This window comes from Stenotrophomonas sp. STK17_22 (assembly GCF_051983905.1).
GTDB lineage: Bacteria > Pseudomonadota > Gammaproteobacteria > Xanthomonadales > Xanthomonadaceae > Stenotrophomonas > Stenotrophomonas maltophilia_A.
This window is the reverse complement of the sequence record NZ_CP197010.1, coordinates 5010839-5067119: the sequence shown is the minus strand read 5'-3', so window position 1 is coordinate 5067119 and position 56281 is coordinate 5010839. Positions and strand designations below refer to the sequence as shown.

Below are 56281 nucleotides of genomic sequence, written 5' to 3'. Positions count from 1 at the left end.
TGGTGGCCATCTGGCAGTAACCGACCTGCTGCTGGCACGCGGCGCCGATCCGCAGCACGCCGCTGCCAGTGGCGCGACGCCGCTGTCGGCTGCGGTCAGCATGCGCCAGGTGGACATCGTTTCGGCCCTGCTCGACGCCGGCGCCAAGCTGGAACACCGCCTGCCGGGCGGCGTGACCGTGCTGATGCTGGCCTCGGCGCTGGGCCTGCCGGACATCGTCGCGCGCCTGCTCACCGCCGGTGCCGACGTGCATGCCGGTGACGCGCAGCAGCTGGGCCCGCTGCACTGTGCCGCGCTGTACGGTTTCAGTGCCCGCGACCGCTCGCGTTTGCTGGCCCTGCTCGACACCCTGCTGCTGGCCGGTGCCGAACCGGACCAGGCCGCCGCCGGTTCGGTCACGCCGCTGCTGCTGCTGCTGGGTGCGCGTGCCGAGCCGGGTACCGCCTGCGACGAGCAGGTGGTGATGGCGGCGGTAGAGCGCCTGCTGGACGAGGACGTGAGCCTGGACGTGCGTGATCCGCGCGGTTTCGGCCCGCTGCATCTGGCCGCCCTGCACGGCCTGCCACTGCTGGTGCAGCGCCTGCTGCGCGCCGGTGCCGACCCGGAAGTGCGCGACAGCCTCAACCGCAGCCCGCGCGAGATCGCGGTGATGCGCGGCTTCATCGACGTGGCCGGCGAGTTCGAACCACGCGTGCCGGGCGTTTCGTCGATGGCGCGGTTCCTGCGCGACAACGGCTGATCGCTGGAAATGGGTAGTGCCGGCCGCTGGCCGGCAACCTCATGAAACCTCCGGGATCCCGAGGCTGCCGGCCAGCGGCCGGCACTACCGCAATCTGTGGTGGGTGCCGACCGTTGGTCGGCACGCCTACTTGCCGTCGCTTTCCGCGTCGGCCTCGAACAGGTGCATCAGGTCGTTGCGTGCATCGCGCGAGGTCTGGATCACCGCCGCCTCGTCGTCGTACACCAGGTACTGGTCGCGCAGCAGCTGCTCATCGTGCTCGCGGAAGCGCTGCACGTGGCGCTCGGCCACATCCGGTGCCACGCCCAGCGCGGTCAGCACGCGGCCGCTCATCTCCAGGCTGGTGCCGAACACTTCTCGGAACGGCTCGGCCGACATGTCCATCAGGCGCCACGCATGCTGGCGGTTGCGTGCGCGCGCCAGCACCTTCGCGTCCGGGTACAACCGGCGCACCATGCGCACCGCGCGCAGGTTGGTCTCCGGGTCGTCCACGGTGATCACGAACACATCGATGTGCTCGCCGCCGGCCGCGCGCAGCATCTCCGGCCGGGTCGGGTCGCCGTAGTACAGCTGGTTGCCGAAGCGGCGCAGGTCGGCCACGGTATCGGGGTTCGCTTCCAGTGCCACGAACGGCACCTTCTGCGCGGTCAGCAGGCGCGCGATGACCTGGCCGAAGCGGCCCATGCCGGCGATCAGCACCTTCGGCCGGTTGTCCGGTGCCACCTTGTCGGCCTCGGCTGCCTCGCGCGGCGTTGCCTTCTCCTGGCCGAGCAGCTTGAGCAGCGCGATCATCAGCAGTGGCGTGATCGCCATCGACAGGCCGACGATCGCCACCAGACGGTCATGGTTGGCGTTGCCCAGCAGGTGCGCGCGCTGCGCTTCGTTGAACACCACGAAGGCGAACTCGCCGCCCAGCCACAGCACGCTGCCCAGTAGCAGCGAGTGCCGTGAACTGAGCTTTGCGATGCGCCCGATCACGTACAGCAGGCTGAATTTGACCACCAGCAGGATCGCCACGCCGGCGGCGATCAGCCACGGCTCGGCAACGATGCGGTCGAGGTCGATGCCCATGCCCACCGCAATGAAGAACAGGCCCAGCAGCAGCCCCTTGAACGGCTCGATCTGCGCTTCCAGTTCGTGCCGGAACTCCGAATCGGACAGCAGCACGCCGGCCAGGAACGCGCCCAGGCTGGGGCTGAGGCCGGCCTCCTGCATGAACCAGGCGGTGCCCAGCACCACCAGCAGTGCGGTGGCGGTGAATACTTCCGGGCTGCGGGTACGCGCGATGATGCCGAACACCTTGCGCAGCACCGGTCGCCCGCACAGGATCACCACCGCCAGCGCGCCGAGGGCCACGGCGGCGTCTTCCCAGCGCAGGGTCTCGTTCTTTACCCCGCCCAGCAGCGGGATGGCCGCCAGCAGCGGAATCGCGATCAGGTCCTGGAACAGCAGGATGGCGAACCCGAGCCGGCCATGGTCGCTGTTGATCGCCTTGTGTTCTGACAGCAGCTGCAGGCCGACCGCGGTGGATGACAGCGCCAGCGCCACGCCCACCACCAGCGCGCTTTTCCACTGGAAATGGTCGAGCAGCAGCAGGCCCCCCAGCACCAGCCCGGACAGCGCCACCTGCGCCGCACCGGCACCGAATACCGAGCGCCGCATCACCTTCAGGCGTGCCGGCGACAGTTCCAGGCCGATCACGAACAGCAGCATCACCACGCCGATCTCGGCGGCGCCGAGGATGCGGTCGGCGTCCTGCACGAAGCCGAGCCCGTCCGGGCCCAGCACCACGCCGGCCGCCAGGTAGCCCAGCACCGCGCCGAAGCCGAACTTCTTGAACACCGGCACGGCGATGACCGCTGCCAGCAGCAGCACCAGCGCCAGTTCCAGACCACCGCTATGCATGGGAATACCTGGTCATCGGGGGAGCCGCTGTGCGTCCGTTCGGGTTGGGAAAAGCGTGGCGAACACCACCGCGCCATTATGCGCGCCGGCCTGTGCATGCACGAGAACAACCTGCGGGCAGGGTGCTGCCGCGGCGGGACCGGGTTGACCTGCATGGTCCACGGGTCCAGACTGCCCGCCGCTGGCGGCGCGTCCGTCGGCACACGCATCCCGGAGTCCCCAACCCATGTCCAGCGACAGTAGAAGTCGACCTCGTTCGACGCCAGCGATGGCCACCGCCTGACATCGGGACGGTTTGCCTGCGTTGGCGTTGCGCGAGGTCGCACCCCCACAAGGCAAACCCGATGAACCAGAAGCAATTGCTGCGCCCGGTGGCCGATGCCGCCGCACTGGCCGCGCCGCTGGCGAATTTCAACACCGCCGATGCGGTGGAATTCCTCAACACGCTGGAACTGACCCGCGCCTCGGAAACGCTGGCTGCGCTGCCGTTGCCGCGTGCAGTGAAGATGCTCGAAGCGCCGGAGCTGCACCGCAGTGGCGAACTGGTGGCCGCGCTGCCGCCGGCGCGGGCTGCGGCGCTGCTGGGCCTGATGGCCGATGACCGCGCCACCGACATCGTCCACGAGCTGGATGAGGAAGAACGCGCGCGGCTGATCCCGCTGCTGGGCACCGACGCCCGCCAGGCCATCCAGAAGCTGCTCAGCTACCCACCGAACACTGCCGGTGCGCTGATGACCACCGAGTACGTGGCGGTGCCTGCCAGCTGGACGGTGGCGCAGACCCTGCAGCACATCCGCCAGGTCGAGCGCACCCGCGAGACGGTGTACGCGATCTACGTGCTGGACCCAGCCAGCCAGCAGCTGCAGCAGGTAGTGACCATGCGCCGGCTGATCACCGGCCTGCCGGAGGAATCGATCCTGGATGTGGCCCAGGTCAATCCGCCGGTGACGGTGGATGCGCTGATGGACCAGGAGGAAGTGGCGCGGCTGATCCGCCGCCACGACCTGCTGGCGATCCCGGTGGTCGACGACCAGCAGCAGATGCTTGGCATCGTCACCGTGGACGACGTGCTCGATGCGCTGATCGAGGAATCCACCGAGGACGCGCACAAGTTCGGCGGCATGGAGGCACTGGACAAGCCCTATATGCAGATCGGCTTCTTCGAGATGCTGCGCAAGCGCGCCGGCTGGTTGAGCGTGCTGTTCCTGGGTGAGATGCTGACCGCCAGCGCGATGCAGCACTATGAGGACGAACTGGCGCGTGCGGTGGTGCTGACCCTGTTCATCCCACTGATCATGAGTTCGGGCGGCAACTCCGGTTCGCAGGCCACCTCGCTGCTGATCCGCAGCCTGGCGCTGCGCGAACTGCGCCTGCGCGACTGGTGGAAGGTGGCCCTGCGCGAAGTGCCCACCGGCATGGTGCTGGGCGCGATCCTCGGCTGCCTGGCCATCGTGCGAATCGTGATCTGGCAGCTGGGTGGCCTGCATGACTACGGCGAGCACTGGATCCTGCTGGCGATCACCATCGGTGCGGCGCTGGTCGGCATCGTCACCTTCGGCTCGCTGTCCGGCTCGATGCTGCCGTTCATCCTGAAGCGGCTCGGCTTCGACCCGGCCAGTGCCTCGGCCCCGTTCGTGGCCACCCTGGTGGACGTGACCGGCCTGGTGATCTACTTCAGCATCGCCGCGATGATCCTGCACGGCACGCTGCTGTAAGTCGGAACCATCGTGCTCCGGCAGGTGCCGACCTTGGTCGGCACGCAGAACAAAAAGGGGACGGAGGGGATTAAGTCGTTCAAGGCACATGAGGCACAAACGACTTAATCCCCTCCGTCCCCTTTTTTGGGTACCGTAGGCGCATGAGTACCTACCACCTGCAGTCCGTGTTTCGTCCGCAGTCGGTCGCGGTGATCGGCGGCAGTCCACGTGAGCGTTCGGCCGGGCGCGCGGTGATGCGCAACCTGCGTGGCACTGGCTTCCCCGGCAAGGTGGCCTGGATCAACCCGCGGCATGCCGAGATCGATGGCATCCGCACGATCAAGCGGTTGAAGGATCTGGACTGGGTACCGGACCTGGTCGTCATCACCGCACCGGCGGCGATCGTGCCGCAGGTAGTGCGTACCGCCGCCGAACGCGGCGTGCAGGCCGCGATCATCCTCACCGCGCACCTGGGCGAAGGCCCGGGCTCGTTGTCGGAACAGGTGGAAACGGTGGCGCGCAAGCATGGCCTGCGCATCCTGGGCCCGCACTGCCTGGGTGTGATCGCACCGCATGCGCGGCTCAATGCCAGCATCGCCGCGCACTTCCCGCAGGCCGGCGACCTCGCCCTGATCTCCGAATCCTCGGCGATTGCGGCGGCGCTGGTGGAATGGGGTGTGGCGCGCTCGGTCGGCTTCTCCGCCGTGGTCTCGCTGGGCGACACGATGGACGTCGACTTCGGCGACCTGCTCGATTACTTCGCCACCGACTACCGTACCCGCGCCATCCTGCTCTACGTCGAGCAGATCAAGGACGCGCGCAAGTTCATGTCGGCCGCGCGTGCCGCCGCCCGCGCCAAGCCGGTGGTGGTGGTGAAGTCCGGCCGCGCCGAGCGCGTGCAGCCGGGCAGCCGCGATACCCATGTGCAGGCCCTGGCCTGCGCCGACGACGTCTACGGCGCGGCCTTCAACCGCGCCGGCCTGCTGCGCGTGGGGGCGCTGGACGAGCTGTTCACCGCCGCCGAATCGCTGGGTCGGTTGGGGACGTTCCCCGGTCGCCGCCTGGCCATCCTCAGCAACGGTGGTGGCGTGGGTCGCCTTGCGGTGGACCAGCTGATCGCATTGCGTGGCACGCTGGCCAACCTGTCCGACAGCACCATCGAGAAACTCGACGCGGTGCTGCCGCAGGGCTGGTCGCGCAGCAATCCGGTGGACATCGTGGTTGACGCCGATGGTGACCGCTATGCCGCAGCCATCGAAGCGCTGCTGGCCGACAACGAGAATGACGCGGTAATGGTGGTCAATGTGCCGACCGCGTTCACCTCATCGGCGGACGCGGCGCAGGCGCTCACCCGCACACTGGGCCTGCGCCCGCGCCATCACCGCGACAAGCCGGTCTTCGCGGTGTGGCTGGGCAACGACGACCAGGCCACGGCCACGCTCAACGCGGCACGCGTCCCGACCTACCCGACCGAGGCCGAAGCCGTACGTGGCTTCCAGCATCTGGTGCGCTACCGCGAAGCGCAGAACGCGTTGATGGAAACGCCGCCCAGCCTGCCGCAGGATTTCAGTGTCGACACGGCCGCCGCGCGCGCACTGGTCGATGCCGCCCTGGCCAACGGCCAGCAGTGGCTGGACCCGCTGGCCACGCATGAACTGCTCAAGGCCTATGGCATTCCGTCCGCGCCGGTGATGCATGCGCGCGATGCGCACGAGGCGATGGACCTGGCGCAGCCGCTGCTGGAGCGCGGTGCCACGGTCGCACTGAAGGTTCTCTCGCCGGATATTCCGCACAAGTCGGAAGTGGATGGCGTGCGCCTCAACCTGTCCACGCTGCCGGCGGTGCAGAGCGCGGCCAACGCGATCCTGTCGCGCGCACGCCAGCTGCGGCCGGATGCACGCATCGATGGCCTGCTGGTACAGCCGACCATCGTCCGCCCGAAGGCGCGCGAACTGATCGTCGGCATCGCCGATGACGCGACGTTCGGTCCGGTGATCGTGGTCGGTCGCGGCGGCACTGCCGTCGAAGTGATCAACGACAAGGCACTGGCGCTGCCGCCGCTGGACCTGCGCCTGGCCCATGAGCTGATCGGCCAGACCCGCGCCTCGCGCATCCTCAAGGCTTACGGTGACGTGCCGGCGGCTGACGAGCGCGCACTGGCGCTGGCGCTGGTGAAGCTGGCACAACTGGCTGCCGATATCCCCGAGGTGCGCACGCTGGACATCAACCCGCTGCTGGTCGACGGCAAGGGCATCCTCGCCCTCGATGCCCGCGTAGCGGTGGCGCCGTCGCGCATCCTGCACAAGGGCCGCGGCCATCCGCGTTTCTCGGTGTTCCCGTACCCGAAGGAGTGGGAGCGCACCATCGAGCTGTCCGATGGCGGCCGTGCCTTCGTGCGCCCGGTGCGGCCGGAGGACGACGCACTGTTCCGTGCGTTCTTCGCCCGCGTCAGTGACGAGGATCTGCGCCTGCGTTTCTTCCAGTCGGTGAAGCACTTCAGCCACGAGTTCATCGCGCGCCTGACCCAGCTCGATTACGCACGCTCGATCGCGCTGGTGGCGATCGAACCGCGCAGCGGCGAAATGCTGGGTGCGGTGCGCCTGCACGCCGATGCCGATTACCACCGTGGCGAGTACGGCATCCTGATCCGTTCGGACCTGAAGGGCCACGGCATCGGCTGGCGGTTGATGGCGATCATGATCGAGTACGCCAAGTGGCTGGGCCTGGACGTGGTCGAAGGCCAGGTGCTGCGCGAGAACAGCACCATGCTGGCGATGTGCCAGAGCCTGGGCTTCAAGACCAGGCTGGATCCAGACGATCCGACGGTGATGATGGTGACCCTGCCGGTGCAGCAGGTCGAGGTGCCGGCACCGGACTTGTAGAGTCGAGCTTGCTCGACTGTCGCCATCGGGAAGCAGTCGAGCAAGCTCGACTCTACGGCCAGGTTAGCGGAGGGGCTCCACCACCACCGCCGTGCCATAGCACAGCACCTCGGTCAGCCCGGTCATCACATCGGTGGCGTCGTAGCGCATGCCGATGATGGCGTTGGCACCGAGCTGGCGCGCGTGCTTGACCATGTCGCGGTAGGTTTCCTCGCGGGCCTGCTCGCACAGTTCGGTGTAGATGGTGATGTTGCCGCCGAAGATCGTCTGGATGCCGCCCAGAAAGTTGCCGACGATCGAGCGCGAGCGCACGGTGATGCCGCGGACCACACCCAGATTGCGCACGACACGGTGGCCGGGCAGCTCGAAGGCGGTGGTGACCAGCGCATCGTCGAAGCGCAGCGCGGGCGGGGAAGGGGAGCCGCTGTTGTAGGGGTCTGCCATGGTCGCGTCCGTGTCGTCGCTTTCTGTAGAGTCGAGCCATGCTCGACTGGCTGTGGCGCAGTCGAGCATGGCTCGACTCTACAACGCAACCGCCCGTTGCGGCATGGCTCCGTCACCGTGATGGCGCGACAATACCCCCATGACCAACCGTATCCCCCTGTTGCTGCTGCCCGGCCTGCTCAACGACGCCGAGCTGTGGCGCTCACAGTTGGCTGACCTGGCCGACATCGCCGATTGCACGGTGGGCGACCAGACCCGCGGCGAAACCCTGCAGGGCGTGGCCGAAGACGTGCTGGCGCAGGCGCCGGAGCGCTTTGCGCTGGCCGGTTTCTCGCTGGGCGGTTTCGTCGCCCAGCAGATCCTGCGCATCGCGCCGGAACGTGTGCTGCAGCTGGCGCTGATCGATACCTCGATCCATGCCGATTCGCCGGAACGTGCCGAGCAGCGCCGCAGCCAACGTGCCAGCGTGCGCTTGCCGGGAAAATTCCACGGCTTCGGTGACGTGCTGATGCGCAGCTACATCGATGCTTCTCGGCTGGACGACTACGTGCTGGTGCAGCGTGTGCGCGACATGACCGCGCGGTTGGGCGCCGAAGTGTTCCTGCGCCAGAGCGCGCTGGAGCGCCGCGACGGCCATGACGTGCTGGCCGGCTACCGCGATCCGCTGCTGATCGTCTGCGGTGTGAACGACCGCATCACGCCGCTGGCGGTGAGCGAGGAGATGCACGCCCTGGTGCCGCACTCGCAGCTGGTGGTGGTGCCCGATTGCGGGCACCTGGCACCGATGGAAAAGCCGGACGAGGTCAGTGCGGCGATGCGTGGGTGGTTGCTGCAAGGCGAGGGATAGCTCTGCCTTTGGTAGGTGCCGACCTTGGTCGGCACGATGTGTCATCGACTGACCAGAGGCCAGTGCCGACCAAGGTCGGCACCTACGATTCCGATACGTAACCCCAGTTGGGATCAATCCCAGGCCGGGGCAATCCCTTCCGGATTCGCGAGGCGATGGCCGCGATCCAGCTTGGCGATCTGCGCCATGTCTTCGTCGGTCAGGCGCACGGCCGCTGCTTCCAGATTGGCTGCCAGGTTCTCGCGCTTGGTCGACGACGGAATGACCGAGAAGCCCTGCTGCAGCGCCCACGCCAGCGCAACCTGTGCCGGAGTGGCCTGGTGGCGGCCGGCAATGGCCTGGATCACCGGGTCCTTCAGCACTTCGCCATAAGCCAGGCTCATGTAGGCGGTGATGTGGATGCCGTTGTCCTGCAGGAACTTCACCAGCAGGCGGTTCTGCAGGTACGGGTGGATCTCGATCTGGTTGGTGGCGATGGCTTCGGCGCCGAGGATCTCGATCGCCTTGCGGGTCTGCGCGATGGTGAAGTTGGAGATGCCGATCTCGCGGGTCAGCCCCTGCGCCTTGGCCTCGGCCAGTGCCGGCAGATATTCCTCCATCGGCACGTCGACCTTGTCATTCGGCGACGGCCAGTGGATCAGCGCCAGGTCGACGCGGTCGGTGCGCAGCTTCTCCAGGCTGATGCGCAGGCTGGCCAGCAGCGCATCGCGCTTGAACTCGGTGATCCACACCTTGGTGGTCAGGTACAGATCATCACGCGGCACGCCCGACTCGGCGATGGCCTGGCCGACCTCGGCTTCGTTGCCGTAGATCTGCGCGGTATCGATGGCGCGGTAGCCGACCTCCAGCGCATTGCGCACCGAGTCGATCACGGTCTGGTCTTTGAGGCGGAAGGTGCCGAGACCGAAAGCGGGGACAGTCATGGGAAGCTCCAACGGGGGAAGGGAGTAGCAGAGGGAAGAGGGTAGGACAGGCACCGTATGCATGCCGGCAACGGTGCATTGCATGGATCAATGCGCGGTGGCGGCAATGCCGTCGGCGCGGTGGTCGACGCCATCGCGGCGGTCGAGGCGGCCACTGAGCACGGTCAGCGCGTAGGCCAGTACGACCACCAGCGCGCCCAGCCATGGGGTATGCATCAGGCCGATGTGCTCCACCACCAGGCCACCCAGCGAGGCGCCCATGGCGATGCCGACGTTGAACGCGGCAATGTTCAGGCCCGATGCCACGTCGGTGGCCTGCGGTGCATAGCGCTGCGCCTGCTTGACCACGTAGACCTGCAGGCCGGGCACGTTGCCGAATGCCACCGCACCCAGCGCCAGCACCGTCAGCAGCATCAACCAGGTGTTGTAGGCAGTGAACGTGAGCACGAACAGCACCAATGCCAGCAGTCCGAAGATGCGCTTCAGCGCGGGCACCGGACCCAAGCGGTCGGCCATGCGCCCGCCCCACAGGTTGCCGATCGCCACCGACACGCCGTACACCAGCAGCACCAGGCTCACGGCGTTGGCCGGCAGGCCGGTGACGTCCTGCAGGATCGGCGCCAGGTAGGTGAAGGCCAGGAAGGTGCCACCGTAGCCCAGCACGGTCATCGCATAGACCAGCAGCAGGCGTGGCTGGCCGAGCACGGCCAGCTGCTGGCGGAGGCTGGCCGGCGCACTCTGCGGCAGGTTGCGCGGAACGAACAGCAGCGCGCCGATCAGGGCGACCACGCCGAGGCCGGCCACCGCCAGGAAGGTCGCCCGCCAGCCCAGATGCTGGCCGATGAAGGTGCCCAGCGGCACGCCGGTCACCAGCGCCACGGTCAGGCCGGTGAACATGATGGCGATCGCGCTGGCTGCCTTCTCCTTCGGCACCACGGCGGTGGCGATGATCGCGCCGATCGAGAAGAACACGCCGTGCGCCAGGCCGGTGAGGATGCGGGCGATGATCAGCGAGGTATAGCCGGGTGCCATCCAGGCGACGACATTGCCGAGCGTGAACAACACCATCAGCGCCACCAGCAGTTGCTTGCGCGGTACGCGTCCGGTCAGCGCAGTCAGCACCGGCGCACCGATGGCCACACCCAGCGCGTACAGCGAGACCAGCAGGCCGGCCGAGGGCAGGCTGACCTGCAGGTCGCCGGCGATGGTCGGGATCAGGCCGACGATGACGAATTCGGTGGTGCCGATGGCAAAGGCACCGAGGGTCAACGCCAGCAGGGCGAGGGGAATGCCACGGGTCATGACAGGGTCCAGCAGGAGGAAGAGGCTGCGCAGTCTGCGCTGCCGACCTTTGCCGAAAAACCGGCCTTCACGCCAATCACTATTGCCGTGCAGTCAATAATAGGGGTATGAAGACCACTCTCGATGAAATGCAGGCGTTCCTTTCGGTGATCGACAGCGGCTCGATCAGTGCCGCCGCTGAGCAGCTGGGGCAGACGCCCTCGGGCGTGAGCCGCGCGCTGGGGCGGCTGGAGGACAAGCTGGGGATCACCCTGCTGACCCGCACCACCCGCCGCCTGCACCTGACTGCCGAGGGCGAGGTGTTCCTGCGCCATGCGCGCGCGATCATCGATGCGGTGGAATCGGCCGAGGAACAGATGGCGGCGCGCCGCGAACGCCCGGCGGGGCGCCTGCGCGTGGATGCGGCGATGCCGTTCGTGCTGCACGTGATCGCGCCGCTGGTGGCCGGCTATCGCGCGCGTTACCCGGAAGTGCAGCTGGAGTTGAACAGTTCCGACCGCTACATCGACCTGCTCGAACGGCGCACCGATCTGGCGATCCGGATCGGCCCGCTGGCCGACTCCACCCTGCATGCGCGGCTGCTGGGCCGCTGCCAGCTGCGGCTGGTGGCCAGCCCGGCCTACCTGGCCAGGCACGGCGAACCGGCCAGCGTCGCCGCACTGGGCCAGCACACGCTGCTCAGCTTCAACGAGCCGGAATCACTCAACCGTTGGCCGCTGCCCGGAGAGTCGGATGGGCTGCTGCTGGTGCGCCCGGATATTGCCGTATCCAGTGGCGAGACGCTGCGCCGGCTGGCGGTGGAAGGTGTGGGCATCACCTGCCTGTCTGACTTCGTCACCGATCGCGACCGCAGCGCCGGCACCCTGGTGCAGGTGCTGGCGGCGCAGACGCTGGATGTGTACCAGCCGATCCATGCGGTGTACTACCGCAACACCGCCGTGTCGTCGCGGATCAGCTCGTTCGTGGATTACCTGGCCGACGCGATGGCGCAGAGCGATTACGTGCGCTGAGGTTGCCGGCCAGCGGCCGGCACTACCGCTCATCGCACGGGTAGTGCCGGCCGCTGGCCGGCAACCGGATCACTCAGGCCGCGCGCGCCAGCCCGCCCTTCACCGCCGCCGTGGTCGACAGATCGAACACGTCCACTGCATCGATCAACCGGTTCGCCTGCTGCTCCAGGCTGCGCGCGGCGGCGCTGGCCTCCTCCACCAGCGCGGCGTTCTGCTGGGTGGTGCCGTCCATCTGGATCACGGTCTGGCTGACCTGTTCGATGCCCGCGCTCTGCTCCTGCGAGGCCGCGGAGATCTCGGCCATGATGTCGGTCACGCGCTGCACCGATGCCACGATCTCGGCCATGGTGTCGCCGGCCTCGCGCACGCGCTGCGCGCCATGGCCGACCTGTTCCACCGAGGCTTCGATCAGTGACTTGATCTCCTTCGCGGCCGCCGCCGAGCGCTGCGCCAGTGTGCGCACTTCACTGGCGACCACCGCGAAGCCGCGGCCCTGTTCTCCGGCGCGTGCTGCTTCCACCGCGGCATTCAGCGCCAGGATGTTGGTCTGGAATGCGATGCCATCGATCACGCTGATGATCTCGGCGATCTGCCGCGACGAGGTCTCGATCGCACCCATCGTTGCCACCACCTGGCCGACCACGCTGCCGCCGTGGGAGGCGACCGTGTGCGCGCCGATCGCCAGCTGGTTGGCCTGGCGCGCATGTTCGGCGTTCTGGCGCACGGTGGAGGTCAGTTCCTCCATCGACGCCGCCGACTCTTCCAGGTTGGCGGCCTGCTGTTCGGTGCGGCGCGACAGATCATTGTTGCCGGCGGCGATCTCTGCAGCCGCAGTGTGGATGTTGCCGGAGGCGTGCTTGATGTCGGTGACGATGGTCGCCAGCTGTGCGGCGGTGGTGTTGGCATCACCGGCGATGCGTGCGAATACGCCCTGGAAATCGCCATGCATGCGCGCGCCGAGGCGGCCATCGGCAATCGCGCGCAGCATGCTGGAGACCTCGCCGAGGTTCAGTTCGGTCGTCTGCATCAATCGGTTCAAGCCGTCGACCATCGCGCGGAAGTCATGCTCGAAGCGCGCGCTGTCGCCACGCTGGCCGAAGTCACCCATGGCAGCGGCTTCGGCCAGGCGGCGGATCTCGCCATTGATCGTGCCCAGATTGGCCTTGGCGGTATCCAGTGCGTCGGTGATCACGGCCTTCTCGCCCGGCAGCCGCTCCATGTCCTGGCTGAGGTCACCGATGGCGTAACGGCCCATGATCGCAATCGCGCGCAGCTTCACCTGGATGTGCGCATCGACCAGCGCGTTGCTGTCGGCCACCATCGTGCCGAATGCACCGGGGAAGGCACTGGCATCCATGCGGTGGCTGATGGTGCCGGCTTCATGCGCTTGTGCCATCGTGGCCTGTGCATCGAGCACACCGCGCAGCGTGGACTGCACGGCCTGCATGGCCTGCGCGAGGCGACCGATCTCATCGCGGCTGCGCACCTGCACAACATGCTGCAGATCACCGGCGGCCACTGCACGCGCAGCGGCTTCCACCGCCAGCACCGGCTGCACCACCGCACGCCGCAGCCACCATCCCAGGCCCATCAGCAGCAGCACGGCGGCCAGCACGGTCAGCGCCGCGCACAGCAGCAGCGTCTGCCGCGCCTGCTGCGAACGGACCGCTACCGCCGCTTCGGCCACCTGCGTGGCGTGCGTACTCAACGCATCCAGCGCGGTTGCCACCGGGCGGTCCTTGCCGCGCACGAGGTTGTCGCCGGCGGCGGGATCGTAGCTGGCCTCGGCGAACGCCTGCAGCGCCGCGTGATAGTCCTGCTGCAGCTGCGCATGCAGGCCGATGAAGGCCTGCGCCAGTTCGCGCGTGCGTGCATCCGGGCTGCTGACCAGGCCCTTGGCCAGCTGCTCGACCAGACGGCCCTCGCTGTCGAAGGCGTCCAGGTGGCGTTGGCGCAACGCGTCGTCGTGGCCGCGCAGCAGCACGTTCTTCCATTCCTGCACCTGACCGCGGAACTCGCGCTGCAGGCGTTCGGCATCGCGGCTGTGCGCGACTTCGGGTGGAACCTCGGTGGACAACTTCAACCAGGCGGAGGCCAGGCCGGCCAGAGCGCACAGCAGGACCACAGCCAGACCAACAGAAACCGCGCCGAGCAGCTTGGACTGCAGGCGCGGAGCACGGACAGACGCATTCATGGGGAAGAACTCTCGGGAAGGGGCACTGCGGTATCGACCCGCTGCGCACGCCCTGAAGTGGGATGTTGATCACATTCGCGTTTCGTTTAGTGATGTGAAGGAGATGTTTCATAGGACAGATGTGTCCATATGGAACGAAAGCAGACCCTCGACAGAGGAATTAAATGTAACTATTGTCGTTACATGAAATCCGCGAACCCGCTTTCCGACGCCCTGCACGTGATGGCGCACTTGGTCGGCCATACCGCCCCGCGCACGTCCGAACAGCTGGCGTCCTGCCTGCCGACCCATCCGGTGGTGATCCGTCGTCTGCTGGCACAGCTGCACAAGGCCGGCCTGGTGCGCAGCACCCGTGGTCACGGCGGCGGCAGCCTGCTGGCACGCGATGCCGCGGCGATCACCCTGCATGACATCTATCTGGCGGTGGGAGCACCGCCGCTGGTCCAGGTCGGCGCTCGCGATTCCGGCGGTGGCTGCCCGATCCAGCAGCTGGTCAACAGCGCCCTGCTCGAAGGCGCGCGCGAGGCGCAGCGGCTGCTTGAGCAGCGCCTGCAGGCGACCACGCTGGACCAGCTCGGCGCCGACTTCGCCCGCCATCTTGCCCATCACCGTTCCCTGGAAGGTCACCATGAATCCTGATGTGCTCATCGTCGGCGGCAGCTACGCCGGCATTGCCGCCGGCCTGATCCTGGCCCGTGCCCGTCGCCCGGTCACCGTCATCGATGCCGGTTCACCGCGCAATCGCTTCGCCAGTCATTCGCACGGGGTGCTGGGGCTGGATGGCATCAGTGGCGCCGAGCTGCTGAAGACCGCGCGTCAGCAGCTGCTGGACTACCCCACGGTGCGTTGGGTGCATGCCGAAGTGGAGCACGCCCGCACCACCGCCGAAGGCGTGGAAGTGCGTACCGCCGATGGCCAGGTGCTGGCCGCGCGCAAGCTGCTGCTGGCCAGCGGCATCGCCGACCAGCTGCCGGAACTGCCCGGACTGGCCGAGCGCTGGGGCAGCACCGTGCTGCACTGCCCCTACTGCCACGGCTATGAAGTCGGTGGTGGTGCCATCGGCCTGCTCGGCGGCCATCCGATGTCCGCCAGCAAGGCGCCGCTGTTCGCCGACTGGGGCAATGTCACGTTCTTCAGCATGGGTCTGGAGATCACCGATGAGGAACGCGCCGCGATGCAGCAGCGTGGCGTGCAGATCGAGACGTCACCCGTGCTGGGTGTGCAGGGCGACCAGCCGACCTGGCTGGAAGTGGAGCTGGCCGACGGCCGCCGTATCGCACAGCGGGCGTTGTTCGTGCCGGCTACCCAGACGATGGCCACGCCGCTGGTGCAGCAGCTGGGGTGCACATTGGTCGAGAGCCCGCTGGGGGTGCTGATCGAGGTCGACATGATGAAGCAGACCTCGGTGCCGAACGTGTACGCCGCTGGCGATGCGACCACGGTCGGCAATATCACCCTGGCCACCGCCGAGGGCGTGCGTGCGGGCATCGGCGTGCATCATGCGCTGGTGGCCGAGGACAGCGTGCCGCGCTGACCCCCGACGCGACGTGCTGCTCTGGTAGATGCCGACCTTGGTCGGCGCCGTTTCATCCACGCATGGCGTGGAAGAGCAGTCGAGCAAGCTCGACGCTACGGATCCCGGGCATCCAGTCGCCCGTGCCCGTCGAGCAGGTGCCGGCCGAGGCCGGCACCGTTCCATCATCCCTTCACGCACAGCACCTGCCGCAGCGTGTGCACCACGTCGACCAGGTCGAGCTGCGCCGCCATCACGTCGTCGATCGACTTGTACGCGGCCGGTGACTCGTCCAGCACGCCGCTGTCCTTGCGGCATTCCACGTGCGCGGTTGCTTCGCGATGCTGGGCCAGCGTGATCTGCTGGCGCGCGGTGCCACGGCTCATCACCCGGCCGGCACCATGGCTGCAGCTGTGGAAGCTGTCCGCGTTGCCCTTGCCACGCACGATGTAGCTGCGCGTGCCCATGCTGCCGGGAATGATGCCCAGCTCGCCATCGCGCGCGCTGACCGCGCCCTTGCGCGTCACCAGCAGTTCCTGGCCGTGGTGTGTCTCCTTCTGCACGTAGTTGTGGTGGCAGTTCACCGCCATCGCTGCCAGCTGGAACTTCGGCAGCCGGTGGCGCATCTCGGCCAGCACCCGCGACATCATTGCCTCGCGGTTCTGCCGGGCGTAGTCCTGCGCCCACGACACCGCTTCAACGTAGTCATCGAACAGCGGCTCGCCCTCCATGAAGAACGCCAGGTCCTTGTCCGGCAGGTGGAAGCCGAGCACGCGCCGGGCCAGTTCCTCGCGCGCCTTCTCGATGAAGTAGGTGCCGATCAGGTTGCCGGTGCCGCGCGATCCGCTGTGCAGCATCACCCACACCGTGTCCGTCTCGTCCAGGCACAGTTCGATGAAGTGGTTGCCGCCGCCCAGCGTACCCAGCTGGCGGTCGAGCTTGTCGGTGCGGATTCTGCGGTGCTTGTCCTTGATGTTCTCCAGACCGGCGGCCAGCCCGGACTGCACCAGCCGCGTGTGGATGCTGTCGGGCATGCGGTGGTGCTCGCCGCCGCGTCCGTTGCCGACCGGGATGCTGCGCTCGATGCTGTTGCGCAGCTGCCGCAGGTCATCGGGCAGGTCGTTGGCACGCAGCGTGGTGCGCACGGCGGCCATGCCGCAGCCGATGTCGACGCCGACCGCCGCCGGGATGATCGCACCGCGGGTCGGGATCACCGAGCCCACGGTCGCGCCCTTGCCCAGGTGCACGTCCGGCATCACGGCCACCCACGGCCCGACGAACGGGATCGCGGCGATGTTGCGCAGCTGCTCATGCGCCTGCGCTTCCAGCGGCACACCGTTGACCCAGCCCTTGATCGGCGTGGTGCCCTCGGCGTGCAGCCATTGATAGTTGTGTTGAGTGTCCATGTCTTCGTGTTTGTCCTTGATGGGCCGGTGGCGCGTCCCTGCGCCACCGCTACCCCCTACCTGATCGTCACCAGCTGCTTCAGCACGCCATCCAGGCCGCCGAACACGGTGAGCTTGTCGATCTTCTCGGTGACCTTCTCCAGTGCTTCCAGCTCCTTCAAGCGCATCAGCACCGGGTTGTCCTCGATCAGCTTTGCGGTGTTGAGCTGCGAACGCGTGGCGTTGGCCTCCTCGCGACGGCGGATCACGCTGGCCTGGGCCTGCTTCTCGGCCAGCACCACACCGTTGAGGATCTCCTTCATCTCACCCGGCAGGATCACGTCCTTGATGCCCACGCCGAGCAGCCGCACGCCGTGGCCCTCGATCGCCGCCTGCACATGGGCGGCGATCTCGCCGTCCAGTGCCGCCTTGTCACCCAGCAGCTCGTCCAGGCTGCGCGCGGCAATCGCCTGACGCAGGCCGAACTGCAGCTGCCGGTAGACGAACTCGTCGGCATTGCTGAGCGTGCGGTGTGCACGCACCGGGTCGACCACCTGCACGGTCGCGGCCAGGTTCACCCGCAGGGTCACCTTGTCGCGGCTGAGCAGTTCCTGGCCGGACACGTCCAGCGAACGCGCACGCAGCTCCACACGCTCCACCGACACGTTGCCGTTGAAGTTCCAGAACGCGTGCAGGCCGGCGTCCAGCGTCTGTCGCAGCGTGCCATCGATGAACAGCAGGCCGACCGACTCGCTCGGCACGGTGCTGATCACTGCCACACGCGGCAGCACGCCCAACTGGCCCAGGCGCTGCTGCACGTCCGCCGGAATGCGCGGCTCGTCACCCAGCGCCATCACGCGCACCTGGGTGTCGACCGAACCCCGCCAGTACAGACGGCGGCTGCCCGGCGGCAGCACTTCATCGATGCGGCCGTTGCGCAGCAACAGGCCGACCTCGCTGGCGCCGACGTTGGCCAGCACGAAGTGCGTGTCCAGCTCGGTGCCCAGCGCTTCGATCAGGCTGTCCTGGTCGCTGCCGGTATAGGCCGCGCCCTTCGATGCGGTGTGGATGTCCACGTGCGGGTGGCCGCCGAACGGCGACAGGCGGTGCACGCCCGGCAGCAGGATCTGCTGGAAACGACGGTTGCGATACACCAGGCCGCGCTCGCCGTCGCCGATCACGACCTTGATGGTCCAGAACATGGGAGTCTCTCCTTGTATGGCTCTGGTGGTTCGACCCGTTGCGGATGAATCGCCATGACCCGGGCCGATCAGGTCGTGGCGAGGCCGCCTGCACACCACGTGCAGGCAGCGGAAGAGGGCGGCCATCGGCGGACGGTCCGCGCGCGGAGCCTTCGGTGCACCGGCACTGCTGCCATCGTCGTTTCCGGCAGGCAGCACCGGTGCGGAACGTGGCTGGCAGTGGCGGCGGGCCGGGGCCCGGCGTGCGGTCCGTTGCCTTCCACGCTCCTGCCCGAAGGCGTTGTCCGTGGACGGCGGCGATGGCCGCTGGGGCTTGCGCCCCGGGTGTTGCTTCAAGTCATGACGTGACAGGTCATGTGGTTTGGAGTGGGAATCGAACCCACGACAGACGGATTACGGATCCGTTGCTCTGACCAAGCTGAGCTATCCAGTTGGGGACCGCGCGGAATCGAACCGCGTACCGGCGAACCGATGCCTGCTTCCAGCAGGCGATCCAGGCGATGGCATGTCCGCGACCTCCGGCATACGCCACGGCAACGCCGCGCGCACCAGCCCGTGGTGGAAACGGGACCGTTGGAGAATCGAGGGTGCAGGCCATCGACATTATCGCGAGCGATAATGTTTTGATGCGATGCAGATAATGTCCAGGCGTCGCCACTCGCGCGAAGTAAATCCTTCGGCGGAGCGGAAAAAACCTGTGTCAGTGAGCGGCGGGTTGCCGCGCGGGGTGCAGTTCTGGCATCGCGGGTCCTTGTGCCGACGCAAACGAAAACGCCCCCGGGACTTGCGTTCCGAGGGCGTCGTCAAGCCTCGGAGATCGGGGTGGCCGATCTCCGCAGGGCGGGTATCAGGCCGTTGTCAGCTGGTCTTCCTTGCCGAACGCGCGCGCCAGCACGTCCATGCGCAGGCATGGCAGCAGTTTGGCGATGGCGACGGAATGCGCGTTCAAGGGAAGTTTCCAGTGGTTGTTGAAACGAGGTGCGCACGATAAACCACGATTTATTCGTGCGCAACCATTTTGTTCAATTATTTTCTTCTTTACCGCGCAATGCCGGCCAGCGGCCGGCACTACCGGGTCTCAAGCTTCCGTGCTGGCGGCGTCGAGTTGCGCGATATCCTGCACGCTCAGCGACACGTTGGCTGCGGCCAACAGATCGTGCAGCTGCTCGACGCTGGTGGCGCTGACGATCGGCGCGGTGATCGACGGCCGTGCGATCTGCCACGCCAGTGCGATCTGCGCGGCACTGGCGTTGTGCTTGCTGGCCACGTCATCCAGTGCCTGCAGGATGCGCAGGCCATGCGGATTCAGATAGCGCTTCACCACGTTCTCGCCACGCGCCGGGCTCTTGGCCGCATCGGCCGGCGTGCGGTATTTGCCGCTGAGGAAGCCACTGGCCAGCGCGTAGTAGCCGATCACCCCGATCTGTTCGCGCTGCACCAGCAGTTCCAGTTCCTTTTCGTAGCCGGCGCGGTCATACAGGTTGTACTCCGGCTGCAGGGTTTCGTAGCGTGGCAGTTTGTAGTCGGTGGATACCTTCAGCGCATCGGCCAGGCGCGTGGCGCTGTAGTTGGAGGCACCGATGGCGCGCACCTTGCCGGCTTCGATCAGGCGGCCGAACGCGGCCAGGGTTGCTTCCAGCGGCGTCGACTCGTCATCCTCATGGGCCTGGTAAAGATCGATCACGTCGGTCTGCAGGCGGCGCAGCGAATCCTCGACCGCGGCATTGATGTTGTCCGGGGTCAGGCCGGGGCGCTCGGCCCACTTGGCCACCTTGGTCGCCAGCACCACCTGGTCGCGCTTGCCGCTGCGGGCGAACCACTTGCCGATCAGTGTTTCCGATTCGCCACCAACATTGCCCGGCACCCAGGCCGAATACACATCGGCGGTGTCGACCAGGTTGAAACCGGCGTCGACGAAGGCATCGAGCAGGGCGAAGCTGGCCTTTTCATCGGCGCTCCAGCCGAACACGTTGCCACCGAAGGCGAGCGGACGTACATGCAGGCCGGAACGGCCCAGTTCGCGGGTTGCCGTCATGGGCACGGACTCCTTGGGGGAAGTGCTCCAGAATAAAACGCGTTGTGTGACCGTGCTGCGGCGGTGACCACAAAACAGTGTTCCGCGATGCGCACGCAGCTAACGTTTTGTGAACACCTGGGACGCCGCGGCTGCTAGTCTCGCCGCATCTTCCGCTGGAGTCGCTCCGATGATGCCTGCTTCGTCCCTGCGTGGTTGCCGCCTGCTGCTTGCTTCGGCCCTGCTTGCCGCTGTTCCCGCGTTCGCCGCACCGGCCAGGGTGGCACCGGCGAAGATCCAGGTGTCACCGGCCATCGATGCGGCAGTGAAGGCGTCGACCCGTGATGCCAACAACGTCAAGCGCGATGGCTTCCGTCATCCGGCGCAGACGCTGTCGTTCTTCAAGGTGACGCCGGAAAAGACCGTCATCGAGATCACCCCCGGCAACGGCTGGTACTCGGAAATCCTGGCGCCGCTGCTGCAGGACAAGGGCCACTACGTTGCTGCGGTGGTCGATCCGATGGCCGTTGCCGAAGGGCGCGGCCGTGACTACCAGCAGCGCAGCCGCGACAGCCTGGAAAAGAAGTACGCCGGTGCACCGGCACAGTTCGGCAAGACCGCCGTGGTGGCCTACGATCCGGCCAAGCCGGTGTTCGGCCCGGCCGGTTCAGCCGACGTGGTGCTGACCTTCCGCAACGTGCACAACTGGCGCAAGGCCGGCCAGGCACAGGGCATGTTCCAGGGCTTCTTCAACGTGCTCAAGCCGGGCGGCGTACTGGGCGTGGTCGAGCATCGCGCCAAGGCCGACGTGGCCGACGACGATGACACCGGCTATGTCGGCCAGCAGCAGGTGATTGCGATGGCCGAAGCCGCTGGCTTCAAGCTGGACGCGCGCAGCGAGGTCAATGCCAACCCGCGTGACACCAAGGACCACCCGAACGGCGTGTGGACGCTGCCGCCGACCAACCAGCACGACAAGGCCGATGATGCGAAGTACCAGGCGATCGGCGAAAGCGACCGCATGACCCTGCGCTTCATCAAGCCGTAAGAGGGGTGCCGGTCAGGACGGCCGACATCGTTCCTGCTCGGCTCATCCCGCGTAGCGCGGCGCATGGCTGGTCCCAACCGGCCATGCGCCGGAATTCGATCGTATGCAAGGACATGAATTGTTGAAGAAGGTCTTTTACATCGCTGTCGCGGTGCTGGTGCTGGGGCGGTTGATCGATTTTGTGTTCTACGGTGGTCATGCCCACGATCTGATGGCGACGGTAGGGTTTGCCGTGCTGTTCGCGGGTGCCCTTCTGGAGGAACGTTCGCGCAGGGCCGACCCGCCGGCCGCAGGCCTGCGGCGCCGGGCCAATGTCATCGCCGCGTGCGGCATCGCACTGGTGCTGGGCTCGTTCCTGCTGGAATGGAAGGTTTTCGGCTGAGCCGGCCGTGATCGCGGCGGCGATGCGGGAATGGGACAATGCCCCACCCGCCGCCTGCCGTGCCCGCAATGCTGATCGCCTTCAACAAGCCCTTCAACGTGCTCTGCCAGTTCACCGACCGCAGCGTGCCGCCACGGCCGACCCTGGCCGGGTTCGGCCTGCCGCCGCGCGTGTATGCCGCCGGTCGCCTGGACCATGACAGCGAGGGCCTGCTGCTGCTGACGGATAACGGCACGCTGGCGCACAAGCTGACCGACCCGAAGCACAAGGCCGGCAAGACCTACTGGGTGCAGGTGGAAGGCATGCCCAGCGACGAACAGCTGCAGCAGCTGCGCGAAGGCGTGGTGCTCAATGACGGGCCGACCCTGCCGGCGAAGATCGAGCGCCTCGATCCGGCGCCGTCGCTGTGGACACGCGATCCGCCGGTGCGCTTCCGCAAGACCGTGCCCGATGCCTGGCTGGCGATCACGATCCGCGAGGGCCGCAACCGGCAGGTGCGGCGGATGACCGCGGCGGTGAACCTGCCGACGCTGCGGCTGGTCCGCGTGTCGATGGGGCCTTACCGGCTGGACGACCTGCAGCCGGGGCAGTGGCTGCAGATCGGTTGATGCAGAAAGGGCCGGATACCTTCCGGTGTCCGGCCCTCATGTAGTGCCTTGGGGTCAGCGCCCTTCCTGTGGAAGGGAACCGACCCCGGCAGGCTCAGGCGTCGCTGCCGATATCGCTGTGCTCGTCCACCACGGTGTCGTTGCGGCGGTCACGTGCGTTGATCCGCTGCGCCTGCCCATTCACCACGTGGCCATTGGCGGCCTTCTTCTTCTGCTGCTTGCGGTACAGCGCGTAGCCGAGCAGGCCTACACCGACCGCAGCGGCGGCCACGGCCACTGCCGGATTGCGGCGCACGAACTTGGTTGCGGCCTTGCCGCCGGTCTTCACTGCGCCGATGGCGGCGCCGGTCTTGATCCAGTCCGCATTGCGCAGGCTGCCACCGGCGCTCTTCAGGCCATCGCCGGCGGTGTGGGCCAGCTCCAGGGCGCGCTCCAGAGCGCGGTCGGTGATTACGGTCAGCTTGCTCATGCGGGGGTCCTTTGCCTCGGGTCGAAGTCCAGTGTCGCGTGTTGCCCGTAAACGGTATGTCAGTCGAGGTCACACGTGGCGTGACTTTACCGCAGCCATTCAGGATCAGGCAGGGTCCGCAGCCGGCCCCACCGGTCAGGTCCCGCGCGGCTTGGCCCGATGGGTGGCCGTCGCCGTCCACGGATCATCCGGCCACGGATGCCGCGGGTAACGGCCCTTCATTTCCTTTTTCACTTCCGCGTAGGTGTTTTCCCAGAAGTTGCGCAGGTCCTGGGTGACCTGCAGCGGGCGGCCACCGGGCGAGAGCAGGTGCAGGGTGAGCGGCACGCGGCCGTCGGCGATGCGCGGCGTGTCGGCCAGGCCGAACAGTTCCTGCAGTTTCACCGCCAGCACCGGCGGCAACGGTTCGCCGTTCTCGCTGTCCAACGCGTAGATGATCGGCCGCTCCAGCCCGGACGGCACGGTGATGCGGGTGGGTGCATGCCGTTCAACCAGTTGCCGCTGCGACCACTCCAGGGGCGACTTCAGCGCTTCGCCGAAACTGGCCTCGTCCAGCGCATCCAGGCGGCTCTTGCCGGCGAACGCAGGCTGCAGCCATTGCGCACGCGTGGCCAGCAGGGCGTCGTCGCTGCAGTCGGGCAGGCCGAGTTCGGGCATCCAGCGCCGCAGCGACTCCACGCGTGCCTGCCATTGGCGCAGGCCTTCGGTCCACGGCAGCGCCTGCAGGCCGAGTTCGGCCACCGCGTCGGTCAGCGCCTGTGCGGCGTGCTGCGGATCAACCCGGCCGGCCGAGCGGCTGTCCAGCACGATGCGGTCGAAACGGGTCTCGCGCAGTGCCACCAGGGCGCGACGCTCGCTGTCCCAGCGCACTACGTCCTCGGTCACGAAGCGCTCCGGCCACGCCTTGCGCAGCTGGCCCTCGTCCACCGGTGCGGCACGCAGCAGCAGCGCGTCGCGTGCCTCGAAGCGCAGTTCACTGGCTACCAGCCACGGCTCGCCACGCAGGTCGCTCAGCTCGTGCAGGCGTGCGCTGCGACCGTTGGCCAGCAGGTAGCGCAGTGGGTCGCTGGGGTGCTGGACACCGATGCGGTCGGGGAAGGCGTGTGCGAGCAGGTCACCGAGTTCATGGGCTTCGATGCTGGCCGGCGGTGCGGCATCGCAGCGCAGGCGACGTCGCCACTGTTTTGCGGCGGCATCAATCGCGGCCAGGCCGCTGCGGTTGGCGTCGCCCGGTGCGCGGCCATTGCGGAACGCCGCCAGCGCACGCCAACGCGCCGCCAGCGCGTCACCGCCCTGGCGCAGCGGGTCGCGCGCCTCCAGCAGGGCGGCCAGGTCGGCGGCCAGGGCTTGCGCACGTGCACCGGGCGCCGCCAGCAGCATCGCCGCCATCCGCGGATGCGTGCCCAGCGCCAGCACACGGCGGCCAAGTGCGGTGATCGCACCGCTGCTGGACAGCGCGCCGAGCCGCTGCAGCAGTTCGCGCGCTGCACCCATCGGGCCGGCCGGTGGCGGATCGAGGAAGCGCAGGTCGCTGCTGCCCCAGGCGGCCAGTTCCAGCGCCAGTCCGGCCAGCTCGACCTGATCGATTTCGGCGCGGCGCTGCGGCTCCAGCCGCTGCGACTGCGGCCACAGCCGCCACGCCACGCCCTCGGCGACACGGCCGGCGCGGCCCGCGCGCTGGTCGGCCGATGCCTGCGCGATGGCCACCACGTCCAGCCGGGTGAAGCCGCTGTTGGGGTCGTAGCGCGGCTCGCGTGCCTGGCCGCTGTCGATCACCACGCGCACGCCGGGTAGCGTCACCGAGGACTCGGCGACGTTGGTGGCCAGCACCACGCGGCGGCGGCCATCACTGGACGCCTGCAATACCCGCGCCTGCTGTTCCACTGGCAGCTCACCGTGCAGGGCCAGCACTTCCACGCCGGCATCCAGCGATTCCTGCAGCCCGGCCTGCACCCGCGCGATCTCGCGCTGGCCGGGCAGGAACACCAGCAGGTCACCGGGATGTTCAGCCAGGGCCTGCTGCACCGCGCGGCGCACCTGCAGTTCCAGCGCCTCATCGCGGCGTGCCGGGAAATGGCTGACCGTCACCGGGTAGCTGCGGCCTTCGCTGCTCAGGCGCGGCGCATCAAGGAAGCGGGCAAGGCGCTCGCCATCCAGCGTGGCCGACATCACCACCAGGCGCAGGTCGTCGCGCAGCTGCGCCTGCACGTCCAGCGCCAGGGCCAGGCCGAGATCACCGCTGAGATGGCGCTCGTGGAATTCATCGAACAGAATCGCGCCGACGGTTTCCAGCATCGGGTCGTCCTGCAGCATGCGGGTGAGGATGCCTTCGGTGACGACTTCAATGCGGGTGCGTGCCGAAACCTTGTTCTCGAAGCGGATGCGGTAGCCGACCGTGCCGCCCACCTCCTCGCCCAGCTGCCGCGCCATGAACAGCGCGGCGCTGCGTGCGGCGACCCGGCGCGGTTCCAGCAGGATGATCTTCCGCCCCTGCAGCCACGGTGCATCGAGCAGCGCCAGCGGCACCTGGGTGGTCTTGCCGGCGCCGGGCGGTGCCTCCAGCACCAGCCGCGGCTGCGCGGCGAGGTGCTGCTGGATCTGCGGCAACAGCGGGGAAATCGGGAAGAGCGGGGCGTTCATGTGCAAAGGATAAAGGGCCACGGCAGCCGCAGGTACAATGCGCGGGCACTTTTCCCCCGCGATGACCATGCACCTGATCGATATCGGCGCCAACCTGACCCACGACTCCTTCGACCGTGACCGCGACGCCGTGCTGGACCGCGCACGGCAGGCCGGCGTGGTGCAGATGGTCATTACCGGCGCCAGCCGCGAGCACTCGCCGCTGGCCGTGCAGCTGGCGCAGCAGCATCCTGGTTTCCTGTATGCCACCGCCGGCGTGCACCCGCACCACGCTGTGGAATACACCGAGGAATGCGATGCCGAGATGCGCGCGCTGCATGCGCACCCGGAAGTGGTGGCGGTGGGCGAGTGCGGGCTGGACTACTTCCGTGACTTCTCGCCGCGCCCGGCCCAGCACCGTGCGTTCGAGCGCCAGCTGCAGCTGGCCGCAGACAATGGCAAGCCGCTGTTCCTGCACCAGCGCGACGCGCATGCCGATTTCATGGCACAGATGAAGAACTTCGAAGGTCGCATCGGCCCGGCGGTGGTGCACTGCTTCACCGGTGAGCGTGACGAGCTGTTCGACTACCTGGACCAGGATTGGTACATCGGCATCACCGGCTGGTTGTGCGACGAACGCCGTGGCGCGCACCTGCGCGAGCTGGTGAAGAACATCCCGGCCAACCGCCTGATGATCGAGACCGACGCACCGTACCTGCTGCCGCGCACGCTGAAGCCGATGCCGAAGGACCGCCGCAACGAACCGATGTTCCTCTCGCATATCGTGGAAGAACTGGCGCGTGACCGTGGCGAAGACGTGGCGGTGACCGCCGCGAATGCAACTGCCGCGACGCGTGCGTTCTTCCGCCTGCCGGACGCGGGTTGATTCCCTTCGTCGCGGCGACCCTGCGTCGTAGAGTCGAGCTTGCTCGACTCCCGTGCAAAAGCAGTCGAGCAAGCTCGACTCTACAGAAGCGGTGGTAGCGCTGGGCCATGCCCGGCGAACGCGGCGGCCAGATCTTCCAATCCTTCCCGATACGTCGGAAAGCGCGGCTCCCACCCCAGCGCTTCACGCGTGCCGCGACTGTCGATGCGCTTGCTGCTCTCGTAGAAGCGCCGCAGTGTCGGGCTCAGCGCCGGATCGTCCCAGGGCATGGCAGGTGGCATCGCAAACCCGCCCAGCTGCGCGGCGAAGGCCAGTACCTGCTGCGGCGGTGCCGGCTCGTCGTCGGCTGGCAGATACAGCCCATCCACGCACGGCCGCTGCATCGATGCGATAACGACCGTTGCCAGGTCATCCACGTGCAGTCGGTTGAATACCAGCCCAGGACGCACTACGTGGCGCGCACGTCCCTGCGCCAGCTGCAGCAGCGCATTGCGCCCCGGTCCGTACAGTCCGGGCAGGCGGAATACCGCCGAGGCGATACCGCGCTGCTCCGCCAGCGCACGCCACTGGTCCTCGGCGCGCCTGCGTTGCATGCCGGTCGTTTCAGTGGCATCGGCCACGCTGGTTGCGTTGATCCAGCCGCCGGCCCGATCGGCATAGACCGACGTGGATGACAGATAGCCCACCCAGTGAAGTGCTGGACTTTCCTGCAGTGCCGGCAGCAGCAGACGCAGTGCCGGGTCACCCTCGGCATCGGGCGGCACGCTGCACAGCACGGCCTCGGCCTGCGCGATCTCATCGAGCAGGGCGGGAGACGGTGGCGTGTCAGCTCGCAGCTGATGGCACGGCAGGCCATCGTGCGGTGACGACGCCGGGTCGCGCACCGTGCCGGCCACGTGTACGCCCAACGCCCGCAGATGCGTAGCCAGCACGCACCCGCTCCAGCCCATGCCGAGGATCAGCACCCGCGAGGGCAGCTCGCTGGCCTGCAACGTCTGGCTCACGCGCCGCGCAGTGCCTGGTAGGCCTGCAGGCTGCTGTAGGCGACCTGCAGCAGCAGGGCTTCCTGGTCGGCCTTGCGCGCGCGCGCCAGCATGTCGCCGACGATCTGTTCTGCCTCCACCTGCTGGCCGGCTTCCAGATCGCGCAGCATCGAAGCCTTCAGTGCCGAGCCGGCCTGGGTGAGGGTGCCGCGTGCGGTGTCCTGCGCGGCATCGGGAATCGGTTCACCGGCAGCCTCAGCCACGGCCAGGCACTCGTCGTACAGGCCACGCACGATCGCCTCGCCATCATCGGTGGCGACGATGCTGCCGATATCCGCGCGCAGCAGGCAGGTCGCGGCGGCCAGCGCGGTCAGGAACGTGTACTTGATCCACTGTTCCTGGCCAATGTGCTCGCTGGCCAGGTGATCGAGGTTGGCCTGCGCACAGGCGGCGGCGAAGGCACGCACGCGCGTGGAGATCGCACCGCCATCGCGTTCGCCGAAGGTGAGCTTGGCCGGCTTGCCCAAGTGCAGCACGGCGCCGTCGGGGGCCTTGGTGGCACTGATGAAGCACAGGCCGCCGAGCACGGCGTCGCGGCCGAAGCGCGCGTCCAGTGCGTTGTAGTGATGCAGGCCGTTGAGGATCGGCAGTACGGTGGTGCCTGCGCCAACAGCCGGGGCAATGGCGTCGATTGAACTGGACAGGTCATAGGCCTTGCAGCTGAGGATGACCAGGTCGAACGGCTTCTGTGCGGCCGATGCGGGCAGCGCGTCGGCGGTGACGTGCTGCACCGGGAAGCTGGCATCGCCGAGCGGGCTGCGGATGACCAGGCCGTCGCGATCCAGCTGGGCGGCGCGTGCGGGGCGCACCAGGAAGGTCACATCTACGCCGGCCTGGGCCAGGCGACCACCGAAGTAACCGCCGGTACCGCCGGCGCCGAGGATCAGGATGCGCATTGCACGTTCACCGTTTTCTGGGGAATCAGGAGTGCGATTGTGCCGGAGATTGCGGCCAACGGCGGAGCCCCTCGTGGTGGTTCGCGGAATGCACTGTTCACTGGGGTTGGCCGGGCGGGTAGGCCGCGCAGGGGACGCTGCAAGTACATCCATGTAAGCTCGGTCGCCGCATCCATGCGGCTCACGCCCCTGCGCAACCTACCCGCCCGGCCACGGACATGTTCCGGGTGCGGCCACCACGGAAGACAGATCAAGAGCGGAAGCGGGTCGCTCGCTGCGCTCGCTCGTGTAGAGCGGTGCTCAGGGTAGTTGTTCGCTGAAGTCTTCGGTGTAGCCCAATAGCAGTGTGGTGCGGTTGGCCAGCGTTGCAGCCAGTTGTGCCCACGTGTCGTGCGTTCCGGCCGCGTAGATGCGCTGCAGGTCCGCGACCAACGCGCTCGCCTCTGCAGGCGACGGTGCGCGGTCGCGCTGGAAACCGAGCCACGATGCGCCGAGTCCGAACAGACGGTAGTCGTAGCGCTCCTGCAGATGCCGGATCAGGGCGTGGTTCTGGAAGATGTCCCAGTCCGCGCTGAAGTAGCCGTTGGGCAGGGCGGCGATCAGCAGGTCATCACGGGTCAAGGGTACCTGCTGCACGCAGACCACGTCATCGATGATGAGATCCGGCTTCGCATTGGCAGCGACCAGCGCCTCGATGTCCTCGTCGCTGCACATCAACGTACCCGCCAGCGCTGTCCACTGCAGCCGATGCGTGGAATGCTCAAGCTGCGCGACGACGTGCGCCAGCAACCGCTCGCGTGCCGCCAACGCATCTTCAGGCGTCGCCGGGTCTTCGTTCTCGTACAGCGCGATGCGCTCGTCGTCGGACGCGTGCATGCTGGTGTAGCGGCACTGGCCGACTTCGTCGAGCGTGCACAGATAACGATGAAGGGGATCAGCCACGTGCAGCGAGGCCAGGCAATCCAGCACCTCATCCAGCATGGGCGAATCGCTCAGCAGGACATGGCTGAACGCATCGATCGGACCATCCGACACGGCCTTGTCCAACGCAATGGAAGTGATCTTCATCGCTACAGCCTAGCCGTAATCCGAAACGAAAAGAGCCAAGCATCGGCCTTACCGTGAACGCTCCATCCACGCATGGCGTGGATCTACCGTGTCGACCAAGGTCGACACCTACCAACAGCGAACGGAAACTGTCAGGGGTGGGGCGGTGTGGGGGTGCAGGACCGTTGGCGCCATGGATGGCGCCATCGAGCCCCCACGGACGGGTTTACGGCGTGTCCTGCACCCCCACACCGCCCTGCCCAACTCGTGATGCTTCCGCCTTGGCTGTTGCTGTTGCCGGCCAGCGGCCGGCACTACCACTGCAGGTGCAGGGCCGCAGGCCCTGCAGGCACGCCTCAGCTGCGCATGCCCACGCCACGGCGCAGCAACCACAGCGCCAGCGCCGTCAGCACCACCACGAAACCGATCATCAGGCCGTAGGCCACCGGCAGCGGCACATCGCTGCTGCCCAGCAGGCCATAGCGGAATGCATTGACCATGTAGAAGATCGGATTCGCGTGCGTGGCGGCCTCGGCCCAGCCCGGCAGCAGCTTCACCGAATAAAACACGCCACCCAGGTAGGTCAGCGGGGTCAGGATGAAGGTCGGCACGATCGCCACGTCATCGAACTTCTTCGCATACACCGCGTTGATGAAACCGGCCAGCGAGAAGATCGTCGCACCCAGGATCACCGTGGTCAGCATCACCAACGGGTGCGGGATGCGCACCGGGGTGAAGAACATCGCGATGATCAGCACGATCACGCCCACCATCAGGCCACGCAGCACCGCGCCGGCCACGTAGCCCCACAGGATCACCCAGTTCGGCATCGGGCTGACCAGCAGCTCTTCCACGTGGCGGCCGAATTTGGCGCCGAAGAACGAAGAGCTGATGTTGCCGTAGCTGTTCTGGATCACGCTCATCATCACCAGGCCCGGCACGATGAACTGCATGTAGGTGTAGCCGCCCATGTCCCCCACGCGCGACCCGATCAGGTTGCCGAAGATCAGGAAGTACAGGGTCATGGTGATCGCCGGCGGCACCAGGGTCTGGCCCCAGATGCGCATGATGCGGGCGACTTCGCGGCGCACGATGGTCATCAGTGCGACGCGGTTGCGCTGGCCGTCGGTCAGCTCGGTGGTGCTCATGCAGGCTTCTCCAGGTTGCCGGTGAGGCGCACGAACAGCTCCTCCAGGCGGTTGCTCTTGGTACGCATCGAACGCACGCGGATGCCGGACTCGTTGAGCGTGGCGAACACGCGGTTGAGGTCCATCGCGCGCGGCATGTCGATGTCCAGCGTGTGCGGGTCCGGTGCGGTCAGCGTCGCGCCCTCGATCACCGGCAGCTGCGCCGGCAGGTCACCGTCGATGTCCAGCAGGAAGCCTTCCACGTCCAGCTTGGCCAGCAGGGTGCGCATCGGCCCCTGCTCGACGATCTGGCCATGATTGATGATCGCCAGGTGGCGGCACAGGTACTCGGCTTCTTCCAGGTAGTGCGTGGTGAGGATGATCGTGGTGCCGGCGGCGTTGATCTCCTTCAGCACGCGCCACATGTCGCGGCGGATCTCGATGTCCACGCCGGCGGTCGGCTCGTCCAGGATCAGCAGGCGCGGGCGGGTCATCATCGCGCGGGCGATCATCAGCCGGCGCTTCATGCCACCGGACAGCGTACGGCTCATCACCTGTGCCTTTTCCCACAGGTGGGCGCGCTTGAGTTCCTCTTCGGCACGCTGCTCGGCTTCCTCGCGCGGCACGCCATAGAAACCGGCGTAGTTCACCAGGATGTCGAAGGGCTTTTCGAACAGGTTGAAGTTGATTTCCTGCGGCACCAGCCCGATCAGGCGCATGGTGGCGCTGCGGTTGCGCACCAGGTCGCTGCCGAATACTTCCACCTGGCCCTCACTGAGGTTGACCAGGGAGCTGATGATGCCGATCAGGGTGGACTTGCCGGCACCGTTGGGGCCGAGCAGGGCGAAGAAGTCGCCCGGGGCCACTTCCAGGGAAACCCCCTTCAGGGCCTGGGTGCCGTTGTCATAGGTCTTGCGCAGGTCGCGCACGCGCAGGGCGGGCGCCGTATCGTTCTGGGATGCCAAGCTCGAAGCCTTCGCGCCCATGGGCTGGCGCTGGAGAGGGGCGGGGAGGGGCTATTATAGAAGACCCCGAGGGCTTGCCCCGGCTACACACTGTCCCGAAAAGTCGTGCCTGTTCAATTCCCCCTCAAGCTGGTCGGCTGCCGCATGCTGGCCCCGACCGTCGGCCACTACCAGTTCGTGCGTGACGATGGACAGCCGCTGGATTTCCAGCCCGGCCAGTTCATCCAGGTCCATTTCAGCTACGCCGACGGCACCGAAACCAAGCGCAGCTACTCGCTGGCGACCATCCACGACCACGCGCTGGGCCCGGGCGAGGCGGTGGATATCGCGGTCAGTTTCGTACCCGGCGGCGCCGCCACGGCCCTGTTCGAGGCGCTGGAGCAGGGCGGCCAGATCAGTGCGTCCGGCCCCTATGGCCGGTTCTGCCTGAATCCCGGTGATCACAACGCCCGCTACCTGCTGATCGCCACCGGTACTGGCGTTACCCCGTACCGCTCGATGCTGCCGCTGCTGGAAACGGCCATGGCCGAGCGCGGCGTGCAGATCGTGCTGCTGCAGGGCGCGCGCAGCCCGGGCGAGCTGCTGTATAGCGAAGATTTCTACAGCTTCGCCGAAAAACACCCGAACTTCCGTTATGTTCCATGCCTGTCGCGCGAACTGCCGGCCGATCCGCATCCAGACGTGCAGCACGGCTACGTCCAGCAGGCGCTGGCCGGCTTCACCCCGGACCCGGCCACTGACATCGCCTATCTGTGCGGCAACCCGGACATGGTCGACGCCTGTGCCGAACTGCTGAAGGCCGCTGGCCTGGGCAACCCGCAGATCCGCCGCGAGAAGTACGTCAGCAGCAAGTAAGCCTGCGTAGTGCCGGCCGCTGGCCGGCAACCGCGTGGACCCTGGTAGTGCCGGCCGCTGGCCGGCAACCCCATGAAACGGAGGCGGCATCACGCCGCCCCCGGTGTCCTGCCTCAGTACGCGATCCAGGCGTCGCGCCACGCATAGCCGGTGCCCGGACGATAGGCATCGGCATTGATGTTGCACCAGGCGCCTTCCGGGAACGGGCGGCAGGCATACAGCTTGCCGTCGGTGCCCTTCACCACGGTCTCGCCCGGCTTGTAGCTGCCGAGGCCGGCCGGATACACGAAGTCGAAGTCGCCGCCCGGCGGATCGACCGGATCGATCGGGCCCGGCCCCGGCACCTGGGTTTCCAGCTGGAAGCGGTTGCCCGGCTTCAGGTACACGCGGTTGTCGGTGGCCGAGGCGACCGGCGTGATCACGCCGTTCTTCATCACGCCCACGCGCGCATGCTGTGCACTGGCATTGACCTTGCGGGCCAGGGCCAGCGGCCACTGCGTCGGGCTGGTCTGGCCAGCGGCCAGCTTGGTTTCCACGCGCTCCAGATCGTTGCCGTTGGCATTGAACACACGCAGGGTCACGGTGCTGTCCACGTCCAGTGCGCCATTGGCGGTCACCGCGCCGGCATCCTGCCACTGCGGCGGCGGAACCACGCCACCGCCACCTTCGAAGCGCACGTCCATGCAGGTGTAGAAGGCTTCCTGCGAATCCGAGCGCTGCCAGGTGTTGTAGATGATGTGCTGGCCAGTGCGCTTGGGCAGCGGGCAGTCCAGCTTGTAGACACCGCCTTCGGACAGCGGCACGTTGCCCAGGGTGCAGAATTCCTGCAGGTCGGCCCAGCGCAGCGGGCTGCCCGACTGCCAACCGTCACGGGTGACGTAGAACTTCCACTCGCGGGTGGCGTGCGGCGCCGGCGCCAGGAATTCGAAGGTGTAGCGGCCACGCGAATCGGCGCGCACCGGCGTGGTCGGCCAGTCGCTGCGATTCAGATCGAGGCCGCGGTACTTGGGGATGCTGGCGCTGCACAGCTCGCCATCGCGCACCAGGTCGCGGTGGTTGCCATTGGCGTTGCCGTGGGCGATCGCGCTCCAGTCATAGAACGGCTGCGCGCCGCCGATGGCCTTGGCCGCGGCACAGGCCGGGTTGGTCGGGTTTTCCGGATTGCCTTCGTGGCACTGCTTCACGCGGCTGAGCGGCTTGGACATGGTGCCGTGGGCGAGGGCGCTGCCGGACAGAGCCAGGCCGGCAACGACGGACAGAGCGAGGACTGCCCGGTGGGACAGATGCATGCAGGAACTCCTTTGCGAAGTGTGGGAAACCTCGCGCAGTCTTCACATGCAGGGCCGTCGGCAACATCGGACAAGTTTGAAATCGATGGCGGCTGTGTTCGATCTGCAACACGGTGCTCTCTGTGCCGCCATCCGGGCGAAAGGCGGTGCACTGTGCACCGCCTCCCGCATCACTGCCTCAGTACGCGATCCACGCATCGCGCCATGCTGCACCCACGCCCGGCCGGTAGGCTTCGGCGTTGACGTTGCACCATGCACCTTCCGGGAACGGGCGGCAGGCATACAGCTTGCCGTCGCCGCCCTTCACCACGGTCTGGCCCGGCACGTAGCTGCCGATACCGGCGGGATACACGTGGTCAAAATCACCGCCCGGTGATGGCGTGCCGGGGTCGGGCACCTGGGTATCGAGCTGGAAGCGGTTGCCATCCTTCAGGTACACGCGGTTGGCGGTGGCCGAGGCCGTCGGTGTGATCACGCCATTGCTGAGCACGCCCACGCGTGCGTGCTGGGCGCTGGTATTGACCTTGCGGGCCAGCGCCAACGGCCACTGCGCGGCCGCAGTCTGGCCACTGGCCAGGGTCGCTTCCACGCGTTCGACATCATTGCCGTTGGCGTTGAACACGCGCAACGCCAGGGTGGTGCCGACCGGCAGCTCGCCGCGCGCGGTGACCGGGCCGGCATCCTGCCACTGCGCTGCGGGCGGGGTGCTGCCACCGCCTCCTTCAAAGCGCACGTCCATGCAGGTGTAGAACGCTTCGGTCGAATCCGAGCGCTGCCAGGTGTTGTAGATCACATGCTGGCCGCTGCGCTGTGGCAGCGTGCACTGCAGCTTGTAGGTGCCATCGGCCGACAGCGGCGTGTTGCCCAGCGTGCAGAACTCCTGCAGATCGGCCCAGCGCAGCGGGCTGCCCGGTTGCCAGCCGTCGCGGGTGACGAAGAAGCGCCAGTCACGCGTGGCGTGCGGCGCGGTCGCCTTGAACACGAAGGTGAACTTGCCGCTGGCGTCTGGCTGGATCGGTGTGGTCTGCCAGTCGCTGCGGTTCACATCCAGCCCGCGGAAGGTCGGGTTGTTGCCGCTGCACAGCTTGCCATCGGGCACCACGGCCTGGTGGTTGCCGTTGGCGTTGGCCTGGTTGATGCCGTTCCAGTCGTAGAACGCCTGCGAGCCGCCAATCGCTTTTGCAGCGGCACAGGCCGGGTTGGTCGGGTTCTCGGGATTGCCCTGGAAGCAGGCATAGACACGGCTGACCGGCGTGGTCATGGTGCCGTGGGCGAACGCGCTGCCGGCCAGGCACAGGCCCGCAGCGGCGAACGAGGTAGCCAGCAACAGCGGTGTCGATCGGAATGACATGGCGCATCCTTGTGGTCGTCGAAAGGGAGCGGTGACCGCAGGAGCTGCGCTGCGCGGCGGACTTCCGGCGGCACCACGGCGAGTATCGAGTCGCGATGCAGGCTGAGGAACCACGGAAGCGCCGATCCGTGACTGTGGGTGTGAAGCCCTTCCCGCAGGCTTCACGCGGGACTGAACGGATGCGCTGGTGATCACGTGTTCGGCGTGGCATCGATCACGTCGTGGAGATCCTGCTACGTCGACGCCATACCCACTCGATCCGCCTGGCATGAGAAGCAACCGTGGGCCGCGTTGTGCAGTTGCACGAAGGCCACGGCAGGGTCGGCAAACAGCGCGTCCAGCCGGGCGACAACATCAGCGCCCGCGCTGATCTCTGCGGCCAGCATCAATGCAGCCTGGTCATAGGCGCGCAACGAGATCGTACGGCGCTGTACATAGGCGGGTACCTCACCCGGCGGCAGCACGCAGCGCGTTACGCCACGCTGCACGAAGATCGGGCCCGAGGCGTGATAGGGCGAGTGCAGCGGCAGGTGCACATGGGACAACAGCAGCAGCTCGCTGCCACTGGGCGGATCACTCAGGCCGATCCGGCAGGGGTGTCCTCCTGTTTCGCCGGCCCAGCGACGCTGGATGCCCAGCGCAGCCAGCGCGGTGTCACTCTTCTCGAACAGGTGCTGGAAGGGGCGGTGGTCGAGGCCACCGAGGTACCACGCATGCATGGGCGTCTCCTTGGTTTTCCCCGGATTCTGCGCACGCACCGGCCGTCATGCTCGCCGTTTTCAGACCCGGCATCGCCATCGGGCCAGGCAGTGCCACGGGTATCGCACCGCAAGGCGCTAAGATGCGCGCGCCGCCCCGGCCGATGAGCGCCGCATGTCCCTGGATTTCCCCACCATCACCGTGCTTGGCTTCCTGCTCTGCATCGGCATCGCCGTGGGGTTCTCATTGCTGCTTGTGGTGCTGCGCGGGCAACCGGTGCTGCGCCTGTGGACCGCCAGCCTGTGGCTGCTGACCCTGGGCGTGACCCTGCTTGCGCTGCGCCCCTACCTGCCGTTGGTGCCGGTCATACTGGCCGGGAATGCGGCGATGGCCGGTTGCGCGGTGCTGATGCTGCGCGGCGTGGCGCTGCATCTGGAACAGCCGCTGCCGCTGTGGCGGCCGTTGTTGATGGCAGCCGCGTTCATGGCCTGCATTTTCGCCTTCCTGGTGCTCTGGCCGGACCTGGGCGTGCGCCTGCAGGTGTTCAGTGTGTTCACGCTGCTGGTCGATGGCTGGATCGCATGGCTGCTGCTGCGGCATGCCCCCGTGCAGCAGCGCACCAGCTGCCGTCTGGCGGCGGCGGTGTTCCTGGCCGAGGCGGCACTGTACGCGGTGCGCCTGTTCCTGCCGGTGGCGCCCGATGCCGGTGAGGACATCATGCGCACCGGCACGCCGATGTTCGTCACCTACATTGCCGGGGTGATGCTGGAACTGGCGCGATGTTTCGCGATGGTGCTGCTGCTGGTCGAGCGCATGCTGGTCGATCTGCGGCGTGCGGCACGCACCGATGGCCTGACCGGGCTGCTCAACCGCAGCGCGGTGCTGGCCGATGGCCAGGCGCAGTTGCAGCGGCTGCGTCGGCAGGGCCGGCCGCTGGCCCTGTTGCTGGTCGACGTCGATCACTTCAAGCAGATCAACGACCGCTGGGGCCACCTGGCCGGTGACTAGGTACTGCGTCACTTCGCTGCGCTGCTGCAGCATGGTTTGCAGGGCCACGACACGCTGCTGGGCCGCTACGGTGGCGAGGAGTTCGTGCTGGTGCTGGCCGGCAGCACACAGGGTGAAGCGATGGCGTGGGCCGCCGCGATCCGTACCGATCTGCAGCAGAAGCCGGCGCGGCTGGGCACCGGGCCGGTGACGGTCACCGCCAGCATCGGCCTGGCCATGGACGACGGCCATGGCGACCTGTCCACGCTGCTGGCAGCGGCGGATGTGGCGCTGTACCGGGCCAAGGCCGCAGGCCGCGACCGCCTGGCCTGCGCCACGCCCGCGGAGATTTCGCGTCTGCCCATCGCCGACGACGCCGTGCCCGTGTAAGTTGAGTCACATCTTCCGCGGCAGCCCGTCGTGGTTGCCAGGAACGTCCTCCAGGGGAAACGAGCACGATGCAAAGACACCACCTCGCGTTGGCCGCGGCGTTGGCCAGCCTGATGCTTGCCGGTTGCAGCCAGTCACCGTCACCCGGCGCCGAAAGCGCCAGCGATGCACCCAGCCGCCGTTTCGGCACGATCGACTTCCAGCCCTGCACGTTGTCCACCGAAGGCGCCAGCGCCAACGTGGAAGCGCAGTGCGCCACCCTGCAGGTGCCGGAAGACCGGGCCCAGCCCGATGGCCGACGCATTGGCCTGCGCATCGCCTGGCTGGAATCGGGCAGCAGCGGCTCCAGCCAGCCCGATCCGGTGTTCTTCCTGGCCGGTGGCCCCGGCCAGGCGGCCAGCGAAGTGGCGGTCATCGTCGATACCGCGCTGCGCCAGGTGCGCAAGCAGCGCGACATCTTCCTTGTCGACCAGCGGGGTACCGGTGGCTCCAACCCGCTCAGCTGCCTCGGCGCGGACGGCAAGGACCTGCAGATGGACGAGGACGCCGCTCCCACCGAGGCGTCGCTGCGCGACTACGCGCAGCGCTGCGCGGCCTCGCTGCAGGGGCGTGCCGATGCCCGCTTCTACACGACCACCGATGCCATCGCCGACCTGGATGCGGTACGCCAGGCCTTGGGCGTGGACCGGATCAACCTGGTCGGCGGCTCCTACGGTACCCGCGTGGCCCAGCGCTATGCCGGTGCCTATCCGCAGCACACCCGCAGCATCGTCATCGATGGCGTAGTGCCCAATGAACTGGTGGTGGGCGGCGACTTCGCCACGACGTTCGAGGATGCGATCGCCCTGCAGTCGGCGCAGTGCCGCAAGGATGCCGCCTGCAGCAAACGCTTCCCGACCGACACCCGCGCGCAGCTGCGCAGCGTGGTCGAGACCCTGCGCCGTGCGCCGGTCTCGGTGGAGTATCGCGACCCCGGCACCAACCAGACCCGGCAGGATGTGCTGAGTCCGGACAGCGTGATCGGCCTGGCGTTCGCCTTCTCCTATGTGCCGCAGTATTCCTCGCTGCTGCCGCTGGTGCTCGATGAAGCCGCGCACGGCCGCTATGCACCGCTGGCCTCGCTGGCACGCGGTGCGAACCGCAGCATGGATTTCCAGATCAACCGAGGCATGCAGTGGTCGGTGATCTGCAGCGAGGATGCGCCGCGCTACAAGGCGCCGGCCGAGGACCCGGAGCGACTGTTCGGCAACGACGTGGCCAGTGCCTTCTTCGCGGCCTGCCCGGTATGGCCGCACCAGCCGGCGCCAGCGGCCAATGCCGTGCCGCTGCGCAGTGACGTACCGGCGCTGCTGCTGTCCGGTGAACTCGACCCGGTGACACCCCCGCGCTATGCCGAGCAGGTCCTCAAGGGCCTGCCCAATGGCCGCGCGCTGGTCGCCCGCGGCCAGGGCCACGGCACGCTGAGTGCCGGCTGCATGCCGCGCCTGCTCGGCCAGTTCATCGACAAGACCGATGCCAAGGCGCTGGATGCCGGCTGCCTGGACACGCTGAGCTACGTGCCGGCGTTCACCTCGTTCAACGGATGGGAACCATGATCGTCGCCGACAACCTGCACAAGGCTTTCGACACCCGCACCGGCCGCATCCAGGCGGTCTCCAACGTCGGCTTCCGCGCCGAGGACGGCCGCATCACTGGCCTGCTGGGCCCCAATGGTGCCGGCAAGACCACCACCATGCGCATGCTGTACACGCTGATGACCCCGGACCAAGGCAGCATCAGCGTCGATGGTGTCGATGCCGCACGCAATCCAGTGGAAGTACGCCGCCACCTTGGCGTGCTTCCCGATGCGCGTGGCGTCTACAAGCGCCTGACCGCGCGCGAGAACATCGCCTACTTCGGCGAGCTGCATGGCCTGTCGGCCGAGCGCATCCGCGAACGCATCGAAGTGCTGTCGCATGCCCTGGACATGGGTGACATCCTCGACCGCCAGACCGATGGCTTCTCGCAGGGCCAGCGCACCAAGACCGCGATCGCCCGCGCGCTGGTGCACGACCCGCGCAACGTGATTCTCGACGAACCGACCAACGGCCTGGACGTGATGACCACGCGCGCGCTGCGGCGATTCCTGCTGGGCCTGCGCGAAGAGGGCCGCTGCGTGATCCTGTCCAGCCACATCATGCAGGAGGTGGCCGCGCTGTGCGATCACATCGTGATCATCGCCAAGGGCACGGTGATGGCGGCCGGCAGCGCCGATGAACTGCGTGCGCAAGCCGGCGAATCCAACCTGGAAGACGCGTTCGTGAAACTGATCGGCAGCGAAGAGGGCCTGCACGCATGAGCATGATGTCGACCCTGATGACGGTGATGCGCAAGGAACTGCGCGACCTTTCCCGTGATCGCCGCACGCTGCTGCTGACCCTGCTGTTCGGGCCGCTGCTGTACCCGGTGCTGCTGCTGGGCATGGGCAAGCTGGCCGAGAGCCGGGTACGTACCCAGATCGAACAACCGCTGCAGATTCCGACCATCGGTGCGGACAACGCCCCCAATCTGGTGCGTTTCCTCGCCGCGCAGGGGCTGAACACCGCACCTGCACCGAAGGACCTGGCCGAGGCCATCCGCAGCCAGGACATCGACGTGGCGCTGCGCATCAGCGATGACTTCGGCAAGGACTGGGCCGATGGCAAGCCGGCGCTGGTGGAGGTGATCAAGGACAGTACCCGTCGTGCCGCCGAGGTGCCCAGCGCACGTCTGGAGGCGGCACTGGCCACCTACAACGGCCAGGTGGGGGCACTGCGATTGATGGCGCGCGGCATCGACGCACAGGTGGCGCGGCCGCTGGATGTGGCGCGCCAGGACCTGGCCAGTGCCGAGGCCAAGCGCGGCATGATCCTGTCGATGCTGCTGCCGGTGCTGCTCACGCTGACCTCGTTCATCGGCGGCGCCTATCTGGTGATGGATGCCACCGCCGGCGAGCGCGAGCGGCAGTCACTGGAACCGCTGCTGGCCACGCCCGGCTCGCGCAGCGCCATTGTCAGCGGCAAGATCGCCGCCGCCTGCGTGGTCGGGTTCGTATCGCTGCTGCTGACCCTGGTGGCGTTCAAGGTGAGCGCACAGATCGCGCCCGGCAACATCGGCCGCCAGTTCAACATGAACGTCGCCTCGATGCTGCAGATGCTGCTGGTGATGCTGCCGATGCTGATGATCGGCACCTCGCTGCTGACCTTCCTGTCGGCGGCGGCCAAGAGCATGAAGGAAGCGCAGAGCCACATGACCTGGCTGATGCTGTTGCCGATGATGCCCGGCTACGCGCTGGTGGCCTATCCGCTGAAGAGCGAGCTGTGGCAGTACGCCGTGCCGTTCCTGTCGCAGAACCAGATGCTGTTGAAGGTGATCCGCCACGAGACCATCACGCCGTCGGTCTGGGCCATCTATCTCGGTGCCAGCCTCGGCCTGGCCGCACTGCTGTGGTTCGCCGCCGTGCGCCGTTACCACAACGAGCGCCTGGCGATCTCGGGCTGACTGCAAAAAGGGGACGGAGGGGATTAAGTCGTTTTTAACCCTCCGCCCCCTTCTTCTGAGGGCGCCCCCGCTTGCGCAGCACCACGGGGCGGCCCAGTGTCTGTTCCACCATCCGCAGGTAAGCTGCATTTCCCAACGGATGCTGCCCGGCACTGTGCGCGCGTATTGCCGGCAGGTCGGCGGACGCGTTCACGTCCCGCAGGAACTGCGCATAGAGCGTCGTCCGCTGTCGCTTGGTCGAGGCCAGTGCCTGAAAGGCGGGGTGTTCTGTCAGCATCGGATCATCGCGGCGCTGCAGGTTTCCATGCACGCTCGACCATGGGTGATCCTCCGGGGCGCCTGTCATGCCTGCACGAACCGGATTGAGTTCGATGTAGCGATAGACGCTGAGCAGATAGGCGTCGCTGTCCACCATCGAAGAATGGAAGCGGCCCTGCCAGAGTGGTCCGCTGCGCTCATGCCGCTGATTGAACGCCTGGACATAGTTGTTGCCCTGCATCCGCATCGCGTTGGCCAAGCCGGCCTGAGTGGAGGGTGTGGCCAATAGATGGACGTGATTGCCCATCAATACGTAGGCATGCAGCGCGACCTGATGTTTCAGGAAGGCGCTGTGCAAAAGGTGCAGAAACAGCTGGCGGTCGATATCGTCAACGAAGATCGCCCCCTTGTTCACACCGCGCTGGGTTACGTGATACGGCTGTTCGGCCAACATCAGGCGTGCTTGTCGAGGCATGGCAGTTCAGGGGGTTCAAGGAATCATCAGCCTGCCGCCTCCGTGACCGCGAAGGGCATCAGGCGATGCCGCGAGTTGATATGGGGGAGGGCAGAAGCGACTTAATCCCCTCCGTCCCCTTTTCCATACCGCGCAGGCGTCACCCCCATCTCGCGCTTGAACACGGCGATGAAGGCACTGGGTGTGTCGTAGCCCATCGACAGCGCGACGCTGATCACCGGCTCGCCGGACAGCAGGCGTGGCAGTGCCAGCAGCACCCGCAGGCGTTGCCGCCACTGGCTTGGCGACAGGCCGGTCTCGGCCAGCCAATGGCGGGCGAGGCTGCGGCTGGACAGACCGCTGCTGGCGGCCCAGTCCTCGATGCTGCGGTTGTCGTGCGGTGCGCGCGCCAGTGCGGCGGCAAGTTTCTGCAGTCGCCGGTCACGCGGTTGTGGCAGGGCAAGCGGCAGAGGCTTGCTGGCGGCAATCTCATCGGCGATCACACCGGCCAGTCGTGCCTGTGTGGCATCCAGTGGAACATGCGGCCACTGCAGCGCCCGAATCACCGCGGCCTGCAGCAGCGGCCCCGGCTGGAAGATGCGAGGGGCTGCAGGCAGGTCGGTGCAGGCCTGCGCGCTGAAGTACAGGCTCCAGCCGTCGAACGCGCTGGTACTGGCCAGAGCGTGGGGCAGCGAAGGTGGTATCCAGGCGACATGACCCGCCGGCAGCAGCCAGTGCAGGTCGCCCACCTCGATCCGTAGCAGGCCCTGATGTGCACCCAGCAGCTGCCCGCGGGCGTGCTGGTGGCGTGCCGTGCGGCGCGGACCCGGCAGGCGCAGCTGCGCCCCCAGCAACGCAGGCCCGTCGGCGGCATTGGCCAGCGCCGGGTCAATCAATGCGGTGGTTGTCTGATCTGCCATATCAATTGGCAGTTATACGGCAGAAACGTCGCGTCCGGGCTCCGACACTGGAGCCCACTTCAACGGAGCGCTTCCCCATGCAGCCACAGGACATTCTTCCGGACCATCAGAACGAGGTGCAGGTAAATGGCCTCACCGTGCGCAAGGGCAGCGTCGGTGCCTTCCTGGCCAGCGTCCGTGCCTGGCAGGATCCCACCAGCGATGATGCCACCCGCGCCACTGCCGAAGCCGACCTGCGTGCGTTGCTGCCCGGCCTGCATGCGCTAGGCCTGTTCCAGGTGCTGGCTGCGCGCGATCCGGCGTTGCAGCGCCTGATTGATGGCGCTGCCTGAAACGGACAAGGCCCGGACGGACCGGGCCTTGGCGTCATGGAGGTGGCAGAAACGACTTAATCCCCTCCGTCCCCTTTTTTGCGGTCAGCCGCCCGGTGCGAATACCAGGGTGCGGCGGGTGGTGACCGGCGCGTTGACCGGCTCGAAGCGCCAGCGCTTGACCGCGTTCAGGGCTTCGCGGTCGAAGGTCCGTCCCGACGTCGCGCGCAGCACGCGGGCGCTGACCACTGAGCCGTCGGTGCCGACGGTGATCTCCACCAGCACTTCGCCCGACGTTCCCGAACGCAGTGCCTCGGCCGGATAGCGCGGCGCCGGCGTGCTGACCGGGCGGAGGGTGGGAGCTGCCGCGGCGGCTGCCTGGCGTGCGGCGCTGGCCTGTTGGGCGGCTGCCTGCTGCTGTTTCTGTTCGGCATCGCGACGGGCCGCGGCCTGGCGCTCGGCCTCCTGGCGCTCGTTGTCGCGGCGTGCGGCATCCTGCTGCGCGGCAATCTGCTTGGCCGCATCGGCTTCCTTGGCGCGCTGCTCGGTCAGGCGCTGCTGTTCGGCCTGCTGCTTGGTCCGGTCTTCGGCGTCCTTCTTGGCCTTCTCGGCTTCGGTCTCGGTGCGCTTGGCCGCATTTTCCACGCCCTTGGCCAGGCCTTCCTTCAGGCGCGGCAGGGCGGGAGCGGAGGCGTCCACCTTCTCGATCAGTGCCACCAGGCGCTGCGCCTCGGTGTAGTCCTCGCGGCCCAGGTGCTGCTCGGCGGCGATCAGGGTGTAAGGCAGCAGGTCGGTCAGCGCGCTCTTCACCGACGCGTCGTCCGGTGTCTTGTCGCGCAGGGCGAGGTAGTACTCGATGGCGTTGTCGCCGGCCGGCGCGTACATGCGGTTCTCGCGCAGTGCCTGGCTGGCGGATTCACGCAGCTGTTCGGTGCCCATGGACTGCACCTTGGCGGCGACCACCGGTGCGGCCGGTACAGCGGCGGCGGGTGCGGCGGCCGGGGCCGGTGCTGCAGATTCTTCCTTTCCCGAGCAGGCGGCCAGCGCCAGTGCCAAAGCAACCAGCAGCCACCGGCGCGCGGCGGTGATCGTTGAGACGTGCGACATCCTGCTCCCCTCTAGAAGACGACGTGACGTAAATCATTGATACGCATGGCCGGGACCTGTGGTCCGGGCGCGGAACGATGACGTTTCCCGACGCCACCGCCGGCAACGGCGAGGGTGCAATCTAGCATCCCGGCCACCGCCGCGTACAAGGGGCAGGGGCCGGGATGGGGCAGCGGCGAAGGACCGCTGCCGGTTGCCGCATCAGTGGTCGTGCGACTTGCTGTGGCTGTTGGACATCAGCTTGTCGGTCCAGGCAATACCGATCGCCGACAGGATGAACACGCAGTGGATGATGGTCTGCCACAGCACGCCGTCCTGGGTCAGCATCGAGCAGCGGGCGACACCGATGTTGGCGGCGGCCACGCTCATCTGCTCCGGCGTGCACAGTGGGATGCCACCCAGCGCGCCACTGGCGATGAAGGTCTTCAGCAGGTGGATCGAGGAGATGCCGATGATCGCCATTGCCAGCTTCACTTTCAGCACGCTGGCATTGACGTGGCTCAGCCATTCCGGCTGGTCCGGATGGCCTTCCAGGCGCAGGCGCGAGACGAAGGTCTCGTAGCCACCGACGATCACCATCACCAGCAGGTTGGAGATCATCACCACGTCGATCAGGCCCAGCACGATCAGCATGATCTGCTGTTCGCCCATCGAGGCCGAATGCGAGATCAGGTGCCACAGTTCCTTGCCGAACAGGAACACATAGACGCACTGCGCCACGATCAGGCCCAGGTACAGCGGCAGCTGCAGCCAGCGCGAGGCGAAGATCAGCGTGGACAGCGGGGAGAGCGGCGGGCGGTTTGCACTCATGCGGAGGATGCTGCGTTGCGGGGGAGAGGCGAGGTTACCGGCCCGTCGTGACGGTGCCAACCCAACTCTCGCACTAGACTTCAGGTTCCTTTCCGCACCCCGAGCCGCCGCCATGATCGACCTGTATTACTGGCCCACCCCGAACGGCCACAAAGTGACCCTGCTGCTGGAAGAAGCCGGCCTGGAGTACCGCATCCATCCGGTCAACATCGGCTCGGGCGACCAGTTCAAGCCGGAATTCCTCGCCATTTCGCCCAACAACAAGATGCCTGCGATTGTCGACCACGCCCCGGCCGATGGCGGCGCCCCGCAGAGCGTGTTCGAGTCCGGCGCGATCCTGCTGTATCTGGCCGAGAAGACCGGCCAGTTCCTGCCCAGCGACCCGCGCGGCCGCGTCACCACTCTGGAGTGGCTGTTCTGGCAGATGGCCGGCCTGGGCCCGATGAGCGGCCAGATGGGCCACTTCAACGTGTATGCGCCGGAAAAGATCCCCTACGCGATCGAGCGCTACGACAACGAAGTGCGCCGCCTGCACGGGGTGATGGACAAGCGACTGGCCCAGCACGCCTTCCTGGCTGGCGACGCGTACACCATCGCCGACATGGCCAGCTACCCGTGGATCGGCGCCTACGACAAGCTGCCGGTGGATTTCGCCGCGTTCCCGAACCTCAAGCGCTGGCACGAAGCGATTGCTGCACGCCCGGCCACCCAGCGCGCCTATGCCCTGCGCCAGCAGGTGAACCCCAACGCCGGCAAGCCGCTCAGCGACGAAGAGCGCAAGCACCTGTTCGGCCAGCGTTGACCCGGAACGGTGGGTGCCGACCGTTGGTCGGCACGCCTCATGGGCAGAAGGTCATGCTGCCTTCCCGCACCGGCTTGGTTAGGATGGAGGCTGACCGCCCCGCGTCCATCGCGGTGGCGGACCTGCCGTTTGCCGGGATCCTCCATGCGCCACCTGTTCGCTTCGCTCGCCCTCATGCTCGCCACCAGTACCGCCGCCCACGCTGAAAAGCTGACTCTGGAAGCCATCACCGGCCCGCTGCCGCTTTCCGGCCCGACCCTGATGAAGCCGAAGGTCGCTCCCGACGGTTCGCAGGTCAGCTTCCTGCGCGGCAAGGACAGCGACCGCAACCAGCTGGACCTGTGGACCTACGACATCGGCAGCGGCCAGACCCGCCTGCTGGTGGATTCGAAGGTGGTGTTGCCCGGCACCGAGACCCTCAGCGACGAGGAAAAGGCCCGCCGCGAGCGCCAGCGCATCGCCGCGATGACCGGTATCGTCGATTACCAGTGGTCGCCGGACGCGCAGCGCCTGCTGTTCCCGTTGGGCGGTGAGCTGTACCTGTACGACCTCAAGCAGCAGGGCCAGGCCGCAGTGCGCCAGCTGACCCACGGTGAAGGATTCGCCACCGACGCCAAGCTGTCGCCCAAGGGCGGTTTCGTCAGCTTCATCCGCGGCCGCAACCTGTGGGTGATCGACCTGGCCAGCGGCAAGCAGCTGCAGCTCACCCGCGACGGCAGCACCACCATCGGCAACGGCGTGGCCGAGTTCGTCGCCGACGAGGAAATGGACCGACACACCGGCTACTGGTGGGCGCCGGATGATTCGGCCATCGCCTTCGCGCGCATCGATGAAGCACCGGTGCCGGTGCAGAAGCGCTACGAGGTCTACGCCGACCGCACCGACGTGATCGAGCAGCGTTACCCGGCCGCCGGCGACGCCAACGTGCGCGTGCAGCTGGGCGTGATCGCACCGGCCGCCGATGCGCAGCCGCGCTGGGTCGACCTCGGCAAGGAACAGGACATCTATCTGGCCCGCGTCGACTGGCGCGATGCGCAGCACCTGAGCTTCCAGCGCCAGTCGCGTGACCAGAAGCAGCTGGACCTGGTGGAAGTGGCACTCGACTCCAACCGCCAGCGCGTGCTCGCGCACGAAACCAGCCCGACCTGGGTGCCGCTGCACAACAGCCTGCGTTTCCTCGATGACGGCAGCGTGCTGTGGTCGTCCGAGCGCACCGGTTTCCACCATCTGTACCGCATCGACAGCAAGGGCAAGGCCACCGCGTTGACCCACGGCAACTGGCCGGTAGACGAACTGCTGGCGGTCGATGAGAAGGCTGGCAAGGCCTACTTCCGCGCCGGCATCGAGACCTCGCGCGAAAGCCAGATCTACGCGGTGTCGCTGCAGGGCGGTGAGCCGCAGCGCCTGTCGAAGGCACCGGGCATGCACAGCGCCAGCTTCGCCCGCAACGCCAGCGTCTATGTCGACAGCTGGTCCAACAGCACCACGCCGCCGCAGATCGAACTGTTCCGCGCCAATGGTGAGAAGATCGCCACCCTGCTCGAGAACGATCTGGCGGACCCGAAGCATCCGTATGCGCGTTACCGCGATGCACAGCGCCCGATCGAGTTCGGCACGCTGACCGCGGCCGACGGCAAGACCCCGCTCAACTACAGCCTGATCAAGCCGGCCGGCTTCGATCCGTCCAAGCGTTACCCGGTGGCGGTGTACGTCTACGGTGGCCCGGCCAGCCAGACCGTCACCGACAGCTGGCCCGGCCGTGGCGACCACCTGTTCAACCAGTACCTGGCCCAGCAGGGCTACGTGGTGTTCTCGCTGGACAACCGCGGCACCCCGCGACGTGGCCGTGACTTCGGTGGCGCGTTGTACGGCAAGCAGGGCACGGTGGAAGTGACCGACCAGCTGCGCGGCGTGACCTGGCTGAAGCAGCAATCGTGGGTGGACCCGGCGCGCATCGGCGTGCAGGGCTGGTCCAACGGTGGCTACATGACCCTGATGCTGCTGGCCAAGGCCTCGAACCAGTACGCCTGTGGCGTGGCCGGTGCGCCGGTGACCGATTGGGGCCTGTACGACAGCCACTACACCGAACGCTACATGGATCTGCCGGCGCGCAACGAAGCGGGTTACCGCGAAGCACGCGTGCTGACCCATATCGACGGCCTGCGTTCGCCGCTGCTGCTGATCCACGGCATGGCCGATGACAACGTACTGTTCACCAACTCGACCAGCCTGATGAGTGCGCTGCAGAAGCGTGCACAGCCGTTCGAACTGATGACCTATCCGGGTGCCAAGCATGGCCTGTCCGGTGCCGATGCGCTGCATCGCTACCGCGTGGCCGAAGCCTTCCTGGGACGCTGCCTGAAACCCTGATCCACAGCCGGGAAGGAGCCCGCCGATGACCCTGCCACCACCGATTCCCGCCCATCGACAGACGTCCGCCGGTTGGTGGTGCCGTCATTGGCGCTGGGCGATGCCGTTGACGGTGGTGCTGGTGCTGGGCGGCGCCGGTGGCGTGGTGACCTGGAGCGTGCTGCGCTGGAGCGAGGCGGCACGCGAGAGCCCGCCGATGCGCGAAGCGTTGCGCCGCGCGGGCTGCAGCATCGAACTGGTGGAAGCCTTTGGCGAGCCGCTGCATATCGAATCGATGCCGCTGGGCAGCATGCAGACCGCGATGAACGGCCAGCGCGACGTCGGCCTGACCGTTGCGCTGGAAGGACCGCATGCGCACGGCCGGCTGTTCGTGCAGGGCAGCCGTCGCGATGAAGTCTGGGATTACCCGGTGATGTATGTACTGGCCGAAGACAAGCAGACCTTCGACCTGACTGCACTGGATGACGACGAGGCTGCGGGGGAGTGCGAGCTGCAGGCCTGCCGTGAGCGTGGCGAATGCCCACTCACCGCCGCGTTGTGACCGCAGGTCGCGCGGCCGGGTAAGGGCGGCCATGTAGAGTCGACTGTTAGTCGACTGCTCTCCACAAGACGCCTGAAAACCCCGCGCTGCGCGCGATAGTCGACTGACAGTCGACTCTACCCATCAGCCGCGCCGTGACCTCCAGCCGATTGTCGCCATCGCCGTGAGCGCGTAAGTTGCGGGCAACCCTTTGCTGGAGTGTCCCATGAAGCCGATTGCGCTCGCTGTTGCCCTGGCCCTGACTGCCACCCCGTTGCTGTCCGCACCGCCGGCCTTGGCCGCGCCGGCCGCCAAGGCCGCGACTCCCGCCAGCCCGGCCTGGGTGGCACGCAGCAACGCCCTGGCACAGATCCTGCTGGATGCGCAGGGGCCGTTCCAGCCGGAAGAAACCGGCTTCTTCGGCGTTCCCGGCTACGACGACAAGGTGGCCGACCTCGGCCCGGACAACGGCAAGCGCTACCGCGCCGCGATGGCCAAGGCCCGCGACGAACTGAAGGCAAAGCTGGCCGCCGAAAAGGATCCCAACGTCCGCCAGGACCTGGAGATCATGATCCACGCCGCCAGCCAGAACATCGAAGGCAGCGAGCTCAACGAGAAGTACCTGTTGCCGTGGAGCGATGCGCCGCAGACGGTGTTCAGCGGCCTCAACCTGCTGCTGTCCGACCAGGTGCCGGCCGAGCGCCGGGCCAAGGCGATCGACCGCCTCAAGGCCTATGCCGGCCTGCAGCCCGGCGGCACCGCGTTCACAACGCTGGCGCGCCAGCGCTATGAAGAGCGCTTGAAGGACAGCAGCCTGCTGCAGCCGACAAAGATCGAAGTGCAGCAGTCGCTGGACAACGTCGAGACCTACATCACCGGTATCGAGTCGCTGCTGAAGAAGTACCAGATCGCCGGTGCCGATGAAGCAATGAAGGCGCTGGCCGAGCAGATGAAGGACTACGCCGCCTGGACGCGCACGACCGTGCTGCCGAAGGCACGTGCCGACGCACGCCTGCCGGCGCCGCTGTACGCCTACCAGCTCAAGCAGGTCGGCATCGACATCGACCCGAAGCTGTTGATGCAGCGCGCGCAGCTGGAGTTCATGGAAACCCGATCGGCGATGCAGCAGCTGGCGCCGCTGGTGGCGAAGGACAAGGGCCTGAAGGTGGCCGACCCGAGCGACCCGGTGGCGGTGATCCGCGCGCTGAAGGCCGACAAGATCGCCGACGATCATCTGGAAGGCCACTACCGCAAGGTGATCGACGCGATCGATCCGCTGATCCGCGAGCACGCCATCGTCGACGTGCCCAAGCGTGCCATGCAGATGCGACTGGGTTCGGCCGCCGAGAGCGCCGCCAGCCCGGCGCCGCACTTCCTGCCGGCGCCGCTGGTCAACAACACCGGGCAGCAGGGCACCTTCGTGCTGCCGCTGGGCAATCCGGCCGCCGGTCCGGGTGCGCAGTACGACGACTTCAACTTCGGCGCGGCGGCGTGGACGCTGAGCGCGCATGAAGGCCGCCCCGGCCACGAGCTGCAGTTCACCGCCATGGTCGAGCGCGGCGTGTCGCTGGCACGCACCATGTTCGCGTTCAATTCGGTGAACGTGGAAGGTTGGGCGTTGTATGCCGAAGCCGAGATGGTGCCGTACGAGCCGCTGGACGGGCAGATGATCGCCCTGCAGTTCCGCCTGCTGCGGGCCGCGCGCGCGATGCTGGACCCGATGCTCAACCTTGGCCTGACCGATCGTGCCAACGGCGAGCGCGTGCTGATCGAGCAGGTCGGCCTGTCCAAGGCGATGGCCACCCAGGAACTGGACCGCTACATGGTGCGCATGCCAGGCCAGGCCGGCAGCTACTTCTACGGCTACACCCGCATCCTGGAACTGCGCATGCAGACCGAGCTGGCACTGGGCGCGAAGTTCGACCGCCTGGCGTTCAACAACTTCCTGCTCGACCAGGGCCTGCTGCCGCCGGACCAGCTGGCCGATGCGGTGAACAAGGTGTTCGTGCCGAAGTACAAGCGCTGAGCATCACCGGTAGTGCCGGCCACTGGCCGGCAAGCGCCGTTGGTAGATGCCGACCTTGGTCGGCGCTGTGGGTTTCGTGCCAACCAAGGTTGGCACCTACCAGAGCGATGCGTCGGTTATTGCAGGGGTAGTGCCGGCCGCTGGCCGGCAATCGCCGTTGGTAGATGCCGACCTTGGTCGGCGCGGCGGGTTTCGTGCCAACCAAGGTTGGCACCTACCAGAGCGATACGTCGGTTGTTACAGGGGTAGTGCCGGCCGCTGGCCGGCAATTGCCGTTGGTAGATGCCGACCTTGGTCGGCGCTGTGGGTTTCGTGCCAACCAAGGTTGGCACCTACCAGAGCGGTGCGTCGGTTATTGCAGGGGTAGTGCCGGCCGCTGGCCGGCAATTGCCGTTGGTAGATGCCGACCTTGGTCGGCGCCGCGGGTTTCGCGCCAACCAAGGTTGGCACCTACCAGAGCGAAGCGTCGGTTGTTGCAGGGGTAGTGCCGGCCGCTGGCCGGCAATTGCCGTTGGTAGATGCCGACCTTGGTCGGCGCCGCGGGTTTTGTGCCAACCAAGGTTGGCACCTACCAGAGCGATGCGTCGGTTATTGCAGGGGTAGTGCCGGCCGCTGGCCGGCATTTCCCTTGGGCGAAGAGGATTTCTGAGGTTGCCGGCCAGCGGCCGGCACTACCGGCGGTGACCCTCTCGGGTCACCGCTGCGGTTGCGGCGTAATCACTTGTGTCGGCAACCGCGCGGGCGGTGCCGGATTCGGCACCCAGATCGCGACGCCGGCGGCGCGCTTCTGCGTGGTCGGAATACCGATGCCGACGCCGCCACCGACGTGCGAGCCGAACGTGCCGGCGCCGACCGACATGCCCACCGGCGAGCCACTGCTGCCCACGCCCATCAACACCACGCCATTGGCGCCCAGCGCTGCGGCCTCACGCTTCAGGCGTGCCACGGCGGCATCGGTCTGGCCCTGGGTGCCGAAGCCGACGGCGGACGCCGATTCCAGCTGGGCGATTTCCTGGGAACCGGCCGGTGGCGTCGAATAGATCTGCACCAGCGCCGGATCGATCGGTGCGCGGGCGCGGCCCAGCATCACCTTGGAGGTACTGGCACAGCCGGCGGCGACCAGCAGGATGGCCGCCAACGCGGCCCAACGGATGTTCATGGCACGACCCCTGTAGGACTGGTTGCGATCATCGGCGGGCCACTCTGAATCGGCGCCAACACCCGGGCCAGGGCACGCACGGCAGCACGCTAGCACGGCGGGGGTGACAGCCCCGCCAATGGCAGTAGGCGGCGGCAGCGGGAACGTCTATGGTTGGGGCAGGAACCAACTGCGGGAGAGCGGCATGGGTGTGATCAGTCTGTTGTGGGGCGTACTGGCGCTGTTGTGGATGATCCTGGCGCTGATTCCACTGCTGGGCTGGGGCAACTGGTTCCTGATCCCGTTCGCTGCGGTGGGCGCGGTCATCGCCGCGCTCGGCATCCTGTTCACCCACCCGAGCAAGCGTGGCCGGGCCTGGGCCGGGCTGGTGCTGAACGGCATCGTGGTAGTGGTGGGCATCCTCCGCCTCGGCCTGGGTGGCGGCGTGATCTGAGCCCGCACCCGGGTGCGACAGGGCGTCGCAGGCGCACGGTCCATGGCCGGGCAGGGGCGTACAATGAATGCCTGCGCGAGCCCCCCGCGTGCCTGTGAATCCGCGCCCGGCGCGGCTGCCCCATGATCATCCGACCCCGTCCCCACGGCTGGCAACTGCTTTACATCCTGCGCGGTTCGATCGTCAAAGCGATCGCGCCCAAGGTGCTGGCCATCCTGATCCTGTCCATTGCCGTGGCTGCGGTGGTGGAACTGGCGCCGCCCACCGGCATCGAACGCGTTTCCGTCACGCCGTTCACCCTGCTCGGCCTGGTCCTGTCGATCTTCCTCAGCTTCCGCAACAGCGCCTGCTACGAGCGCTGGTGGGAAGGCCGCAAGCTGTGGGGCCAGCTGGTCTACGAATCGCGCTCGCTGGCCCGCCAGGTGAACCTGCTGCTGGCCGATGACACCGGCCGCCGCCGCCGCATCGCCTACCTCACCACCGCCTTCGCCCATGCACTGGCCGGTCGCCTGCGCGGGCGCATCGTGGCGCTGATGGCCCTGCCGTGGCTGGACAAGCGCCAGCGCGAACAACTCGGGCTGCGCGAGAACGTGCCCGACGCGCTGCTCTCGATGATCGCTGCGGAACTGGCGCAGGCCCTGCGCGCCGGTGACCTCGACCCGATCCTCTACACCCAGCTGGAAGAACGCCTGCATGCGATGTCGTCGATCCAGGCCGGCTGCGAGCGCATTCTCACCACACCGCTGCCGTTCGCCTACACCCTGCTGCTGCACCGCTGCGCGTGGATGTTCTGCGTGCTGCTGCCGTTCGGCCTGGCCAGTTCGCTGGGTTGGGGCACGCCGGTGCTGTCGGCGGTGCTGGCCTATGCCTTCTTCGGTCTGGACCAGCTGGGCGAAGAAATGGAAGACCCGTTCGGCCTGGAGCCGAACGACCTGCCGCTGGACGCGCTGGTGCGCACCATCGAGATCGACCAGCTCGACGCGCTCGGCGAACGCCCCTTGCCCGAACCCCTGCTGCCGCAGGGCTACCTGTTGCAATAGCCACTCCTCGGAGCCTGCCATGTCCCACCCGCTTTACCGACCGCGCCGCATGCGCCATGACGAGTTCTCGCGCCGCCTGATGCGCGAGAACACGCTGACCACCGACGACCTGATCTACCCGGTGTTCGTGCACGAACTGGCTGGCCGCACCGCAGTGCCGTCGATGCCGGGCGTGGAGCGGCTGTCGATCGAAGAACTGCTGAAGGTGGCCGAAGAGGCGCTGGAGCTGGGCATTCCGGTGATCGACCTGTTCCCGGTGATCGACCCGTCGCTGAAGTCGCTGGATGCATCGGCGGCGTGGGCCGAGGACGGCCTGGCGCAGCGTGCGATCCGCGCGCTGAAGTCGCGCTTCCCGGAACTGGGGGTGATGACCGACGTGGCGCTGGACCCGTACACCACCCACGGCCAGGACGGCATCATCGACGACAAGGGCTATGTGCTGAACGACATCACCGTCGAGGCGCTGGTCAAGCAGTCGGTATCGCACGCCGAGGCCGGTGTGGACATCGTCTCGCCGTCGGACATGATGGACGGCCGCATCGGCGCGATCCGTCGTGCGCTGGATGCCGACAACCACATCAACGTGCGCATCATGGCCTACTCGGCCAAGTACGCCTCGGCGTTCTACGGTCCGTTCCGTGATGCGGTGGGCAGCGCCGCCAGCCTCGGCAAGGCCGACAAGAAGACCTACCAGATGGACCCTGCCAACGGCGACGAGGCCCTGCGCGAGATCGCGCTGGACCTGGAAGAGGGCGCCGACATGGTGATGGTCAAGCCGGGCATGCCGTACCTGGACCTGGTGCGCCGGGTGAAGGAAAAATTCGGCGTGCCGACCTTCGCCTATCAGGTGAGTGGCGAGTACGCGATGATGAAGGCCGCCTTCGCCAACGGCTGGCTGGACGAACGCGCCTGCGTGCTGGAGTCGCTGCTGGGCTTCAAGCGGGCCGGCGCCGATGGCGTGCTGACCTATTTCGCGCCGCAGGTGGCGCGATGGCTGCGCGAGCGCTGACAATAGCGCCACGATAGACGGAGGATTACGCGATGGGACCCGAACTGGGATGGATGCAATGGCTGATCTGGGGCATCGGTACGCTGGTGTTCGGCGCCATCATCGTCGGTGTCTTCATCGCGGCCTGGCGGGCCGGCAAGCGCCCGCCGGAGCAGCTCTCCGCCGCCCGCCATGTCGCCCGTGAGCAGGCCCTGCCGGACAGCGTGCAGGCCGAACTGGCCGCGTTGAACCAGCGCAAGGACAATGGCCAGCTGAGCGAGATCGAGTACGAGCAGCAGCGCGCCAAGGTGTTGTCGCGCTGACGGGTGGGTGCCAACCTTGGTTGGCACTTTCCCGCATGCCAACCAAGGTTGGCATCTACCAAGCGGCCATCCACGCACGGCGTGGATCTACCGCACGCACCTGGCGCCTCCATCGCTCGGGTAGCCGCCAACCTTGGTTGGCGTTTGCCGTCACCGTGCGCCCGGCACGCACCCCGCAACCGCCGCCACCTTCGGCACGGCCAACCGGTACACATCCACGCCACCGGCACGCGGTGCCTTCGCCGCACTGCTGGCAACCATCATCTCGCCCGGCTTGGCGTTGTCGATCACCGGCGCGCCGGTCCAGCCGCCGGTCTGGTTGAACGACAACCCCAACGGCTGCAGCGCCGCGCCGGTCCACGCACAGCCGCTGCTCCATACCTGCGCGGTCGTGCCGCTGCCGCGGCTGAACACCACGGCGCCGTCATGGCCCAGCCAGTCGCCATCGGTCTCGTCGTCGGCGCTGTTCAACGCGCTCAGTGCGCTGGCCGGGCCACGCAGTCCCTGCGCATCCAGCGTCGCCACGAACAGGTCCCAGCCGGCGCCACGGCCCTGCTGGCGGGCAAACAACAGCTGCCTGCCATCCGCGCTCAGGGCCGGCCCGCGCTCTTCCCGGCGGCCCGCGTCGCCCGCCAGCGGCTGCGCGGTACCCAGCTGGCCATCGGGGGCCAGCGCGGCCCGATACAGCGCCAACGCGCCCTCGCGGCCGGCCGCGAACAGCAGCCAGCGGCCGTCGCGGCTGAAGTAGGGATCACGGACCTCACCGGCCACGCCTACCGGCAAGGCCTGCGCCTGCTGCCAGCGGCCGGCCACCACGCGCGCCTCCCACAGGCCCCAACCGGCCTCGCCACGGCGGGCGAAAACGATGCGCTGGCCATCGGCGCTGATCGTGGCGCGGCCCTCGTCGGCACGGGTCGAGACCACGCCCATGCCTTCGATGCCGTACTCGTTCAACGCCATCGCCACGGGGGCAGAGAGTAGACTGGCGGCAAGCACCAGCAGGGGCGGGGTGATGCGCATCATCCGGGTCCGTGCACGAAAGAGCATCAGTCTAGCCAGCTTGAGGATTCCATGACCGACCGTTACGCCGTCTTCGGACACCCCGTTGCCCACTCGAAGTCGCCGCAGATCCATGCGACGTTCGGTCGCCAGGAAGGCATCGCGGTGGATTACCGCGCGATCGACCTGGCCCCGGATGCGTTCCTGGCCGGCCTGGAAGCCTTCGCCGCCGACGGCGGTGTCGGTGCCAACGTCACCTCGCCGCACAAGGAAGCCGCGTTCTCGGTGTGCACCACGCTGACCGCACGTGCGCGCCGCGCCGGCTCGGTCAACACGCTGCTGCGCAAGGGCGACCGCTGGCATGGCGACACCACCGACGGCATCGGCCTGGTGCGTGACCTGACCGACCGCCATGGCCTGGACCTGCGTGGCCGCCGCATGCTGCTGATCGGTGCCGGCGGCTCCGCGCGCAGCGTCGCTCCGGCCTTCCTTGATGCCGGCATCACCGAGCTGGTGGTGGTCAACCGCACGCCGGAACGCGCCGATGAACTGATCGACGCGATGGGCGAACCGGGCCGCGCGATCAGCCGCTACTGGGAAGACCTGCGCGAGCTGGGCGACTTCGAACTGATCGTCAATGCCACCTCGGCCGGCCGCGACCGCGACGTCGAGTTCAAGCTGCCGTTGTCGCTGGTCAACTCGATGACCACCGCCGTCGACCTGAACTACGGCGAGGCCGCCATCGCCTTCCTGGCCTGGGCGCGCGCAGCGAACTGCCGCAATACCGTGGATGGCCTGGGCATGCTGGTCGAGCAGGCCGCCGAGAGCTTCCTGCAGTGGCACGGTGTGCGTCCGCAGACCGACGAGGTCTACCAGACGCTGCGGCAGGGCTCGGCCGTGCTGGCCGGCGAGGACTGATCGATGGACAACACGACCCTGATGGTGACGGTGCTGAGCATCGTGGGCGTGCGCCTGCCGGTGCTGATCGCACTGTGCGTGGGCCTGGTCTGGGTGGTCGGCGCACCGCACGATGCCACCCGTACCGGCGCCCTGGTCGGCCTGGTGCTGTTGCTGCTGTCCAGCCTCGGCAGCATGGCCGCCCGCATCCTGCCGATGTGGTTGATCAACAGCGGCAACTTCGACGCCATCTCGGGCATGAGTGCCATCCTTGGCGTGCTGCACTTCGCGCTGGCGATGGTCGAGGCCATCGGCGTGGTGCTGCTGGTGTGGGCGCTGGTGCGCCTGCTGCGTACCCGCACGATCCCGGCATCCTGACCGGTAGCGCCGGGCCATGCCCGGCGTATCTGGCCCTTGGGTGGTCCGCCCATCGGACCGTGACCGCCGCCTGGCGTCGTCGCTGGCCCGTTCAGGGTGCCAGCGACGGTGAACGCGGCCGGCCATGCGACAATGACCGGCCTGATCCAGCCACGGTACTTCCCGGCGTGACCGAAACCGTCGCCGCTCCGCGCACGCTTGATGACACCTTGAAGGACGCGATCCGCAAGGCGTACACGACGCTGCAGG

At 67.4% G+C, this 56281-nt stretch carries 51 protein-coding genes, 1 tRNA gene and 1 pseudogene (2 of these 53 cut by a window edge); 28 read left to right on the top strand and 25 right to left on the bottom strand.

The annotated features are described in order from the left end of the window. On the top strand, positions 1–739 hold the end of the coding sequence (locus ACSYS9_RS23545) for an ankyrin repeat domain-containing protein (protein ID WP_071228581.1). It extends 2600 nt beyond the left edge of the window; the window shows 739 of its 3339 coding nt (coding positions 2601–3339); its start codon lies beyond the left edge, outside the window; the stop codon is at positions 737–739. A 126-nt stretch (positions 740–865) separates the two neighbouring features. Here ACSYS9_RS23545 and ACSYS9_RS23540 read toward each other — a convergent pair whose 3' ends face one another. Then, positions 866–2644, bottom strand: coding sequence for a monovalent cation:proton antiporter-2 (CPA2) family protein (locus ACSYS9_RS23540; protein WP_071228580.1), 1779 nt, complete (start codon positions 2642–2644; stop codon positions 866–868). A 344-nt stretch (positions 2645–2988) separates the two neighbouring features. On the opposite strand from ACSYS9_RS23540, the gene mgtE reads away from it, so the two are divergent. Beyond that, positions 2989–4359, top strand: a complete 1371-nt coding sequence (gene mgtE, locus ACSYS9_RS23535; protein ID WP_071228579.1) for a magnesium transporter — start codon at positions 2989–2991, stop codon at positions 4357–4359. A 143-nt stretch (positions 4360–4502) separates the two neighbouring features. Next, complete coding sequence (locus tag ACSYS9_RS23530; RefSeq protein WP_071228578.1) at positions 4503–7223, top strand: bifunctional acetate--CoA ligase family protein/GNAT family N-acetyltransferase; 2721 nt, start codon at positions 4503–4505, stop codon at positions 7221–7223. A 63-nt stretch (positions 7224–7286) separates the two neighbouring features. On the opposite strand, the gene ACSYS9_RS23525 is transcribed toward ACSYS9_RS23530, so the two are convergent. Next, positions 7287–7667 (bottom strand): YbjQ family protein, encoded by a 381-nt coding sequence (locus tag ACSYS9_RS23525; RefSeq protein ID WP_071228577.1) that lies wholly within the window; start codon positions 7665–7667, stop codon positions 7287–7289. A 139-nt stretch (positions 7668–7806) separates the two neighbouring features. Here ACSYS9_RS23525 and ACSYS9_RS23520 point away from each other — a divergent pair, with 139 nt between their 5' ends. After that, positions 7807–8514: an alpha/beta fold hydrolase gene (locus ACSYS9_RS23520; RefSeq protein WP_071228576.1), complete on the top strand. Its 708-nt coding sequence runs from the start codon at positions 7807–7809 to the stop codon at positions 8512–8514. Between the two features lie 113 nt (positions 8515–8627). Here ACSYS9_RS23520 and dkgB read toward each other — a convergent pair whose 3' ends face one another. After that, positions 8628–9437 (bottom strand): 2,5-didehydrogluconate reductase DkgB, encoded by an 810-nt coding sequence (gene dkgB / locus ACSYS9_RS23515; protein ID WP_071228575.1) that lies wholly within the window; start codon positions 9435–9437, stop codon positions 8628–8630. A gap of 87 nt (positions 9438–9524) precedes the next feature. Beyond that, positions 9525–10739, bottom strand: a complete 1215-nt coding sequence (locus ACSYS9_RS23510) for an MFS transporter (protein ID WP_071228574.1) — start codon at positions 10737–10739, stop codon at positions 9525–9527. Between the two features lie 107 nt (positions 10740–10846). On the opposite strand from ACSYS9_RS23510, the gene ACSYS9_RS23505 reads away from it, so the two are divergent. After that, positions 10847–11749 carry a LysR family transcriptional regulator gene (locus tag ACSYS9_RS23505; protein WP_071228573.1) on the top strand — a complete coding sequence of 301 codons (903 nt, stop codon included), beginning with the start codon at positions 10847–10849 and terminating at the stop codon, positions 11747–11749. Positions 11750–11822: 73 nt separating this feature from the next. Here the strand turns inward: ACSYS9_RS23505 and ACSYS9_RS23500 are convergent, their stop codons facing one another. After that, on the bottom strand, positions 11823–13943 hold the full coding sequence (locus ACSYS9_RS23500; RefSeq protein ID WP_440568665.1) for a methyl-accepting chemotaxis protein: 2121 nt from the start codon (positions 13941–13943) through the stop codon (positions 11823–11825). 183 nt (positions 13944–14126) lie between these two features. Between ACSYS9_RS23500 and ACSYS9_RS23495 the strand changes: the two genes are divergently transcribed. Together ACSYS9_RS23495 and ACSYS9_RS23490 are read left to right on the top strand one after the other, a co-directional pair. After that, complete coding sequence (locus tag ACSYS9_RS23495) at positions 14127–14582, top strand: Rrf2 family transcriptional regulator (protein ID WP_071228571.1); 456 nt, start codon at positions 14127–14129, stop codon at positions 14580–14582. Continuing rightward, the gene (locus ACSYS9_RS23490) at positions 14572–15477 is read left to right on the top strand and encodes an NAD(P)/FAD-dependent oxidoreductase (protein WP_071228570.1); all 906 of its coding nucleotides are present in this window, start codon (positions 14572–14574) and stop codon (positions 15475–15477) included. The genes ACSYS9_RS23495 and ACSYS9_RS23490 overlap by 11 nt, the downstream gene beginning before the upstream one ends. 164 nt (positions 15478–15641) lie before the next feature. Here ACSYS9_RS23490 and ACSYS9_RS23485 read toward each other — a convergent pair whose 3' ends face one another. From ACSYS9_RS23485 to ACSYS9_RS23470, 4 genes are all read right to left on the bottom strand, one after another. Next, positions 15642–16862, bottom strand: a complete 1221-nt coding sequence (locus ACSYS9_RS23485; protein WP_071228569.1) for an RtcB family protein — start codon at positions 16860–16862, stop codon at positions 15642–15644. 56 nt (positions 16863–16918) lie between these two features. Further along, complete coding sequence (locus ACSYS9_RS23480; RefSeq protein WP_071228568.1) at positions 16919–18043, bottom strand: slipin family protein; 1125 nt, start codon at positions 18041–18043, stop codon at positions 16919–16921. Between the two features lie 357 nt (positions 18044–18400). After that, positions 18401–18474 (bottom strand) — tRNA-Thr (locus ACSYS9_RS23475). A gap of 647 nt (positions 18475–19121) precedes the next feature. Further along, positions 19122–20078 carry an aldo/keto reductase gene (locus tag ACSYS9_RS23470; protein ID WP_071228567.1) on the bottom strand — a complete coding sequence of 319 codons (957 nt, stop codon included), beginning with the start codon at positions 20076–20078 and terminating at the stop codon, positions 19122–19124. A gap of 169 nt (positions 20079–20247) precedes the next feature. On the opposite strand from ACSYS9_RS23470, the gene ACSYS9_RS23465 reads away from it, so the two are divergent. From ACSYS9_RS23465 to ACSYS9_RS23455, 3 genes are all read left to right on the top strand, one after another. Then, positions 20248–21105, top strand: coding sequence for a class I SAM-dependent methyltransferase (locus ACSYS9_RS23465; RefSeq protein ID WP_071228566.1), 858 nt, complete (start codon positions 20248–20250; stop codon positions 21103–21105). Between the two features lie 118 nt (positions 21106–21223). Then, entirely contained in the window at positions 21224–21487 is a 264-nt protein-coding gene (locus tag ACSYS9_RS23460) for a hypothetical protein (protein ID WP_223276875.1), read from the top strand. A 68-nt stretch (positions 21488–21555) separates the two neighbouring features. Beyond that, a complete protein-coding gene (locus ACSYS9_RS23455; protein WP_071228565.1) occupies positions 21556–22095 on the top strand; it encodes a pseudouridine synthase in 540 nt (179 codons plus the stop codon). A gap of 94 nt (positions 22096–22189) precedes the next feature. On the opposite strand, the gene ACSYS9_RS23450 is transcribed toward ACSYS9_RS23455, so the two are convergent. Beyond that, positions 22190–22564, bottom strand: coding sequence for a hypothetical protein (locus ACSYS9_RS23450; protein WP_019336760.1), 375 nt, complete (start codon positions 22562–22564; stop codon positions 22190–22192). A 135-nt stretch (positions 22565–22699) separates the two neighbouring features. Continuing rightward, the gene (gene hrpB, locus ACSYS9_RS23445; protein ID WP_071228564.1) at positions 22700–25204 is read right to left on the bottom strand and encodes an ATP-dependent helicase HrpB; all 2505 of its coding nucleotides are present in this window, start codon (positions 25202–25204) and stop codon (positions 22700–22702) included. Positions 25205–25271: 67 nt separating this feature from the next. On the opposite strand from hrpB, the gene ACSYS9_RS23440 reads away from it, so the two are divergent. Beyond that, the gene (locus ACSYS9_RS23440) at positions 25272–26069 is read left to right on the top strand and encodes a TatD family hydrolase (RefSeq protein WP_071228618.1); all 798 of its coding nucleotides are present in this window, start codon (positions 25272–25274) and stop codon (positions 26067–26069) included. An 80-nt stretch (positions 26070–26149) separates the two neighbouring features. On the opposite strand, the gene ACSYS9_RS23435 is transcribed toward ACSYS9_RS23440, so the two are convergent. The 5 genes from ACSYS9_RS23435 to ACSYS9_RS23415 all read right to left on the bottom strand — a co-directional run bounded on the left by ACSYS9_RS23435 (position 26150) and on the right by ACSYS9_RS23415 (position 31168). Then, positions 26150–27073 (bottom strand): epimerase, encoded by a 924-nt coding sequence (locus ACSYS9_RS23435; RefSeq protein WP_071228563.1) that lies wholly within the window; start codon positions 27071–27073, stop codon positions 26150–26152. After that, positions 27070–28008: a 2-dehydropantoate 2-reductase gene (gene panE / locus ACSYS9_RS23430; protein WP_071228562.1), complete on the bottom strand. Its 939-nt coding sequence runs from the start codon at positions 28006–28008 to the stop codon at positions 27070–27072. The genes ACSYS9_RS23435 and panE overlap by 4 nt, the downstream gene beginning before the upstream one ends. 300 nt (positions 28009–28308) lie before the next feature. Continuing rightward, positions 28309–29076 carry a hypothetical protein gene (locus ACSYS9_RS23425; protein WP_071228561.1) on the bottom strand — a complete coding sequence of 256 codons (768 nt, stop codon included), beginning with the start codon at positions 29074–29076 and terminating at the stop codon, positions 28309–28311. Positions 29077–29411: 335 nt separating this feature from the next. Beyond that, the gene (locus ACSYS9_RS23420) at positions 29412–30203 is read right to left on the bottom strand and encodes an ABC transporter permease (RefSeq protein WP_010482250.1); all 792 of its coding nucleotides are present in this window, start codon (positions 30201–30203) and stop codon (positions 29412–29414) included. Then, a complete protein-coding gene (locus tag ACSYS9_RS23415; RefSeq protein ID WP_049400895.1) occupies positions 30200–31168 on the bottom strand; it encodes an ABC transporter ATP-binding protein in 969 nt (322 codons plus the stop codon). Before ACSYS9_RS23415 ends, ACSYS9_RS23420 begins: the two co-directional genes overlap by 4 nt. Before the next feature lie 84 nt (positions 31169–31252). Between ACSYS9_RS23415 and ACSYS9_RS23410 the strand changes: the two genes are divergently transcribed. After that, on the top strand, positions 31253–32002 hold the full coding sequence (locus ACSYS9_RS23410) for a ferredoxin--NADP reductase (RefSeq protein WP_080291795.1): 750 nt from the start codon (positions 31253–31255) through the stop codon (positions 32000–32002). Between the two features lie 113 nt (positions 32003–32115). On the opposite strand, the gene ACSYS9_RS23405 is transcribed toward ACSYS9_RS23410, so the two are convergent. The 3 genes from ACSYS9_RS23405 to ACSYS9_RS23395 all read right to left on the bottom strand — a co-directional run bounded on the left by ACSYS9_RS23405 (position 32116) and on the right by ACSYS9_RS23395 (position 35361). Next, positions 32116–33291, bottom strand: a complete 1176-nt coding sequence (locus ACSYS9_RS23405; protein WP_071228560.1) for a lytic polysaccharide monooxygenase — start codon at positions 33289–33291, stop codon at positions 32116–32118. Positions 33292–33469: 178 nt separating this feature from the next. Then, on the bottom strand, positions 33470–34642 hold the full coding sequence (locus ACSYS9_RS23400) for a lytic polysaccharide monooxygenase (protein WP_071228559.1): 1173 nt from the start codon (positions 34640–34642) through the stop codon (positions 33470–33472). A gap of 233 nt (positions 34643–34875) precedes the next feature. Continuing rightward, on the bottom strand, positions 34876–35361 hold the full coding sequence (locus tag ACSYS9_RS23395) for a DUF1203 domain-containing protein (protein ID WP_071228558.1): 486 nt from the start codon (positions 35359–35361) through the stop codon (positions 34876–34878). Positions 35362–35515: 154 nt separating this feature from the next. On the opposite strand from ACSYS9_RS23395, the pseudogene ACSYS9_RS23390 reads away from it, so the two are divergent. From ACSYS9_RS23390 to ACSYS9_RS23375, 4 genes and pseudogenes are all read left to right on the top strand, one after another. Next, positions 35516–36718, top strand: a pseudogene (locus ACSYS9_RS23390) (diguanylate cyclase). Between the two features lie 68 nt (positions 36719–36786). Further along, entirely contained in the window at positions 36787–38313 is a 1527-nt protein-coding gene (locus tag ACSYS9_RS23385; RefSeq protein ID WP_071228555.1) for an alpha/beta hydrolase, read from the top strand. Beyond that, entirely contained in the window at positions 38310–39056 is a 747-nt protein-coding gene (locus ACSYS9_RS23380; protein WP_012512433.1) for an ABC transporter ATP-binding protein, read from the top strand. The genes ACSYS9_RS23385 and ACSYS9_RS23380 overlap by 4 nt, the downstream gene beginning before the upstream one ends. Continuing rightward, positions 39053–40237, top strand: coding sequence for an ABC transporter permease (locus tag ACSYS9_RS23375; protein WP_071228554.1), 1185 nt, complete (start codon positions 39053–39055; stop codon positions 40235–40237). The genes ACSYS9_RS23380 and ACSYS9_RS23375 overlap by 4 nt, the downstream gene beginning before the upstream one ends. A gap of 34 nt (positions 40238–40271) precedes the next feature. Here the strand turns inward: ACSYS9_RS23375 and ACSYS9_RS23370 are convergent, their stop codons facing one another. Together ACSYS9_RS23370 and ACSYS9_RS23365 are read right to left on the bottom strand one after the other, a co-directional pair. Then, positions 40272–40970, bottom strand: a complete 699-nt coding sequence (locus ACSYS9_RS23370) for a transposase (protein WP_071228553.1) — start codon at positions 40968–40970, stop codon at positions 40272–40274. A gap of 101 nt (positions 40971–41071) precedes the next feature. Beyond that, on the bottom strand, positions 41072–41869 hold the full coding sequence (locus tag ACSYS9_RS23365) for an AraC family transcriptional regulator (protein ID WP_071228552.1): 798 nt from the start codon (positions 41867–41869) through the stop codon (positions 41072–41074). A gap of 77 nt (positions 41870–41946) precedes the next feature. Between ACSYS9_RS23365 and ACSYS9_RS23360 the strand changes: the two genes are divergently transcribed. After that, positions 41947–42201, top strand: coding sequence for a hypothetical protein (locus ACSYS9_RS23360; RefSeq protein ID WP_049462828.1), 255 nt, complete (start codon positions 41947–41949; stop codon positions 42199–42201). 84 nt (positions 42202–42285) lie between these two features. Here ACSYS9_RS23360 and ACSYS9_RS23355 read toward each other — a convergent pair whose 3' ends face one another. Both ACSYS9_RS23355 and ACSYS9_RS23350 read right to left on the bottom strand, forming a co-directional pair. Then, positions 42286–43287 carry an energy transducer TonB gene (locus tag ACSYS9_RS23355; protein WP_071228551.1) on the bottom strand — a complete coding sequence of 334 codons (1002 nt, stop codon included), beginning with the start codon at positions 43285–43287 and terminating at the stop codon, positions 42286–42288. Between the two features lie 201 nt (positions 43288–43488). Beyond that, on the bottom strand, positions 43489–44097 hold the full coding sequence (locus ACSYS9_RS23350; RefSeq protein WP_071228550.1) for a TIGR00645 family protein: 609 nt from the start codon (positions 44095–44097) through the stop codon (positions 43489–43491). Positions 44098–44209: 112 nt separating this feature from the next. On the opposite strand from ACSYS9_RS23350, the gene ACSYS9_RS23345 reads away from it, so the two are divergent. The 4 genes from ACSYS9_RS23345 to ACSYS9_RS23330 all read left to right on the top strand — a co-directional run bounded on the left by ACSYS9_RS23345 (position 44210) and on the right by ACSYS9_RS23330 (position 49815). Then, on the top strand, positions 44210–44899 hold the full coding sequence (locus tag ACSYS9_RS23345) for a glutathione binding-like protein (protein WP_032129128.1): 690 nt from the start codon (positions 44210–44212) through the stop codon (positions 44897–44899). Positions 44900–45043: 144 nt separating this feature from the next. After that, positions 45044–47269 carry a S9 family peptidase gene (locus ACSYS9_RS23340; RefSeq protein ID WP_071228549.1) on the top strand — a complete coding sequence of 742 codons (2226 nt, stop codon included), beginning with the start codon at positions 45044–45046 and terminating at the stop codon, positions 47267–47269. Between the two features lie 25 nt (positions 47270–47294). Beyond that, positions 47295–47810: a cytochrome c oxidase assembly factor Coa1 family protein gene (locus ACSYS9_RS23335; RefSeq protein WP_032129126.1), complete on the top strand. Its 516-nt coding sequence runs from the start codon at positions 47295–47297 to the stop codon at positions 47808–47810. Positions 47811–48015: 205 nt separating this feature from the next. Continuing rightward, entirely contained in the window at positions 48016–49815 is a 1800-nt protein-coding gene (locus tag ACSYS9_RS23330) for a DUF885 domain-containing protein (RefSeq protein WP_071228548.1), read from the top strand. A 694-nt stretch (positions 49816–50509) separates the two neighbouring features. Here ACSYS9_RS23330 and ACSYS9_RS23325 read toward each other — a convergent pair. Continuing rightward, positions 50510–50974, bottom strand: a complete 465-nt coding sequence (locus ACSYS9_RS23325) for a hypothetical protein (protein ID WP_014038879.1) — start codon at positions 50972–50974, stop codon at positions 50510–50512. Between the two features lie 184 nt (positions 50975–51158). Between ACSYS9_RS23325 and ACSYS9_RS23320 the strand changes: the two genes are divergently transcribed. From ACSYS9_RS23320 to ACSYS9_RS23305, 4 genes are all read left to right on the top strand, one after another. After that, positions 51159–51407: a hypothetical protein gene (locus ACSYS9_RS23320; RefSeq protein ID WP_006475755.1), complete on the top strand. Its 249-nt coding sequence runs from the start codon at positions 51159–51161 to the stop codon at positions 51405–51407. A 122-nt stretch (positions 51408–51529) separates the two neighbouring features. After that, positions 51530–52447 carry a bestrophin family protein gene (locus ACSYS9_RS23315; RefSeq protein ID WP_071228547.1) on the top strand — a complete coding sequence of 306 codons (918 nt, stop codon included), beginning with the start codon at positions 51530–51532 and terminating at the stop codon, positions 52445–52447. Between the two features lie 19 nt (positions 52448–52466). Continuing rightward, positions 52467–53456 carry a porphobilinogen synthase gene (gene hemB / locus ACSYS9_RS23310; protein ID WP_032129123.1) on the top strand — a complete coding sequence of 330 codons (990 nt, stop codon included), beginning with the start codon at positions 52467–52469 and terminating at the stop codon, positions 53454–53456. 32 nt (positions 53457–53488) lie between these two features. Further along, the gene (locus tag ACSYS9_RS23305) at positions 53489–53758 is read left to right on the top strand and encodes a hypothetical protein (RefSeq protein ID WP_049400875.1); all 270 of its coding nucleotides are present in this window, start codon (positions 53489–53491) and stop codon (positions 53756–53758) included. Between the two features lie 150 nt (positions 53759–53908). Here the strand turns inward: ACSYS9_RS23305 and ACSYS9_RS23300 are convergent, their stop codons facing one another. Beyond that, the gene (locus ACSYS9_RS23300) at positions 53909–54781 is read right to left on the bottom strand and encodes a TolB family protein (RefSeq protein WP_071228546.1); all 873 of its coding nucleotides are present in this window, start codon (positions 54779–54781) and stop codon (positions 53909–53911) included. A 48-nt stretch (positions 54782–54829) separates the two neighbouring features. Here ACSYS9_RS23300 and aroE point away from each other — a divergent pair, with 48 nt between their 5' ends. The 3 genes from aroE to dinG all read left to right on the top strand — a co-directional run. Next, on the top strand, positions 54830–55675 hold the full coding sequence (gene aroE / locus ACSYS9_RS23295) for a shikimate dehydrogenase (protein WP_071228545.1): 846 nt from the start codon (positions 54830–54832) through the stop codon (positions 55673–55675). 3 nt (positions 55676–55678) lie between these two features. After that, positions 55679–56032, top strand: a complete 354-nt coding sequence (locus tag ACSYS9_RS23290) for a hypothetical protein (protein WP_440568652.1) — start codon at positions 55679–55681, stop codon at positions 56030–56032. A gap of 167 nt (positions 56033–56199) precedes the next feature. Then, positions 56200–56281, top strand: partial view of an ATP-dependent DNA helicase DinG gene (gene dinG, locus ACSYS9_RS23285; protein WP_071228543.1) — the beginning only. 2021 nt of this gene lie beyond the right edge of the window; 82 of the gene's 2103 nt are visible here — the first part of the coding sequence; its start codon is at positions 56200–56202; its stop codon lies beyond the right edge, outside the window.

Bases quoted from the DNA above. Each gene is read 5' to 3' on its own strand.
- ACSYS9_RS23540 (WP_071228580.1), bottom strand. From the start codon at position 2,644: ATGCATAGCGGTGGTCTGGAACTGGCGCTGGTGCTGCTGCTGGCAGCG.
- mgtE (WP_071228579.1), top strand. From the start codon at position 2,989: ATGAACCAGAAGCAATTGCTGCGCCCGGTGGCCGATGCCGCCGCACTG.
- ACSYS9_RS23530 (WP_071228578.1), top strand. From the start codon at position 4,503: ATGAGTACCTACCACCTGCAGTCCGTGTTTCGTCCGCAGTCGGTCGCG.
- ACSYS9_RS23525 (WP_071228577.1), bottom strand. From the start codon at position 7,667: ATGGCAGACCCCTACAACAGCGGCTCCCCTTCCCCGCCCGCGCTGCGC.
- ACSYS9_RS23520 (WP_071228576.1), top strand. From the start codon at position 7,807: ATGACCAACCGTATCCCCCTGTTGCTGCTGCCCGGCCTGCTCAACGAC.
- dkgB (WP_071228575.1), bottom strand. From the start codon at position 9,437: ATGACTGTCCCCGCTTTCGGTCTCGGCACCTTCCGCCTCAAAGACCAG.
- ACSYS9_RS23510 (WP_071228574.1), bottom strand. From the start codon at position 10,739: ATGACCCGTGGCATTCCCCTCGCCCTGCTGGCGTTGACCCTCGGTGCC.
- ACSYS9_RS23505 (WP_071228573.1), top strand. From the start codon at position 10,847: ATGAAGACCACTCTCGATGAAATGCAGGCGTTCCTTTCGGTGATCGAC.
- ACSYS9_RS23500 (WP_440568665.1), bottom strand. From the start codon at position 13,943: ATGAATGCGTCTGTCCGTGCTCCGCGCCTGCAGTCCAAGCTGCTCGGC.
- ACSYS9_RS23495 (WP_071228571.1), top strand. From the start codon at position 14,127: ATGAAATCCGCGAACCCGCTTTCCGACGCCCTGCACGTGATGGCGCAC.
- ACSYS9_RS23490 (WP_071228570.1), top strand. From the start codon at position 14,572: ATGAATCCTGATGTGCTCATCGTCGGCGGCAGCTACGCCGGCATTGCC.
- ACSYS9_RS23485 (WP_071228569.1), bottom strand. From the start codon at position 16,862: ATGGACACTCAACACAACTATCAATGGCTGCACGCCGAGGGCACCACG.
- ACSYS9_RS23480 (WP_071228568.1), bottom strand. From the start codon at position 18,043: ATGTTCTGGACCATCAAGGTCGTGATCGGCGACGGCGAGCGCGGCCTG.
- ACSYS9_RS23470 (WP_071228567.1), bottom strand. From the start codon at position 20,078: ATGACGGCAACCCGCGAACTGGGCCGTTCCGGCCTGCATGTACGTCCG.
- ACSYS9_RS23465 (WP_071228566.1), top strand. From the start codon at position 20,248: ATGATGCCTGCTTCGTCCCTGCGTGGTTGCCGCCTGCTGCTTGCTTCG.
- ACSYS9_RS23455 (WP_071228565.1), top strand. From the start codon at position 21,556: ATGCTGATCGCCTTCAACAAGCCCTTCAACGTGCTCTGCCAGTTCACC.
- ACSYS9_RS23450 (WP_019336760.1), bottom strand. From the start codon at position 22,564: ATGAGCAAGCTGACCGTAATCACCGACCGCGCTCTGGAGCGCGCCCTG.
- hrpB (WP_071228564.1), bottom strand. From the start codon at position 25,204: ATGAACGCCCCGCTCTTCCCGATTTCCCCGCTGTTGCCGCAGATCCAG.
- ACSYS9_RS23440 (WP_071228618.1), top strand. From the start codon at position 25,272: ATGCACCTGATCGATATCGGCGCCAACCTGACCCACGACTCCTTCGAC.
- panE (WP_071228562.1), bottom strand. From the start codon at position 28,008: ATGCGCATCCTGATCCTCGGCGCCGGCGGTACCGGCGGTTACTTCGGT.
- ACSYS9_RS23425 (WP_071228561.1), bottom strand. From the start codon at position 29,076: ATGAAGATCACTTCCATTGCGTTGGACAAGGCCGTGTCGGATGGTCCG.
- ACSYS9_RS23420 (WP_010482250.1), bottom strand. From the start codon at position 30,203: ATGAGCACCACCGAGCTGACCGACGGCCAGCGCAACCGCGTCGCACTG.
- ACSYS9_RS23415 (WP_049400895.1), bottom strand. From the start codon at position 31,168: ATGGGCGCGAAGGCTTCGAGCTTGGCATCCCAGAACGATACGGCGCCC.
- ACSYS9_RS23405 (WP_071228560.1), bottom strand. From the start codon at position 33,291: ATGCATCTGTCCCACCGGGCAGTCCTCGCTCTGTCCGTCGTTGCCGGC.
- ACSYS9_RS23400 (WP_071228559.1), bottom strand. From the start codon at position 34,642: ATGTCATTCCGATCGACACCGCTGTTGCTGGCTACCTCGTTCGCCGCT.
- ACSYS9_RS23395 (WP_071228558.1), bottom strand. From the start codon at position 35,361: ATGCATGCGTGGTACCTCGGTGGCCTCGACCACCGCCCCTTCCAGCAC.
- ACSYS9_RS23385 (WP_071228555.1), top strand. From the start codon at position 36,787: ATGCAAAGACACCACCTCGCGTTGGCCGCGGCGTTGGCCAGCCTGATG.
- ACSYS9_RS23380 (WP_012512433.1), top strand. From the start codon at position 38,310: ATGATCGTCGCCGACAACCTGCACAAGGCTTTCGACACCCGCACCGGC.
- ACSYS9_RS23375 (WP_071228554.1), top strand. From the start codon at position 39,053: ATGAGCATGATGTCGACCCTGATGACGGTGATGCGCAAGGAACTGCGC.
- ACSYS9_RS23370 (WP_071228553.1), bottom strand. From the start codon at position 40,970: ATGCCTCGACAAGCACGCCTGATGTTGGCCGAACAGCCGTATCACGTA.
- ACSYS9_RS23365 (WP_071228552.1), bottom strand. From the start codon at position 41,869: ATGGCAGATCAGACAACCACCGCATTGATTGACCCGGCGCTGGCCAAT.
- ACSYS9_RS23360 (WP_049462828.1), top strand. From the start codon at position 41,947: ATGCAGCCACAGGACATTCTTCCGGACCATCAGAACGAGGTGCAGGTA.
- ACSYS9_RS23355 (WP_071228551.1), bottom strand. From the start codon at position 43,287: ATGTCGCACGTCTCAACGATCACCGCCGCGCGCCGGTGGCTGCTGGTT.
- ACSYS9_RS23350 (WP_071228550.1), bottom strand. From the start codon at position 44,097: ATGAGTGCAAACCGCCCGCCGCTCTCCCCGCTGTCCACGCTGATCTTC.
- ACSYS9_RS23345 (WP_032129128.1), top strand. From the start codon at position 44,210: ATGATCGACCTGTATTACTGGCCCACCCCGAACGGCCACAAAGTGACC.
- ACSYS9_RS23340 (WP_071228549.1), top strand. From the start codon at position 45,044: ATGCGCCACCTGTTCGCTTCGCTCGCCCTCATGCTCGCCACCAGTACC.
- ACSYS9_RS23335 (WP_032129126.1), top strand. From the start codon at position 47,295: ATGACCCTGCCACCACCGATTCCCGCCCATCGACAGACGTCCGCCGGT.
- ACSYS9_RS23330 (WP_071228548.1), top strand. From the start codon at position 48,016: ATGAAGCCGATTGCGCTCGCTGTTGCCCTGGCCCTGACTGCCACCCCG.
- ACSYS9_RS23325 (WP_014038879.1), bottom strand. From the start codon at position 50,974: ATGAACATCCGTTGGGCCGCGTTGGCGGCCATCCTGCTGGTCGCCGCC.
- ACSYS9_RS23320 (WP_006475755.1), top strand. From the start codon at position 51,159: ATGGGTGTGATCAGTCTGTTGTGGGGCGTACTGGCGCTGTTGTGGATG.
- ACSYS9_RS23315 (WP_071228547.1), top strand. From the start codon at position 51,530: ATGATCATCCGACCCCGTCCCCACGGCTGGCAACTGCTTTACATCCTG.
- hemB (WP_032129123.1), top strand. From the start codon at position 52,467: ATGTCCCACCCGCTTTACCGACCGCGCCGCATGCGCCATGACGAGTTC.
- ACSYS9_RS23305 (WP_049400875.1), top strand. From the start codon at position 53,489: ATGGGACCCGAACTGGGATGGATGCAATGGCTGATCTGGGGCATCGGT.
- ACSYS9_RS23300 (WP_071228546.1), bottom strand. From the start codon at position 54,781: ATGATGCGCATCACCCCGCCCCTGCTGGTGCTTGCCGCCAGTCTACTC.
- aroE (WP_071228545.1), top strand. From the start codon at position 54,830: ATGACCGACCGTTACGCCGTCTTCGGACACCCCGTTGCCCACTCGAAG.
- ACSYS9_RS23290 (WP_440568652.1), top strand. From the start codon at position 55,679: ATGGACAACACGACCCTGATGGTGACGGTGCTGAGCATCGTGGGCGTG.